Source organism: Nonomuraea sp. NPDC003727 (genome assembly GCF_053586935.1).
Window position 1 is genome coordinate 74,170 of record NZ_JBSFNE010000021.1, and the last position, 42,213, is coordinate 116,382.

Here is a 42,213-nt window from a genome sequence, read left to right on the forward strand (position 1 = left end):
AGGTTGAGGTCCGTGCCCAGGATGGCGTCGTCGTCCCTGAACGGGTTGCCGCCGGCGCCGAAGAGGTTGAGGTCGGTGCTCAGGACGTCGCCCTGGCGGGCCGCGCTGAAGGCGTCGAACGGCGCCGTGGTCGAGGACTCCAGCTCGGCCAGGACCGCGTTCGACGCCTCGAGGCCAGCGGCGAGTGCGGCGGCCGCGTCGAGGTCGGACTGCCGGGTATGCGAGAGCGTGTCGAGCGCGGCCGAGCCGGTGGCGGCGACCGTCGACGACGCCGCCGCACCGGCCGAGGCGCTGAGGGCGAGGGACGCGTCCGCGACCGAGGGCAGGCCGGTGAGCAGGGGCGCGGCCGAGGGAAGGCTGGTGACGGAGAACGGGGTCGCCGTGGGGGGCGCCAGTTCGGGGGTGGTCGTCGTGGCGGCGAGCAGCGGCTCGGGACGCGCCTGCCCTGGAGCGCGGCGGCGCGTTCCGGCGGAACGGCGGCCTGGCCGGCGCGTCGTGCGGGACGGGGCCGGGGCGGCGGGCCGTACCCGCAGCTGGCGGGTGCGGGCCACGGCCAGCAACCCGAGGGCGGCCAGCAGCACGGGCCCGATGATCGCGGGGGAGCCGATGCCGGGCGCCGGCGTCGTGGACGAGGCGTCCTTGAAGGCCGTGACGGGTTCGCGGGTGGTGGCCTCGGTGTCGGCGGTGGCGGGCTTGGCGTGCTTGCCCTTCTTGGTGCCCGGCTGCTGTGCGTTGGTGCCGGGCTGCCGCGCGGCGGTCGCCACGGGCGCCTCGGCGGGCCGCGAGGTGCCGATCGAAGTGCCGGGCGAGGTGCCGGGCGAGGTGCCGGTCGAGGTGCCGGGCGACGGGCTGGGGGAGCTGGGGGAGCTGGAGGAAGGGGAGGCGGAGACCGCAGAGGTGGAGAGCGGGGAGGTGGAGAGTGGGGCGGCGGGCGAGACGGCGTGCTCGCGGCCGGCCACGGACACCGAGGGGGCCGTCGAGGGGGCCTCGTGCCTGGGGATGAGCGCGGTGACGCTCGTCGTCTCGGTCTGCGCCGGCAGCTGGAGCCGGTCGACCTGACTGGGCTCGGTGTCGGGCGCCAGTGACCCGTCGACCTCGGCCTCCTTCAGCTTGGCCGCGTCGAGCCGCTTCTTGATCTTCTCCGGATAGCCGTAGCCCGCGACCTTGCTCTGGTCGCGCTCCTTGCGCTTGGCGATGCCGCCGTCGATGTTGCCCTCGATCGTGAAGATCGTGTCCCCTTCGACCCTGGTGACGATGCCCACGTGGTCGATGTTGTCGATCTTGTTGGAGCCGCTCCAGTCGTAGAAGACCAGGGCGCCCGGCTTCGGCTGGTGACCCCAGGCGTCGTTCTCCTTGAACCACTTGGCGTGCGCGACGGTATAGGCGAACTGCCCGACCCACTCCTCGTAGCCGAGCTTGTGGGCCGCCCAGGACAGGAACATGTCACACCAGGGAGCGCCGCTGTAGTCGGCGTCGAACTCGACCGTCTTGCCGTACCAGTCGCCGAACTTGGTGTACGCGCCTTTGCCCTCGGAGTAGCCGAGTTCGCTCTCGAGGAGCTTGATGAGCTTGTCTGTCTCTGGGGTCATGGAAGTATGGGGAAACCTTCCGTGCACGATGGGGCTCGTGAGGTTGGAGGCTACCTTGGGAAAGAGCAGGTCAAGCACGTCCCAACCGCAGCCCAGGCGATCCCGGAAGGTGAAACCCCAGGTCAAGAGCGATTCAGGATTTTCTCCAGAAAACCGACATATCCCAAAAAGATCTACCGAATGGGGTTCGGTAAGGTGTGCCGCATGTCGGTCGAACTAGGAACCGAGGAAACCCGCCTCGCCGCCCTCTGTGCCCTTACCCAGCAGACCCGTGAGCTGATGGACGCGGTCGCGCTGACCGACGTCGCCGAGGCCGATCTGGTCGCCGCCACCGCCGCCCTGGCCGCGGTCACCGAGCGCCTGCGCGCCACCGTCCGCCAGACGCCCCAGCCGTTCGAGATCGCCCCCGACGGCACGCTGCGGCACCTCGGCAACGCCGTCACCGGCGCCGCGAACCCGCACGCGCTGCCCCTGGTCATCGAGGTCTTCGACGGCGGCGTGCGGGCTGACGTGATCTTCAAGCCGATGCACGAGGGCCCGCCGAACGGCGTCCACGGCGGCATCAGCGCCATGATCCTCGACCACATGCTCGGCCAGGCCGTCGCCACCGCGGGCTCGGCGGGGATGACGGGCACGCTGACCGTCCGCTACCGCAGCCCGGTGCCGTACGGCACGGCGCTGGTCGCCACCGCCGAGTACACCCGCACCGAGGGCCGCAAGACATGGGCGGAGGGCCGCATCGCGCTGCCGGGCGGCGAGACGCTGGTGGAGGCCACGGGCCTGTTCATCACCCCCGCGGCGTGGCTGGGTCTCTGACCCCGAAGCGGTCCGCGACGGCCCTGACCTGGCCGGAAGATCGTCACGCACAGTGAGCGTTATCGATTCGTTGTCAACCGGGGGTGAGTCTTCCGGGTCCAACCCGATGTGAAGATCTTGTACGGCACGTTCGCGTTCGTCCTGCTGGCCCAGGTGCTCAGCGGCGGTTTCGCGTCGGGCCCGACACCTCTTCGAGCCGCGTGGCTGCAGGCGAGGCCGACCAACGACGGCGAGGTGCCGACCGGCACGTGGCAGCTCGAGTTCGCCGACGGCAAGCGGAAGAACCTCTCGGTGGCGCGGGCCGCGACCACCCCGGGGGACGCCGCCCCGGTCGCCATCAGCGGCGACGGCCTGCACCTGGCTTACGTCCGCACGAGCGACCGGCGCGTGGTCGTCGCCTCGATGGCGGGCGGCGAGAGCTTCGTCGGGCCGTCCGGTGCGCACGTCAGGGCCATGTGGCTGAGCGAGGACGGCAGCCGCCTGCTCATCGACCACTACGACGAGCGGCTCGGCGACGGGCGGCGCGCCACGGACACCGCCGACCTGCTCGTCGAGGTCGGCTCGGGCCGTACCGTGTCGCTGCCCGTGGGCGGCGAGCCCGCGGGTTTCAGCGCGGACGGGGACGAGGTGCTGTCCAGGCGGCAGCTGAAGGACGACACCGTCCAGGTGTCGGCGCACCGGACGGACGGCACGTCGGCCGCCTGGATTCCGTCGCGGGACGTCGTGCCGGCCGACCTCGCGCTGTCGGCCGACGGCGGCACACTGGTCACGCTGGAGCAGGGCAGGCTGCGCCGCTACGACCTCGCGGCCGGGCAGTGGCTGGCCGGAGAGGTGTCGCTGGGCCCCTCGGCGTACGGCCTGGCGTGGCGGGCGGGTGAGCTGACGGTGAAGGTCGGCGCGCACGGCGCGGAGAACCGGTGGAACGTCCAGGTGCTGGCCGTCGACCCGGCGACGGGTGCGACACGCACGGTGGACAGCTACCGGCTGCCGGGGTGGACCGACGACGGCGCGCTGTTCATGGCGGTGCAGCGATGACCGGCCGGATGCTCGCGGCGGGTGTCGCGCTCGCCGCCCTGCTCGCGCCGGGCGCGCTCACCTCGGCCGCGCTCGCCTCGCCCGCCACGGGCGGGGGTCCCGGTCAGTAGCCGGCGCCCGTCAGCAGGCCGCCGTCCACGGTGAACTCGCTGCCGGTGCAGTAACTGGACCGGTCCGAGGCCAGGAACGCCACCACGTGCGAGACCTCGACCGGTTTGGCGAAGCGCTTGATGACCATCGACTTCACGAACGCCTCGCCGTCGACCTCGGCCATCAGGTCCGGGTCGGTGGCCATCGGGGTGTTGATCGCGCCGGGGTGGACGGAGTTGACGCGGATCTTGAACGGGGCGAGCTCGCGCGCCGCCGCCTTGGTCACGCCGCGCACGCCGAACTTGGAGGCGGCATAGGCCGACAGCCCCGCCGCGCCGATGAACCCCTCGATGGAGGAGATGTTCACGATCGAGCCGCGTCCGGCCGCCTTCATGGCGTCGATGACCGACTTGATCCCCAGCCAGGTCCCTGTGAGGTTGACGCCGACGACCCGCTGGAAATCCTCCAGCGACATATCACTGATACGGCCATATTTCAGGATCCCGGCGTTGTTGACGAGGATGTCGAGCCTGCCATGGGTGTCGACCGCGGTGCCGACGGCGCGCTCCCACTCGGCGGGGTTCGTCACGTCGTGATGGACGAACGTGGCGCCGGTCGCCTCGGCCAGCTGCTTCCCCTCGTCGTCGAGCACGTCACCGAAGACGACCCGGGCGCCCTCCTCCACGAACAGGCGCACGTGCGCCTCGCCCATGCCGCGCGCGCCGCCGGTGATCAGCGCGATCTTGCCGTCAAGCAGTCCCATCGGTGCCTCCACAGAAACGTTGACCGGCGGCGACGGCGATCGCGGCCGCCTCCATGGATCGGTAGACGGGTATACCCGCCTCGGCGGCGATCGCCCTGATCTCTTCCTCGACACCCGGCGGGGCGAATTCGCCGTTCCTGGTGACGAGCGTGACCCTGACGCCTTCGACCTCGCCCAGGTGGCGGGCGTAGGCGCGCAGGGGGTCGGCGCTGGTGCCGTAGGTGAAGAAGCTCTGCACGTTCACGTGGGCGACGACGTCCTGGTACGGCAGGCGGCGGACGATCGTGGTGATCACCTGCTTGACCAGGTCGGGCCTGCCGCGGGGGCCGACCGGGACCTCGAGGGGGTTGGCCAGCGAGCTTCCCACGCCCAGGCCGAGCGCCCTGAGGTCGTCGAGCACGTCGGCGGGGAGGGGGTCGAGGGTGAGGCCCGCGCCGTCGAAGGCGTCGGCGGCGAGCACACCGGCGCCGCCGCTGGGGCCCACCACCAGCACCCCGGGGAGGGACCCCGAGCCGGTCGCGGGGCCGAAGTCGGCGGGCGTGCGGCGGGTGGTCGCGGGGCCGGGGTCTTGCGGGGTGGGAGGGGCCGGGATCGCGGGGCCTGGGTCGGTGGGGGTGCGGCGGGAGGGGAGGCGGGGGGCGTGGGACTGGAAGTAGGCCAGGGCGCCGATCAGGGCGTCCTGGGTGGTGACGAGCGTGGCGCCGGTCTGGTCGGCCAGGGCCTGCCAGATCCGGGAGTCGGTCACCATCCCCCCGGTGTGCGAGGCGGCCGCCCTGCGCCCCTGGCCGCTGCGCCCGCCCACCAGCATCACGACCGGCAGCGGACAGCCCGCCAGCGCCGAGAACAGCGCGCGCCCGTCGCGCGGATCCTCCAGGTAGAGCCCGACGACGGCGGTCGACGGGTCGTCGGACAGCCAGCGCAGCAGCTCGGCGGGCGTCACGTCGGCCGCGTTCCCGACCGTGGCGACCCGGCTGAAGGCCAGCCCCCGCCGCTCGCCCACCTTGATCACCTCACCGGCCAGCCCGCCGCTCTGCGAGATCAGCGCGACCGTGCCCGCCGGTCCGAGCCCGCCGCCGACGAAGGTCTGCCGCCCCCGCGGGCAGTAGACGCCCATGCAGTTGGGCCCGAGCAGCCGCGTCCCCGCCTCGCGGGCCGCCGCGACCAGCGCCGCCTCCAGGTCCGCGCGGCCCGCCTCGCCGAACCCGCCGCTCATGACCTGCGTGTACGGCACGCCGCGCGCCTGCCGTACCACCTCGGCGCAGCGCGGCGCGGGCACCGCCACCAGCGCGTAGTCGGCGCCGGCCGCCGCCAGCGAGGGCACCGCGGGCACCCCGCCGACCGCGGCGGCCGTGGGGTGGACGGCCACCACGTCCGCGCCCGCCGCCAGGTAGAACTCCAGGAACATGTTGCCGAAGGTGGGCTTGCTCGACGACGCCCCCACCACGGCGACCCGGCGCGGCTCGAACAGGGCGGTGAAGTCCCGCGCGACGGGCGGGACGAAGGACGGAGCGGCGGAGGGCAGGTAGCGGGCGTCCACGGCGATCACGCCGGAGGGGCCGGCGATCACCGGGTTGAGCTCGAACTCGCCCAGCTCCAGCCGTTCCCAGAGCCCCCCGTGCCCGCCGATCGCCAGCAGGAGCTTCACGACCGCGTCCACGTCGGCGGGCGGCGCGCCGCGGTAGCCGTCCAGGAGGGCGGAGCCGCGCAGCGACGCCAGCATGCGCCGCGCGTCGGCCTCGGAGACGGGGCACAGGCGCAGCGCGGTGTCGTGCAGCACCTCGGTCCACACCCCGCCGAGCCCAGCCAGCAGGACGGGGCCGAACCCGGGGTCGCGCACCAGCCCGACGATCAGCTCGACCCCCGGCGGGGCCTGCTCCTCGATCAGGAAGCCGGCGCCGAGCCGCTCGCGCATCTCGGTGACGGCGGGGCCGAGCGTGTCGTGGGTCAGGCCGAGCCGTACCCCTCCCGCGTCGGACTTGTGCAGCAGGCCCGCGGCCTTGAGGACCAGCGGCGGGGTCAGCGTCCCGGCGAGCGCGGGGTCGGTGACCCCGCGCGGCACCGGGATGCCGGCCTGCCTGAGCAGCTCCTTGACCTGGTGTTCAGTCCACAAGGTGCCGGTACGTCTCTCGGATCTCGCGCCGCAGCAGCTTGCCGGGGCCGCCCGAGGCGTCCGCGGCGTGCGGGAGCGACTCGGTGACCACGATCGCGTCGGGCCGCTGGTGCGGCGGCAGGATGTCCGCCAGCGCGAGCGCGATCTTGGACGAGTCGAGCGTCTCCCCGGTGACCGGCACCACCGCGAGCAGGATCCGGCCGTCGCCGACCCCGACCGCGCCCGCCTCCGCCACCGCGTCGAGCGCCGTGGCCGCCTCCTCGACGGTGGAGGGCTGGGTCCAGACGCCGCCCTTGAGGATCGCGTCCTCGCGCCGCCCGAGCACCTGCAGCACGCCGTCGGCCGACAGGGTGCCGAGGTCGCCGCCGACGTACCACTCGCCGCGCAGCACCTCGGCGGTCGTGTCGGGCAGCCGGTCGTAGCCCGCCATCCGGTGCGGCCCGGCCAGGTTGATCTCGCCGACGGTGTCGACGACGCGCGCGCCCGACGGGTCGGTGATCGCGACGGCGCAGCCGGTGCGGGCCCTGCCCGAGGTGCCGAGCGGGGTCGAGCCGTCGTCGACCCGGCCCACGCAGGTGTAGGGGGCCTCGGTCTGGCCGTAGTAGGAGTAGACGCCCGCGCCGGGTAACCGCTGCTTGATCCTCGACAGCAGCGAGGCGGTCAGCGGCTCGCCGCCGAGCATGATGACGCTGATCGACGACAGGTCGACCTGCTCGTGCTCGGGCGAGCCGAGCAGCGCCGCGTAGAAGGAGGGGATCTGCGAGACGTGGGTGACCTTCTCCCTCGGGACGACCTTCAGGAAGTTGGCCGGCCCCCAGTCCTGCTCGAGGACCAGGCGCATCCCTGCGTGGAGGGCGGGCCCGACGATCGCGGGGAAGCCGATGCCCCAGATGATCGCGCCGGTGCCGAAGACCGAGTCGGGCGCGCGCGGGACGTCGAGCCAGATCTGGGCAGTGGCCAGGCTGGAGGCGTGCGTGTGGACGACCGGCTTGGGCAGGCCGGTCGTGCCGGAGGTGTAGTACAGCGCCAGCGGGTCGTCGAAGCCGGCGCCGAGCGGCGGCTCGCCCTCCTCCGGCGAGGTCAGCTCGGCCGCGTCGATCCACGTGGTGATCTGCGGCAGCGCGGGCCTGATCTCCTCGACGATCCGCGCGACGGTGGCGTCGTGGACGAACGCCGTGCACCCCGAGGCGGCGACCACCTCTCGCAGCGTCTCCACCGGCCAGTAGGGGTTGAGCGCCGCCGTGACGGCTCCCACCTTGGCCTGCGCGAGGTAGACCTCCGCCACCGTCAGCGTCTCGTTGAGCAGCGCCGCGACCCGCTGTCCCGGCAGCACGCCCGCCGCGATCAGCGCGTGCGCGCGCCGGTTGACCGCCCTGTTCAGCTCGTCGTAGGTGAGGCTCCGCTCGCCGCAGTAGGTGAGCGCGACCCGGTCGGGGGTACGCAGCGCGTTGGCCGTCAGGATCGCGTAGGCGTAGTTGCCGTAGGGCGTCATCGAGAACCTCCGGGGGAGTAGAGCACGAAGAGGTTTCCTGAGGGGTCGCGCATGACCGCGCGCGTCTCGTGCGGCCCCGCCTCGGGCTCCCTCGCCACCGCGCCGCCCCTGTCGAGGAAGTCCCGTACGGCCTGCTCCAGGTCGTCCACCTTGAGGCAGAACGCCGTCGCGCCGGTGAGCTGCTCGGCCGGGCCGGCGAGCCCGATCCCGCCTTCCAGCAGCGCGAACCTGTCGCCGTCCTGGAACCTCACCGGAAGCCCGTAGAAGGCGATCGCCTTGCCGACGTCCTCCACGGGGATGAAAACGTTCACCTGGGCCTCCATTGCGGCAGTTCGTCGCTGAACGTCACCCGCACCGGCATCCCGATGCGCACCTGGTCGGGTGGGCACTCCACCACTCGGCCGAATGCGCGCGCCCCCTCCGGCAGGTCCACCCAGGCCAGCACGTACGGCTCCCGCCCGTGGAACTCGGGGACGAACGAGCGGTGCACCACGGTGAAGGTGTGCACCACGCCGTCGCCGGAGACCGGCTCGAAGGCGAGCTCGCCTCCGCCGCACCACGGGCACGCGGGGGCGGGCAGGTGGACCCGCCGCTCGCAGTCCGCGCATCGCTGAATGACCAACTCGCCGCGCGCGCAGGCGGCCCAGTAGGTGTCCATCGACTGCCAAGCTAGCGCACGCTTGGTTGACTCACAAGGGCGTCGCCGGCCGGCGGACCAGGCGCTCGCTCACGACTCCTCCGACGGCGGCAGAGCGGCCTCGCCGTCCGGCCACAGGCCGTCGTCGCCGGGCTCGGCCTCCTGCGCCGGCGGCTCCGCGGTGACCCGCGGCTCCGGCGCGTCCGGGTCAGGGGCGCCGGCGGGCACGCTGGTGGACGAGGACGTCGCCCCCGCCGTCGTCGAGGAGGCGGTGGGCGAGGTGGCCGTGGAGGAGACGCCCGCGGACGGCGTGCCGGTCGGGGAGGCCCGCGTGGGCGACGACGCGCACGGCGGCCCGTCCACCGGGATCTCGCTGATCTGCGGGCCGTTCGCCGCCGCCCGCTCGGTCTGCACGATCACCCCTAGGTAGGCCCGCCGCCCGCAGGCCACCGCACCGAGGTCGCGCGCCACCGGCACGGTGTAGGCGGTGCTGCCCTTCAGCTCCTTCACGTCCTCGTGGATCGTGCGGGCCGGCCCGTCGCCCTCCCTGCGGGTGTAGCTGACGCGCAGCCGTACGGGGCCGGGGCCCTCGGTCGCGACCTTCACCGTCCCCGCCGACCCGCTCCAGGTGAGGATGCCGGCGGACTTGACGGCGGGCGGCAGCACGCCCGCCCTCGGCCGCGCGCTCGTGGGCGGTGCGGGCGAGCCGGACGGGCGGCCCGGCGGCTGTGTCGCCGGCTGTGTCGCCGGCGGTGTCGGCGGTTTCGGGGGTGCCGGCGGTCTCGTCGTCGGCGGGGACGTCACCCCCGTGCCCGGCGGCCGGCTCACCGGCGCGGTGCTCGTGGAGGCACTCGTCCTGGACGCGGCGGGCCGGTGCGTCGTCCTCCCGGTCGTCGGTTTCGAGTCGACCGGCGTGGCGCCCAGCTCGAAGGGCGACTTGGGCGGGGGCGCGAGGAAGGTGCCGGGCCCCGGCGGCAGCCGTCCCCCGCTGACCAGCAGCGCGACCAGCGTCGCGACCAGCGCCCCGCCCGCGATCCACAGGTGCGGCGGCAGCCTCGGCGCCCGCCGCTCCCGCACCAGCGATCCCCTCGCCTGCGTCTCCTGCGGCGAGCCCGGATTGGCCAGCGGATAGCGCAGCGCGAGCAGCGTGGCCAGCTCGCCCAGATGCCTGCGGCCCCGCTTCTCCCATTCCCCGCCGAACCCGGCGACCGCCGCCACCTCCAGCTCGGCCGCGAACTCCCTGGCCGAGCGCGGCCGGCCCGCGGGATCCTTCGCCAGCCCGCGCCGTAACAGCTCGCGGACCGCGTCGGGCACCACCTCCACCGGCACCGGCTCCACCAGATGCTTGTCGCGCAGCGCCGCCACGTCCGGCGCCCGGTAGGGCTGCCGCCCCGTGACGCACTCGAACAGCACGCAGGTCGCCGCGTACAGGTCGGTCAGCACACTGGCCGTGCCCGCGGTCCACAGCTCGGGCGCCATGTACGGCGGGCTGCCCGCCGGCACCCCCGGCTCCTCCACGTGGACGGCCAGGCCGAAGTCGGCCAGCTTGCTCGTCCCGTCCGCCTGGACCAGCACGTTGTCCGGCTTCACGTCGCGATGCGCGATGCCCCGCTCGTGCGCCGCCGCCAGCCCGAGCAGCGTCCCCTTCAGCACGGCCAGCGCCGCCTCCGGACTGGTCCTGCGGTGCTCGGCCAGGATGGCCCGCAACGACACCCCGTCGACCAGCTCCATCACCACGGCGGTCCTGGTGGGCGTCTCGACGTACTCGTAGAAGCGCACGACGTTCGGGTCGTCGATCTCCACCAGGCCCGGCGTCTCCGCCCTGAACCGCTCCATGAACTCGGCGTCCCTGCGCAGGGTGGCGTTCAGGTACTTGATCGCCACGTAGGCGCCGGTGGACTGGTAGGTGGCGAGGAAGACCCGGCCCGTACGGCCGGCGCCCAGCTGACGTACTTCGCGGTAACCCGGAACCAAACCAGCCCCCATGCGCAGCGCGTGTCACTGTTTCGACGGTCTCACCCGGGGTTCCGGTTGTCACGACTCACACTGTTTCACCCACTGTCACCGACAACTACGAGTCGTAGCCGTCCGGTGGTGTCCGTGTCGTACCAGCTCAGAGCGGGGACGTCCGCGCATAGCGGCAGGTCACGCAGGTGTGGAGCGGGGCGGCAGGGGGCAGCGGAGCCGTATGACGATGACTGAGGTGGCGTCGTGGCGGCAGTTGGACGACGCCATCCGCGAGGTGGGGCAGCGGTGCGGGCAGGAGCACGCGCACTCGACCCTGGTCTACCGCGGCCTGGCGCGCAGCGCCTACTCGCACGTGTCGGGACTGGCCCGGCTGGAGGGCGACTACGCCGCCCTCGAACCGCACCTGATCCGCAACTTCCGCAAGTACGCCCACACCAGGGCACCCGGCCCGACGCTGTGGGACTGGCTGGCCCTCGGACAGCACCACGGCCTGCCCACGCGCCTGCTGGACTGGACGTTCTCGCCGCTGGTGGCGCTGCACTTCGCCACCGCCTCATGGCCGGAGGACGACGCCGTGCTGATGGCGGTGGACTGCTCGGGCGCCCACCGGCTGCTGCCCGAGCCGCTGCGCGCAGTGCTCGACCGGGAGGGGGCCCTGGTCTTCTCCACCGAGATGCTGGCCGAACGGGCCCGCGACCTGGCGTGCTTCGACGCGCTCGGCCGGGAGCGGCCGTTCCTGGCCTACTTCGAGCCGCCCTCGATGGACGATCGGGTGGTCAACCAGTCGTCGGTGCTGTCGGCGCTGTCCAGCCCCGTGGTGCAGCTGGAGCGCTGGCTGGGTGAGCATCCGGACCTGTGGTGGGGCTGGCTGATCCCCCGCCGGGTCAAGGCGGACATCAGGGGCTGGCTCGACCAGGCGAACGTCACCGAACGGATCCTGCTGCCCGGGTTGGACGGCCTCGCGGCCTGGCTGCGGCGCTACTACAGCCCCAACGCCCGCTACGACGCGGCGAACGGCGGGGGCGCGTGGATGGCCGGCGCGGAGAACGGCCGCCAGCGGGAGGGACGGATGGACACGTGACCACCCCGCGCCACGCCAGGCGGTCACGCTTGTCGGGCTGCCGCGGGCCGGCCGCACGTCACGCGGCAGCGTGGGGCGGTCGCGCTTGCCGCGCTACCGCGAGGTGGTCACACGGTCACGCGTCAGCAGGAAGCCCAGGGCGACCATGCCGAGCCCCAGGAAGAGGTGCAGCCAGTTGTCCGCCACGTTGACGGGCACGAAGTTGGCCGGGCTGTGGTGACCGATGAGCAGCCCGTACACCCACAGCAGCAGGTAGACCACGCCGCCGACGATCAGGTAGCCGCGCGCGCCCGCCCAGGTCCGGGCCAGCAGGATGCCCGCGACGCCGAACAGCAGGTGGACGACGTTGTGCAGGACCGACACCTGGAAGAGGCCGAGCAGCAGCGCGCCCGACCCGGGTCCGGCGACGGCCAGCGCGTGATAGTGCGTGGTGATGCCGGGGATGAAGCCGAGTACGCCGACGAGCAGGAACACCGCGCCGACGACGAGCGCGGCCAGCTGCACCGGAGATCGGGTGACGGGTTTGCGCCGCGTGTCCATGAGACCCTCCTCGGGGACGAGGTCCTGCGGTGCAGCTACCCTCGGCCGGCCGCTTCACGCCGGTCAGGCCACCGATGCCGCTCCCGTCCCGGTCAGGAGAGCGCGCTGTCGACCGCGGCGACGTACCGGTAGAAGGCCTTGGTGCGGTGGGCGGGGTCCTCGATCCAGGCGCGGCTCAGGTCGCCCCCGGCGAAGAACTGCTTGCGCTGCCCGCGGCTCAGCTCCAGCTGCACGCCCATGCCTCTGCGGTTCCGGTTCGCGATGTTGGCGGGGCTGTCGCCGTTGATCTCTTCCGGCGTCGACGCCGCGACGGTGAACCCCGCGGCGCGCAGCGCGGTGGTGATCTTCTTGGCCAGCTTCCTGTCGCGACCGCCGACGTAGGTGGTCGCCTCGGCGCCGGCGGCGGCGTGCCAGGAGACGGTGTAGTCGACCGCGGCGACCAGCGCGCGCGCTCGCGGCTCGTCGAAACGGGTGGAGGTGATGTGCAGGTCGCCGTTGTCCGAGGGCTTGATGCCCTCGAAGGAGTAGAAGGCGTGCCTGCCGCCCGCCGCGTGGTCGGCCAGCTGGGTCGTCGGCGCCTCGATCGCGCCGCCGTGGATGGCGATGTGCGCCACCGTGGCCTTCCTGGGCAGGCGCTGGACGCGCCGGTAGTCCTTGCCCTCGGTCTCGTGCGCGGCCAGCTCGGCATAGTTGCTGTAGACGTCGGCCGGCTTGGCGGCATGGGCGGTGGGGGTGGCGCCCAGAGCGAGGAGGCCGGTGACGACGGCCGGGATGACGCTTCTCATATGGCGGTCAGCTTAGTGCCCGCGAACGAACAAGATGATCGCGGCGTGAGGAGACCCAGCGAAACGCCTTCTGCGCGGAGTGGCCTTCCGGTGGCAACGGCGTTGTTCGTGCCCTGCCGTACCGGAAGGTCTCGCGCCGGTGTCCGCCTCCGCTGCCACCCCTCCGGCGAAAACCTGCTGCTCCTGCGTGGCCTGCCGCTTTGGCCATGGAGCCGTCCGACGCCCCGGCCACGCCTGGCGGGTCAGTCGGGCAGTCGGTCGGTCCACTCGGTGGCGATCGTGACGGGGCCGCTGGAGTGCGCGGTGCCTCCGGTGAGCGGCGCCCAGACGGAGGTGTTCCGGAGCTGTCCGGTCTCCGGGTCAATGGTGAGCGTTTCCTGACCGTCGAGCACCGGCACTTGGAGCCGCCGTCCGCCGTCGGCATCGCCGAGGTCCTGGACACCGGGCCGGGCGGCGAGTGCCCGGTAGGCGGCGGCGCGAACCTCGGGTGAGACCGGGGCCTCGCTGATCAGGGACAGGAGGGATTCGATGGTGGCGCCCTCCTGCTGTTCGTCGCTCAGCTTGCCGGCGCTGGTGCGCAGACCGCCGTCCGCGACCGCCGACTTCAGCTTCTCGTACAGGCCGTTCGCGTCGGTGGGGAGCTGCCGCAGCGCCTCGAAGGTCATCCGCAGAGGTCCTATCGCGAACGGCTGGGGCTTGTCGGCGAACTGTGTCAGCTTGCCTTCGCCCTTGAGCCCTTCTCCCTTCAGCCAGAACCGGCCGTCCTTCTTGTACCAGTACTCCTGCTGCGGCTTACCCTCCTGGGTGATGGTGATGTGCCAGTACGTCCCTGACCCCTCGGGGGCGCGTTCCGCGGTGGTGGCCGCGACGAGCAGGACGTCTCGCGCGCCAGAGGCCGGCGGGGAGTTCCCGACGTGTCCCGGAACGATCACCAGAGCGGCTGCGACGGCCGCGGCGGCCGCGGGTACCAGCACCCACCGGAGTCCGATCCCGGGGGTACGGCGGCGCATGCTGCGGCGAAGCTCCTGCCGGCGCCGAGCGACCACGTCGGGCGACGGGTCCGGCTTGGCGAGCAATGTCCGAATCTCGTGCAGGTCATCCATGATTGCCCTCCTGGGCCATCGTCTTGTGGATCTTCTTGCGGGCGCGGCTGAGCCGGGAACCGACGGTGCCGTAGGAGATGCCGAGCGCTTCGGCGACTTCGTGGTGCGTCAGGTCGGCCAGGCCGACCAGCAGCACGACGTCACGCTCGCCCCGGTTGAGCGCGGCCAAGGCCCTCGCCAGACCGGGTCTCATGTGTTGGGCGGCCACCGAGTCGACCACGCGAGCCTCGTGGCTGCCGGCAGGTGGCTCAAGACCCGCCTTGGCCAGCGCCCGGTAGTGACGTGCCTCTTTGCGCCGGTGGCGGGCGATCAGGTTGGTGGCGATGCCGAACAGCCACGGCCGCAGCCCTCCGCGGGCGGTATCGAAGCGCCCGCGGTCGCGGAAGGCCAGGCAGAAGGTCTCCGCCGCGATGTCCTCCCCGGCCTGGGTGTCCAGCCGGCCGGCCGCATACAGGTACACGTCGTGGAAGTAACGGTCGTAGACGGCCGTGAACTCCTCCGCGTCCAGCCGAAAGCGGGCGACGAGCTCATCGTCGCCCGCTTGCTCGCGTGTCTCGGTCGTCACGTTCGGTCATCCTCCTGCGATCGGCTCTCACCCTCCCTTCGCCGCACCCGCGTCGGCCTTTCCCGCTTTCCGGGGACGGCCCTGCCGGCGGACTTTCCGGTGCCGGGGGAGACGAGGGCTGCGGCGGGCGGGTAGGGGATGCCGTGCCTGGGGTCGGAGCCGGTGTCAGCGACGCGGCGAGGCTCACCAGGGCGATCAGCGCCGGCGAGTCGGTCGCCGGACGCCTTGCGCCGCCGGCCGCGATCGCTACTCGGCGGCGGCACGCTCCAGGTTGCCGGCCATGCGCTGGAGGACGTCTACGGTTCGGCGGTACTCCTCTTCGGTGAGGCCGGTGAGGAAGGTGGAGCGGATGCCGTTCACCTTCTCGTGCACCGCGGCGTGCCCTGCCTGGCCCGCCGCTGTCAGCGTGTAGCGGCCCGCGTCGTCCTGGGCGAGCCAGCCGCGACGCGTGAGCTCGCCGGTGACGTCTTCCAGGGGGGCCGCGCCGGGTGTCCAGAAGGGCCGCAACGCCTCGGCAAGGTCGGCGGCGGTCCGCGGCGACTGATGCAGGACGTTCATGATCTGCCAGTGCCTCCGGGTGAGCTGCTGGTCGGCGAAGACACGCTCAGCCGTGGCTTCGATGAGACGGTCGAGGTGCTTGAGCCAGTAGCCGATGGGGCGTTCCATTACCATGTCCTTTTCCATATAGATGTCATATAACAAGTAAGTGTTCGGGAGCATATACTTGCGGATCATGGAACGCAACGGTGATGAGCACATCGAGACGATCGAACGGGCCATGGTGGCCATCCGTCGCAGCCAGAGCCGGCGCACCCTGGCGCGGCTCGCCGCAGGCCGCCAGGCGACCGGCTCGGGCGACGGCCATGAGATGACCTGTTCGGGCGGCCGTGAGACGACCGGTTCGGGCGGCCGTGAGACGACCGGTTCGGGCGACGGCCGCGAGATGGCCGGTTCGGGCGGCCGTGAGACGGCGGCGAGCGCCGTGCCGGGAGCCGGCACCGAGGTACTGGACGTCATCGAGGAGGCCGAGGAAGCAGGCGACGCCGCGACCGTCACCAGCGTGGCCACTGCTTTGAACATCGACCAGCCGCGCGCCAGCAAGCTGGTCGCCGCGGCCGTGGCGGCAGGCCTGGTGCGACGTGAGGCCGACCAGGCGGACGGCCGCCGCGCCCTGCTCGTACGAACGCCGGCCGGGCGCCGCCTGTCGGCCGAGATCCACGGTTTCCGGCAGCGGATCTACGCCGAGGCCATGAACGACTGGCCGGCCGCCGACCGCGCCAAGTTCGCCCGCCTTCTCGCCGGCTTCGTGGAATCACTGCGGACGGTCACCCGCTGAACCCGCACCGGCTCCATCGGGCTGAAGGCCGCCTCCAACTCGCCGTCGTGGAGGAGTGCGAGCGTCGGCATGTTCGGCCTGACCCTGGCCGGCGGGCGGTCGTAGGAGCCGCCGCCGCGGCCCCCGCCAGGGGCAGGTGAGGCCATGCCGGGCCGCCTTGACGTGGGGCTTGCCCCGTGATCACAAGCCCCACGAGCGTGGGTCAGCCGGTGCCCGGCGGCTCGCGCGCGAGTCGGTCGTGGGTGTCGACGCTGCCGAACACCCAGCCGGCGCCGTGGATGTAGAGGATCACGGGCAGCGTGCCCCGGATGTCGGCCGGCCTGACGACGCGGGCCGGGCCGGTCCCCGTCGGCCCGCCCTTCACCCTGATCCACTCATCGGTGACGTCGGGCTTGGGCACGCTGGGGTCGGACTGCAGGTCTTCGAGGATCCCGCGGCTCTCCTCGGTCGGGGGCTGGTGAGATGAACGGTTCCTTGGCGTCGGCGTCAGCGAACTGCTGGGCCGCGGGTTCCAGGACCGCCACCTCGTTCCGGGCCGCGTTCTGGGCCATGGGCGAAAAACTCCGCATCGTGTGAGTGGGTCGATGTCCGCGGTGAGTCCTGCCCCCACCCCCTTCCTTGAAGTCGTCATTTGGGATGGTTTGGGGGCTTTTTGGGCATGTGGTGTCCTGCCGTTCATGAGGGGCGTCAGGGCAGGGGCGGGGAGATCGGCCGCCGTGGCCGGACGCATCGATCTCTCCCGGACGGGTATCCGGCAACCATGCCGTACACACCCGACCCTGACCACCGTCGCCCCGAAGGTGCCGGCGACGCGGTCGTCGAGGGCCTCGGCCGCCTGTCGGAGGCGCTGGAGACGACCGAGCGCGCCCGCGGGCACCTCTACTCCTTCCACCAGCTCACCGGCACCGCCGACCGGACCCTCGACGACGTGGTCGACCTGCTGGAGTCGGCGGGCTGCGACGAACTGGCCCGGCGCATCCGCACGGAACTGCTCGGCCGCGAGGTCCTGCCCGGCCGGTGGACCTTCCAGATCGTCGAGGAGTACGACGACGGCTACTACCAGACGTTCAAGGAGCTGGAACGGCAGGCCCGCACCCAACTGCTCGGCGGCAGGCGGCACGTCCACGAGGCCGAGATGCGGCAACGCCGCCAGACCTGAGCGCACCGGCCGGCCGTCCCCCTCCCGTTCCTGGAGCGTCGCGCCACCGGCGAGGACATCTTTCCCCCGGCCATGAGTGACGTGACGGCCGCGCGGGCGACGGCGCCGCGCTGGGGGTCTGGCATGGTGTGGCGGGCGCCCGGATGGCCGCGCCGGGGTCGCGCTGGGGGAACTCGGGCGTGGGCGGGTACGGCGACGCGGTGGTGAGCGGGGATCGTGTGCCTGGGCACAGCCGCGTCGTGAGCGGGCGATCCTGTGCTCCGGCACAGCCCGAAGGCGCGGGTCGGTTGCGCCGGCCCATCGACTTCGCGACCCCGCTGGCCCACGATCTCCCCTAAGCCTCGGCCACCCCACCCCACGGAGGCACGATTGAAACGTTTCGCCATCGCCGTCGCGCTCGCTCTCGCGGCCGCCACGCTGGTCGCGACCCCCGCGCACGCGGCGGGTACCACCTTCACCGGCACCTACACCAACGCGGCGGGCATCAGGGGCTACCGCGGCTACGTGCCGTCCTCCTACCAGCCCGGCACGCCGATGCCGCTGCTGGTCGCCCTGCACGGCTGCAACATGAGCGCCAAGGACATGGAGGACCTCACCCGATACAACGAGCTGGCCGAGGCCCGCGGCTTCATCGTGGTCTACCCCGAGCAGTCGATCCTGGCCAACCTGCTGCGCTGCTGGAACTTCGCCCCCGCCGGCAACCACATACGTGACAAGGGCGAGCCGTCGATCATCGCCGGCATCACCGCGAAGGTCCGCTCGCAGTACACGGTCGACACGCGCAGGACCTACGTCATCGGCGCCTCCTCCGGTGCGGCCATGTCCGTGATCATGGGGGCGACCTACCCCGACGTGTACGCCGCCATCGGCAGCGTGGCGGGTGGCCCGTTCCCGGGCGACCAGAACGCGACACCCGAGCAGAACGGCCTCTACGCCTACCAGGCGATGGGCGCCTACGCCCGCAAGGTGCCCGCCTTCGTGCTCCACGGCCTGGCCGACACCACCGTGGACGCGCAGCTCGGCCGCGACACCGTCACCCAGTGGGCGCAGACCGACGACCTCGCGCTCGACGGCGGCGTGGACGACGACGACGTCGACGCCGTCGCCGACATCACCAGGCAGGCCACGGAGAACGGCCGCGCCTTCACCCACTACACCTACAACCAGGCCGACACGGGCGAGTCGGTGATCGAGGCCTACTTCGTCGAAGGCATGGGCCACCGGTGGCCCAGCGGCTGCACGTGCAGCCGGTACGGTGACCCGCTCGGGCCCGACGCCTCACGCATCTCGTGGGACTTCTTCATGGCCCACCCCAAGCCATAACCCCAGGACGGTCCTGGCCGAAGCCCCGCGGCCCAGGACTGTCCGCAGGACGACCGTGGCCGTGCTCCGCCGGCCACGGTCGTCCCCCATCCGGGACGACCCTGGCCCGCGCCCCCGCGGCCAGGGTCGTCCTTTTTCTTTGGTGCGGCCCCGGTCACCCGTGGCGGGTGGGGGGTGGGTGGGGCGGCCTGGGTGGTTCGGGGGATCAGGGTGGGTGGGGTGGCCTGGGCGGGGTTCGGGGGAGGCGTCTTGAACGGGTGGGCGGGTCGTGGCGGAGGTGGTGGGGTTCGGGGTCAGGGGTGGCGTCGGCGGGGGCGGTCAGGGGAGCGGGCGGCCAGCGCCCAGGAGAGCCCCGTCGCCGCCACCAGGCCCGCCAGATACCACGGCAGGACCCGCTGCCTGTCCGCGTGGTCGCGGTAGTCCCAGTCGGTCATCACCGCGGTGGTACGCCATTCGGGGTCGTAGTGGATCTTCAGCGTCCTGTCGGCCGAAGGGGAGCTGGTACTGCTGTGTTCGACCTGGCCGCCGGGGCATGCCAGCACGTAGTCACGGACGGGCGCCCCGGAGCTCGTGACCTCCTCGTCGACCTTCCCGACGGTCGCGCTCCTGACCTGGCAGACGGCGGTCGTGCCGTACCTGGTGAGGTCGCCGAAGGCGAGATCCTCCTTCAGGGTCAGGCAGTAGGCCGGCAGCACCGGCACGCCCAGCGCCAGCAGGGCGACCGCGGCCTGGGCCTTCCGCGGCTGGGTCGGCGCGTGCCAGACCGGACCGGTGATGAGGCAGAAGCCGCCGAGCGTGGACATGATCACCGCGAGATCCCACAGGCCGGTGCGCACGCCCAGCCATACGCCCGCGGTGGGGAGCGCGAAGCCCACGACGGTCAGGGCCGCGCCGCGCAGCACGCGCAGGGTCAGACGTCCGCGCTCGCCCATGGGCGCCCGCCTCCCAAGATCCGGTTGCGGGGACAGCATCCCGCATGGCGCCCCGGCATCCGCAGGCGCCCCCGGCCGGCGCCCCCGGCAGCCGCTCGCTCAGGCGGGCAGCCGGGCTCGGGCTCGATGTTCGCTCGGCCGTACGCCGAGGGTGCGCCGTACGGGCACCGCCTTCCCCGCCGGACGCGCCCGCCTGAGTTGAACCTGCCCCAGGGGAAGGTCACACACTGGGCGCATGATGAACATCGGGGAATTCGCCGAGCTGACCGGTCTGAGCCTGAAGGCGTTGCGCCTCTACGGCGAGCAGGGCCTGCTGCCGCCCGCCTCCGTCGACGAGTGGTCGCGGCACCGCCGCTACAGCGCCGCGCAGTTCGACACGGCGCTCCGGCTCAGGGCGGCCCGCTCGGCCGGCCTGCCGCTGGCCGAGGCGCCGGCGCTGCTCGGCGACCCCGAGACGGCGGCGGCGACGCTGGCCGCCCACCGCGCCAGGCTGGCCGCCGAGCGCGACCGCCAGGACGCCGCCCTCGCCGCCCTCGACCGGCTGCTGGCGGGTCCGGTGCGATGGCGGACCGAGGTACGGCAGGCGCGGCGGCAGCACTGGGCCGGCGTGATCCTTCCGGCCGACGTGGCCGACGACGAGCAGGCCGACGAGCTGTTCGCCGGGCTGTGGCGCCGGCTGTCGGCCGCGGGCAACCCGCCGACGGGGGCGTTCTGGACCACGATCAGGGCCGCGCGGGGGAGCGAGACCGAGACGGAGGTGGTGTGCTGCTGGCCGGTCGCCGAGCCGCCGCCCGCCGACTGGGCCGACGTGGAGCGCGGCACCATCGAGCCCGGCGAGGAGATGGTGGTCCGGTGGAGGTTCGAGCAGGACGTCCCGGTCGTGGACGGGGCTGCGCATCCGGCCGTGCTCGCCCTGCTGGCGGCGGTGGAGAGCGAGGGGGTGGACGTGTCGCTGTCGCAGGTCCGCCAGATCGGGCTGCTGGAGGACGGGCAGCCGGTGGGCGTGGAGGTGGCGGTCCGCGTGAAGCTCTGACACGTTGACTCACCCGGGTTCCGAAACCCTGCTGCCCCCGTAATGTCAGGCCCGTATCATGCGTTTCCGGACCGCCCGGTGTGATCGCCCGCACGGCGCGGCCGAGGAGGCACCCGGTCGGACGAAGCACCGACGAGCTCGTTCGATCTTGTCGCGCGGGACACGACGGAGCGCCAGACTCGGGGTGAGCGCGAACGCCCGCCGAGGGGTTCGCGCAACGGGGGCTGCCCGGTCCACCGGGCAGCGGAACAGGGGGACGCATGGCGATGCAGCTGTACCTGGCCGAGCCGGACGCCCTCGGGCCGACGCTCGAGGCGTCGGCGCGGGACTGGTCGGCACGAACCGGCGTCGCGGTCGAGATCTGGGCGCTGCCCCGATCGCCGGTCACCGGCGAGGCCGCGGAGACGGTGCGCAACACCATCACCACGGTGCTCCGCCAGCTCGAGGGACGCCAGGGGACACGGAGGGTCTCCATCGCCGTCACGTCGGGGGACTACGGGCTCAGGCTGACCATCAGCCATGACGGCGCGGGCTCGCCCGAACCGGCCGCCGACCGCTTCGCCGCGCCCATGGCACGGTTCGCGGCGCTGCGTGGCAAGCTGACCGTCAACGACGTCCACGGCGCCGGCACGACCATCACCGGGGCGATTCCGCTGTAGCGCGCAGACAGGCGGTGACCCGGTGCGATCTGCGGAAACACCGCCTGGCTACGCTTTGTGAAGTGACACTGACGCGACGGTGCGCGGGCCTGGCGGCAGCGGGGGCGCTGGCCGTCACCGCGTGCGGCGCCGGTGACGCGGGCCATCCGGCCCGCGTCACGCCGCCGGCCCCCACGCCGACGCTGTCGGCGGCGCCGCCCGCCCAGCCGGCGCCCGCGCTCACCCGGGCGCGGGTCGATCTCGCCGTCTCCCGCCTCGACGGGGTCATCCGCGACATGATGGCCAGGACAGGCGTGCCGGGGCTGTCGGCCGCCGTCGTCCACCAGGACCGCACGGTGTTCCTGAAGGGGTACGGCGTCCGCCGGGTCGGCGACCCGCGACCCGTCGGCCCCGACACGGTCTTCCAGCTCGCCTCCCTCTCCAAGCCGCTGGCCTCGACCGTGGTGGCGGGGGTGGTGGGCGGCAGGACGGTCACCTGGGACGACCCCGTGGTCAAACACCTGCCGGGCTTCGCGCTCAAGGACCCATGGGTGAGCCGGCACGTCACCCTGGCCGACCTGTTCGCCCACCGCAGCGGCCTGCCCGACCACGCGGGCGACCTCCTCGAGGACCTCGGCTACGGCCGGCCGTACATCCTCGGCCACCTGCGCTACGAGCCGCTGGCGCCGTTCCGGGCGAGCTACGCCTACACCAACTTCGGCTTCACCGCGGCGGCGGAGGCGGCGGCGAAGGCCCGCGGCGTCACCTGGGAGGAGCTGTCGTCCCAGGTGCTGTACCGGCCGCTGGGCATGACCTCCACCAGCTCGCTCTTCTCCGCCTACGCCACGGCGCCCGACCGGGCCGCCCTCCACGTCAGGGTGGACGGCCGCTGGACGGCCAGGTACACCCGCGACGCCCAGGCGCAGTCGCCCGCCGGCGGGGCCAGCTCCACCGCCCGCGACCTGGTCGCGTGGATGCGGCTGCAACTCGGCGACGGCAAGCTCGGCGGCAGGACGGTCGTCGACCCGGCCGCGCTCCAGCGGACGCACCTGCCGCAGATCGTCTCCCTCCCGCCCCGCGCTCCGTACGGCGAGCCCGGGTTCTACGGCCTCGGCTGGAACGTGATGTACGACGAGCTGGGACGGCTGCGGCTCAACCACTCGGGCGCCTTCGCCCTGGGGGCGGCGACCACGGCGACGCTGCTGCCGACCGAGAGCCTCGGGATCGTGGTGCTCACCAACGGCCAACCGGTGGGCCTGCCCGAGGCCGTCGCCGCGACCTTCTTCGACATCGCCCAGCACGGCAGGCCGACGGTCGACTGGCTCGCCTTCTTCGGTCGGCTCTTCACCGCCATGGAGCAGGAAGAGCGATCGCCGATCGACTACGCCAAGCCTCCCGCCGCCCCCAGGCCGGCACGTCCGGCCGGCGCCTACACGGGCACCTACGGCAACGCCTACTACGGGCCGATGCGGGTGGCCGCCGAGCACGGCGGGCTGGTGATGCGGCTCGGCCCCGAGGGGCCCAAAGGGATGGCCTTCCCGCTGCGCCACTACGACGGCGACACCTTCGCCTTCCTCACCCGGGGCGAGAACGCCGCCGGATGGTCCGGTGCCCGGTTCGCCGTGGGGGAGAGCGGCAGGGCCACCGCGGTGACCGTCCAGCATCTCGACCAGAACGGGCTGGGCACCTTCACCCGGCGCTGACGGTACCGGCGAGCGGCGCCGCCGGCCCGGTCAGGGGAGGCGGAGCTCGGCGAAGACCGCCCGATGGTCGGTGCGGGGCACGTCGCGCACCTCGACCCTGGCCACGCCCACCCGCCGGTCCGCCAGCACGTGGTCGATGGCGATCAGCGGCGGGAGCAGCCGCCCGTGCGGCCACGTCGGGGTCAGCCCCCTGCCCACCGCCGTCGCGGCGTCGACGTACCCCTTCGCCAGCAGGTCCCGCAGCGCCCGGTGGTCGAGGCTGGCGTTGAAGTCGCCCGCGAGCACCCGCACCACGTCGGGCGACGGCGCGGGCATCGCCTTCAGGGAGGCGTTCCACTCGGTCACCATCGGCCCGAGCGGCGGGTTCGGGTGGATCGCCACCACCTGCGCCCTGGCCCCCGACGGCAGCGTCACGGTGGCGGCGGGCATGTTGTGGCCGATCGGCGTGAACAGTCCCTTCTCCTCCGTCAGCGGGTGCTTGGCGAACAGGCCGCTGCCGGTCGCGCCCCAGGCCGGTTGCAGCACCCGGTACGGCATGAGTCTGTCCAGCCCCGCCGCGTCCAGCCGCCTGACCGTCTCGGGCCCCAGTTCGAGCGCGCTGAACACGTCAGGGTCGTACTCCCGCACCAGCGCGACCACGGCCTCCGCGTCGGCCCGGGAGAACAGGTTGATCGACAGCACCTTGAGCGCGGGCCCCCGTGCCGTGAGCGGCTCGGGAAAGGCACGCGGCAGCACGGTGGCGGCCAGCGCCACGCACGCGGCCAGCGCCGGCACGGCCGCGGCCCTCCTGCGTACGGCCAGCGTCACCGCCGCGACCGCGCCGAGCGCCAGCCCGTACGGCGTGAGCGTCATCAGCTGGGTCAGGAACGAGCCGGTCTCCAGTCCGAAGACCCGCACGACCGCCCACGCCACGAGCACGGTCGCCACCAGCCACGACAGCCAACGCCTGCGTGCGCGCCGCGGCACCGTCCCAGGCGCCTGAAGACCCTTCTCGGCGGTGATGCTCACCCGAACCCCTTGCCTCGGCCTTTCCCACGCCCTTGCGTCGGTCTGTCCGTGACAGTGTGGGGGGCGGAGATGAAAGGCGGATGAAGCGCGAGGAAGGCGGCGCCGTCAGGGCGCCGAGTACAGCAGGCGGCGCTGGAGCGCGTGGTCGATCAGGCCGATGAGCATGTCGCGGCTGGAACCGCGGTCACGGGCGTCGCACAGCAGGATCGGGATGGCCGCGTCGAGCTGGAGCGCGAGCCTGATCTCCTCGACCTCGAACTGCTCGGCGCCGTCGAAGCAGTTGACCGCGACGATGAAGGGCGTGCCGCGCCGTTCGAAGTAGTCGACGGCGGCGAAGCAGTCGCCCAGCCTGCGGGTGTCGGCCAGGACGACCGCGCCGAGCGCGCCCAGCGCCAGCTCGTCCCAGAGGAACCAGAAACGCTCCTGGCCAGGGGTGCCGAACAGGTAGAGCACGTAGTCGGTGTTCAGCGTGATGCGCCCGAAGTCCATCGCCACGGTGGTGGAGCGTTTGGCCGAGACGCCGTAGACGTCGTCCACGCCGACGCCGCGTTCGGTGAGCAGTTCCTCGGTACGCAGCGTCCGCGTCTCCGAGACGGCGCTGACCATGGTGGTCTTGCCCGCCCCGAAACCGCCCGCGATCAGGATCTTGACCGCGTTGGGCATGCGGCGCCGTTCAGAGAGAGCGAAGACCATCGAGTACCGCCTTGTAGACCCGTGGGTCGTGGATGTCGCTGTCGGGGTGGGGATGCTGCACGTCGATCAGATCGTGTTCCAGGAGGTCGCCGAGCAGGACGCAGATCGCCCCCGGCGGCAGGTCCAGGTGGGAAGCCAGTTCGGCCACCGCGATCGGCGCCCTGGACAGGCGCAGGATCGCCGCGTGCTCGGGGTCGAGCCCGGGAGCCGGCCGGTCGGCCACCTCGGCCACCGCGATCGCCTGGGTGATCAGGGCGAAGGCGCCGCGGGCCGGCTGGGTGCGTCCCCTGGTGATCACGAAGGGGCGCAGCAGGCTCGGATCGACCTCGTGCTCGGGCGTGCCTGGACGGGTCGTCAAGCGACCTCACCTGCCCTCAGGTCGGCGGCGTCGGCCGGCGTGAGGCGGGCGCTGGTCGACAGGTGCTGGCCGACCTTGGCGATGAGCATCTCCATCTCGTAGGCCAGCAGGCCGAGGTCGGCGTCATGGGTGGTGAGCGCGGCCAGCCGGGCTCCGTGGCCCGCGATCGTCACGCGCAGGATCAGCTGTTGCCACTCCACGAGTGTCTGCTTGATCTGGCCGCCGCCCGCGTAGTCGGCGGCGGCCGCGGCGAGGCTCTGCAGGCTGGCGGCGACGGCCGACAGCCTGTCGGCGTCGTCGGGTTCGAGCCCGTCCGAGGTGGCGAGCAGCAGCCCGTCGCTGCTGAGGACGATCGCGTGCCGGATGTCGGAGACCCGGGTGACCAGGTCGTTGAGCAGCCAGTTCAGTTGTGCCGTGGTCATGTCGACTCCTGATCGCCGTGGTGGTCGCGACCGCCGAGCAGGCGCTCGGCGGCGGCGCGACCGCGGACGGTGCCCCGTTGCAGGGCCGCCAAGCGGGTGCGCAGCTCGTGCTCGTCATCCGCGATGTGCGGCACGTGCTCGTCGGGCGGCGGGCCGGCGGCGGAGGGGGCGGGGTGCTGGCGCAGTTCGGGAACGAGGCTGGTCTGGGGCACGCGCAGGGGGAGACCTCCGGGTGTGAAGTGCGGCTGGCCGGTGCTCCGGGCAGGCGTCGCCTGGCCGGGGCGTGAAGCGGGTACGGCTCCCGGCACCGGGGCCGGGGTCGGTGGACGGGCCGGGACGGACGCGACGGCGAACGCCGGTGCGGGCGCGGGCAGCGGCGCCGACGGCGTCACGGGAGCGGGCCGTGGGACGGGAGCAGCCGGTGTCCCGGGAGCGGGCCGTGCCCCGATAGCCGGCGGTGCCGATGTGGAGAGCGCCGGTGTGGGCGGTGCCGCTGTGGGCGGTGCGGGGCGCTGCCGTTGCGGCAGGGCAGTGGCGGGGGCGGTCCGCTGCGGGTGCGCCGCGGCGGGCGTGAACAGATCGCCGTGCTCCGGTTCCTGCAGCAGCTCCCGCGGCACCAGCACCACGGCGGCCACCCCGCCGTACGGCGAGGACTTGAGCGTCACGGAGATGTCGTGCCTGGCCGCGAGCCTGCTGACGACGTAGAAGCCGAGCCGCGCCGCCGTACCGGTGATCTTGAACTCCGGCGGGTCGGCGATCCGCCGGTTGGCCTCCGCCAGCTCCTCGGCGGACATGCCGAGGCCGCGGTCCTCGATCTCCAGCGCGTACCCGTTGGCGACGTGCTGCCCGCTGACCGTGACGGTCGTGGAGGGCGGGGAGAACGACACGGCGTTGTCGATGAGCTCGGCCAGCAGGTGGGTCAGGTCGCCGACGGCCCTGCCGAGCAGGTGGCTGTCGTCGAGCGGGGTGATGGAGACCCTGGCGTAGTCCTCGACCTCGGCCAGCGCGCCGCGCACCACGTCGAGCAGCGGGACCGAGCGCCGCCACGTACGAGCGGGGGTGGCGCCCGCCAGCACCAGCAGGTTCTCGGCCGCCCGCCGGGTCCTGACGGCCAGGTGGTCGAGCGTGTACAGGTCGGTCAGCTCCTGCGGGGTGGTGGCGCGGCGCTGCATGGCGTCGAGCGCGTCGAGCTGCCGCTTGACCAGCCCCTGGGTCCGGCGGGCCAGGCTGGTCAGCGTGTTGCGGGTGCTCAGCCGCAGTTCCGCCTGCTCGACCGAGACCCTGATCGCGGTCTCCTGCACGGTGTTGAAGGCGCGCGCCACCTCGCCGATCTCGTCGGGCCCGAACGCCAGCGGCGGCGCCTCCTCGGTCAGGTCGACGTCCTGGCCGTGGCTGACGCGTTCGACCACGCCGGGCAGCCGGTGCTCGGCCAGGTCCAGGGCGGCCGCCCGCAGCCGGTTCAGCTGCGCCAGCAGGGCCCTGGTGGTGGTGACCGCGAGCACGATCGAGGCGACGACCGCCACCAGGCCGAGCCCACCGGCGATCAGGAGGCGGACCAGCACGCCGACGGCGACCGGGACCGCCTGCTGGACCACGCGGTCGCCGCCGTCCTGGATCACCGCGTTGAGGCCGGACAGCGCGCCGTCGGCGGCGCTGCGCCACTGCTGGGCGGTGACCGGCGCCGCGCTCCCGGTGGGATCGGCCTCGGCCAAGGCGTGCTCCAGCGCGCGCAGCCGGGTCACCGGCGCGCTCGCTCGCCACTCGCGGAAGGCCCGCTGGTCCTCGGCGGGCAGCGCGGAGGCGGCCTGCTCCAGGGTGTAGGTGGCGATGGTGCTCGCCCTGACGATCTCGGACTGGTCGTCGCGGGTGAGGCTGCCGCCGGCCAGGACGCCGCTGACCAGCGCGTCCTCGCGGGACAGCAGCTCGCGGGAGACGCTCATCGCGCTGAGCGACCTGGCGTGCTTGGCGATCTCGTCGTCGTCGACGGCCGCCGCCGCGTCGTACATGTCGTAGAAGCTGTCGATCAGCGCGTCGTAGGCCGCCTGCGCCTGCCGGCGGTCCTGCTGTCCCGCGTCGACGCCCGAGCGCAGCTCGGGCAGGGTGGCCAGCTGCCGGACCACCTCCTGGGCGCGGACGTTGAGCGAGTCGGAGGCGGCCCACCGCGTGAGGGTGGCACGTGCGGACTCGTCGAACGCCACCCGCAGCCGGTCGTTGTCCGCGCGCTGCGCGCGCAGCTGCTGGCCGGCCACCGATCCCGAGCCGAGCGAGCCGATGGTCAGGCGCCGTTCGCGTTGCAGGCCCCATAACAGGGGTTCGCTCGGCTGGACGAGGTTGCCGTCGACCGTGGTGACCCACAGCAGGTTGATGCTGTCGGAGACGGTGACCCACGCGCTGAACGCCCACAGGGCCACCAGGGAGACCAGCATCGCGACGATCTTGCTACGGACCCGGGTTGCCCGCCATCGCCGGTGTTTGCTGCGGGCCTCCGAGGCCTTGTCAAGGCCGCGAGATGACCGCGTTTGTCGCACACCAGGGGAATGTGGCACTCGGCACACCCTAGCGATCGGACAAATCTCGCTCAAGATCCTCAGTGGATTGTGTCAGATCTCCCCTCGGTGGGGATCGTCCGCAAATCCCGGGCCGGGTGCGGCTCCGCGACGCGCTCCCGAGGCTTCCCGCGCACCGCAGCGCGGCACTCGCCCGCCCGGCCGGCGCGCAGGCGCCGGTGCGCCCGTAGCGGTGCCGCTGCGGAGCGTCAGGCCCGAAACGCCGTCCGTACGGCAGGCGGCCCGCCCGCCGTACGGGCGGCCGGTTCTCCGTCGAGGCGGGCGACCTTTTCCGGCGGAAGGCGAGCGTTCTCGTCGCCCCCGGCGTGTTCTTCGGACGCGAAGGGCGGTTCAGGATCACCATCGGAATGGACACCGGCCACCTGTCCCAGGCGCTCGAAGCCCTGTCGCCCGTCGTGGCCGAACTACCCGACGCTGTTCAGAGGTGATGGACGTGGAGCTCCGCCTCCTTTCCCGCGCGTACTCCGTCTGCCGGCTGCCGGCGGGCACCGCCGTACCGGCCCCGCCGCCGTCGGCCGAGCTGTACGGCCTGACGGTGACGGCCGACGAGGTCTCCGTCGTCTGCGCCACGGGCGAGGAGCCGCCGGGCGCCCAGGTGGAGAGCGGCTGGAGCGCGCTGCGGGTGGCGGGCGAGCTGGACTTCTCGCTCATCGGCGTCCTGTCGTCGCTCACCGCGCCGCTGGCCGAGGCGGGCGTGTCGGTGTTCGCGCTGTCGACGTACGACACCGACTACCTTCTGGTGCGGACGGCCGACCTGCGGCGGGCGTGGAAGGCGCTGGAGGCGCGCGGATACGTGATCAGCGAGGGCTGAGCCCCTCCATGCCGTAGGCGAGCCGGTCCCGGCGCGAACTCCGCCTCCGGCCTGGCGATCACGCACAGACTGGTCATATCCCTGTATAGTCGCGCGCGTCGCACGATACGAGGAGGTGAGCCTGATGACGACGTTCTTCCGTCCTGCCCGGGCCCTCCTGGTCGCCGCGTTCGCCTGATCCGCGTCCAGGAGCGCGCCCGTCCGCGTCACTCCTGAACGAAGGAACCATGACACTCGAGTCTTTTCGCATCACCGTTTCCGATGACGTCCTGACCGACCTGCGCGAGCGCCTGACCCGCACCCGGTTCACGACCGCGTCCGACCCCGCCTTCTGGGCGGCCGGGGTCGACCCCGACTACCTGCGCGAGCTCGTCTCCTACTGGGCCGACGGGTTCGACTGGAGCGCGGTCGAGTCGGCGCTCAACGCCTTCCCCCACCACGTGGCCGAGGTCGACGGCCGGCGGGTCCACTTCGTGCTCATGCGCGGCACGCGGGTGGAGGGGGCGCCGGAGCCGCTGCCGCTGGTCCTGACGCACGGCTGGCCGAGCAGCTTCGTGGAGATGCTGCGCGTCGCGCCCCTGCTGGCCGACCCCGCCTCCCACGGCGGCGATCCCGCGGACGCCTTCGACGTGGTCGTCCCCTCGCTGCCCGGCTTCCTGTTCTCCGAGCTGCCGCGCGAGCGGTTCACCCGCAAGGGCGTCGCGCGGACCTGGCACGCGCTCATGACGCGGACCCTCGGCTACCGCCGCTTCGGCGCCTTCGGCGGCGACATCGGCGGCGGGGTCACCCAGTGGCTCGGCGCGCTCTACCCGGACGAGGTCGCCGGCGTCCACATCACCTCGGCGGTCGTGACCTCCGACTTCACCGACGTCCCGCCGACTCCCCAGGAACAGGCCTTCCTCGACGCCCTCGCCGCCTACGACGTCACCGACCAGGGCTACAGCGAGATCATGTGGAGCAGGCCCGACACGATCGCCGCCGCCCTCATGGACTCTCCCGCGGGACTGCTGGCCTGGATCGCCGACAAGTACCGCGACTGGAGCGACTGCGGCGGCGACCTGGAGAAGCGCTGGGACAAGGACACGCTCCTGACGGTGGCCACCCTCTACTGGGCGACCGGCACCATCGGCTCGTCCTTCCGGCAGTACTACGACTACGGGCTCAACGAGCCGGTCCCCACGATCGGCGTGCCGGCCGCCGTCACGCTGAGCAACGAGCCCGCCTTCGCGGGCTTTCCCAGGAGCATGGCCGAACGCCTCTACGCCGACCTGCGCCACTGGAGCACCCCCGACCGCGGAGGGCACTTCATGGCGCACGAGGAGCCCGAGCAGGTGGCCAGGGAGCTGCAGGACTTCTTCCGCCCCCTACGGTCCACCGGCTGATCCGCGGTGCACCGGTTGAGCTGCGGTGCACCGGCTGGTCCGCGGTGCACCGGCTGATCCGCGGGTCTTCCGCTGGCCGCGGCTGACCCGCTGATCCGTGGGAAAGGGCCGCTTCCCGGCGATCGGGGAGCGGCCCTGCCGTTCAGCGGGACGGGCCGTTCAGCGGACCCCGCCGTTCAGGATCGGGATCAGCTGCTCCTCCTCGTAGTCGAGGTGCGCCTCGACCTCCTTGGTCAGCTCGTCGACCCCGGCCACGAGGGTGTCCCGGTCGAGCCCGTCGTCCGCGAGCAGCTCCTGCAGCCGGGCCAGCAGCCGCGCGACCACCTCGTGCTCCTCACGCAGGCGCTTCATGGCGGGGGCGAGCTCCGGATGCCTCGCCTCCAGGGAGGGGAACATCATCGTGTCCTCGCCCATGTGGTGGTGGTGCAGCCCCTGGCACAGCGACAGGCAGTTGACGCGCAGCTGCGCCCCGATGCCGGGACCCGACGCGGCGACCTCCTTGCGGATCAGGGCCAGCTCCCTGCGGAAGGAGCCGTGGATCTTCCTGAGCACCTCGCCCATCGGCCCCGCCGGCGGGCCGTCGTGGACGGGGTGGAGCGCGACGACGGGAATGACCCTGCTCGTCCTGGCCTGGTACTCGCCCCAGCCGGGGTCGGCTTCCACCGCGCGGTCGAACAGCCGGTCCCGCTCCTCGCCCTCCAGCACCACGGCGTCGGCCTCGTAGGTGAAGACGCCGTCCTCGACGGTGACGCGCGGGTGGGCGAGGAGGTTGTGGTACCAGGCGGGATGGGTGGGCGCGCCCATGGCCGAGGCGATGACGAGCATCCGGTCACCGTCGGGCAGGTAACCGAGCGGCGTCGTACGGCGGGCGCCCGTCCTGGCCCCCGTGGTCGTGAGCAGGAGCAGCCGCGCTCCCTCGAAGGCGCCGACCTGGCCGGCGTTGGCGCGGAACTCGTCGATGATCTGCTGGTTGAAGTCGTTGGTCATGCGTGTGTTCGCTCCAGGCGTGGATGAAGATCGTTGGAAAGTCGGGGAACGGCCCGCACAGGGCAGAAGACGCCGACGGACGGCGTGAAAGGAATCCCAGGAGTACAGGAGTACCGGGAGTACGCGGCGCCGGGCGTGGGGAGGCGCGCGGGAGGGTCGTGGCGGTTAACCGCGCTCGACAGTGTGAGAAGTCACGACATCATCCCCCTGATACGGCGCCTCCATGCCTCCGCCGTCCTCCCGGGCGGCGGCACGCGACGCGAAGGTCATTACAGGCGCATCCCGCAGATCTTGTCAAGGCGCTCGCGCCGGCACCGGAGGTCAGTCATGGGCCAGTGTCGTCGCGACCTGCGGGAGCGTGTGACGATCGAGGCATGACACGATCGTTCGACGACCTGGTGGCCGAGGCAGCCGCCGTACCGGTCGCCGGCTGGGACTTCTCCTGGCTCGAAGGGCGGGCGACCGAGGAGCGCCCGTCCTGGGGTTACCAGCGCATGATGAGCGACAGGCTCGCCACGGCCGGGGCCGCGCTTGACGTCGAGACCGGCGGGGGCGAGGTGCTGGCGGGAGCGCGGAGGCTGCCGCGCACCATGGTGGCCACCGAGTCGTGGCCGCCGAACATCGTCAGAGCGACCAGGCTGCTGCATCCCCTGGGCGCGGTCGTCGTCGCCACCTCCGGCGAACCGCCGTTTCCGTTCGCCGACGAGGCCTTCGACCTGGTGACCAGCCGGCATCCGGTGACCGTGTGGTGGAGCGAGATCGCCAGGGTGCTCCGGCCGGGCGGCACCTACTTCGCCCAGCACGTCGGACCCGGCAGCGTGTTCGAGGTGACCGAGTACTTCCTCGGCCCGCAGTTCGAGGCGCGCAGCAAGCGCCATCCCGCCGTCGAGACCGCCGACGCCGTGGCGGCCGGCCTGCGGATCCTCGACGTGCGCATGGAACGGCTGCGGATGGAGTTCTTCGACATCGGCGCCGTCGTCTACTTCCTGCGCAAGGTGATCTGGATCGTCCCCGGTTTCACCGTCGAGGCCCACCGCGACCGGCTGCGCGACCTGCACGAGCGGATCGCCAAGGACGGCTCGTTCGTCGCCCACGCGTCACGGGTGCTCATCGAGGCCCGCAAGCCGGCCTGAACCGCCGATCAAGGTAGAGAAACCTCTACCCGCGATCGGGCGCCAACCTTACTGCCCTTCACGCGAGCGATGACGATCATCGAAGGCATGAGAACAGTGACGATCAGGCCGCGGGTCCACGCGGTGGGAGCAGTGGTGGCGGCGATGGCGCTCGGCGTGGTCGTCGGCGGCGGCGGGCAGGCCGCCACCGCCGACGACGCGGGCGGCAGGGCCAGGTTCGAGGAGATCGACGTCCAGCGGATCAACATCGTCGAGCCGGACGGCAAGCCCCGCCTGGTCCTGACCAACAGGGTGAAGTCGCCGGGCGCCGTCGTCGACGGCGTCGACCTGGGCAACGGGGGGCTGCGGCCGGGCATGATGTTCTACAACTCCGCAGGCGACGAGAGCGGCGGCCTCGGGCTGCACAGCGGCCTGGTCGAGGGCAAGCCGGAGGCGTTCGGGCAGCTGGCCTTCGACCAGTACAAGCAGGACCAGACGCTGGTCCTGCGGTACGCGGAGGGCCAGGGCGAGCGGAGCGTCGGCCTGGAGGTCAAGGACCGGCCCGACACCCCGCTGTCGGCCATGTACGAGGAGTACAAGAAGATCCAGGAGATGCCGCCGGGCCCCGAGCGCGACAAGGCGATGGCGGAGTTCAAGGAGAAGTATCCTGCTCCGCAGCGGGCCTTCTTCGGCAAGAACCGCGACAGGTCGGTGGGGCTGACGCTCGCCGACGGGAAGGGGAAGCCGCGTATCGTGCTCCGGGTCGGCGAGGACGGCAGCCCGCGGATCCAGTTCCTGAACGCCAGGGGCGAGATCACCAGGACGATCAAGGGCTGATGACCACAGTCGTGATGCCATGGCCGGCGATACCGGGCAACCCGCTGCGCTTCCTCGCGTCGGCGTGGCCCTGGCGGGCGCTCGCCTACCTGGTGACCGGCCTGCCGGGCATCGCCGGTGTGGCCTTCCTGTGGTTCCTGGGCGAGCAGGCCGCACTGGTGGTCGGCGCGATCATCCTGATTGTCGCCGTGGGGGCGCTCAGCGGCCTGATCGCGGATCTGGAACGCAGACGGCTACGGCTGATCGACCCGGTCGAGGCGCGCGCGCCGCGGCCGGCGACCGCGAGCGTCCTCTGGCGGCAGATCGGGTACGCGCTCCTGATGGCGACGGTCCTGCCCACGGTCAACCTGGTCGTCCTGATCCTCGCCGGGCTGACCGTGACCTCGCTGGTCGGCTCGTTCCATTCCTGGCTGGCCGGCCGGCTGGACGCCGGGCCCGTGGCCGACGCGCTCAGCACGCTCGCCACGCTGGTCTGGCTGGCGGCCTGCGCCTACCTGGTCACGCTGATGGCCGTGGCGCAGGGGGCGCTGGCGCGCAGCATGCTCACCGCGCCTGCCGAAGCCAGGATGATCGAGCTGACCAGGTCGAGGGCCAGGCTGGTCGACGCGTTCGAGGCCGAGCGGCGGCGTATCGAGCGGGACCTGCACGACGGCACCCAGCACCAGCTGACCGCCGTGCTCATGCAGCTCGGCCTCGCCAGGCTCGACGTCGGAACCGACGCCGACCGTGCGGCGCAGGCCATCGACCTGGCCTACGGCCACGCGCAGGCCGCGCTGGACGAGCTGCGCCGCGTCGTGCGGGGCATGCATCCGTCGGCGCTCGCCGACCGGGGACTCGCGGTGGCCGTCACCGAACTGGCCCGCCACTGCCCGGTGCCCGTGACGCTCGACCTGGACCTGCCCGTGCGCCCGCCGCCCGGGGTGGAGGCGGCGGCCTACTTCTGCGTCTCCGAGGCCCTCACCAACGTGATCAAACACAGCGGGGCCCGCCAGGCCGCCGTCAGCGCCACGCTGTCGGACGGCCGGCTCGTCGTCGAGGTGAGCGACGACGGCGCCGGCTCGGCCGATCCCGCGGCCGGCAGTGGGATCAGCGGGCTGGCCGACCGGGTCGGCGTGCTCGACGGGATCCTCTCGCTCAGCAGCCCCCCTGGAGGGCCGACGACGCTCAGGGTGTGCATCCCATGCGATTGATGATCGCCGAAGACTCGGTGCTGCTCAGGGAGGGACTGACCGGCATCTTCGCCAGGTTCGGGCACGAGGTCGTCGCCGCCGTCGGCAGCGCGGGCGAGCTGCTGCACGCCGTCGCCCGCGAGGTGCCCGACCTCGTCGTGGTGGACGTCCGCATGCCGCCGACCTTCCGCGACGAGGGGCTGAGGGCGGCCATCGCGCTGCGCGGCGACCATCCGGGGCTCGGCGTCCTGGTGCTGTCGCAGATCGTCGAGGAGGCGGCGGCGGGCGAGCTCATGGCGGCGGGCACGCGCGGCATCGGCTACCTGCTCAAGGACAGGATCGGGGCGATCACCCAGTTCGTGGCGGACGCCGAGGCGGTCGCCTCCGGCGGCACGGTCCTCGACCCGGACGTGATCCACCAGCTGTTCGCCCACCGCCGGGCCCACGACCCGCTCGACACGCTGTCCCCGCGCGAACGCGAGGTGCTCGCGCTGGTCGCCGAGGGCCGCTCCAACAGCGCGATCGCCCAGCGGCTCCACGTGTCGGAGGCGGCCGTGGCCAAGCACGTCACCGGCGTCTACACCAAGCTCGGCCTCGGGCTCGACGGAGACGACCACCGCAGGGTGCTCGCCGCCCTCACCTTCCTCCGCTCCCGCTGACCACCTGGCCGAGTGCCGGCCTCCCGCGAGAGCCGGGCCCGCCGCCCCGGCGGGTGCCCCAGCGGCCCGCGGCCGGGTGCCGGGATCGCGGGGGCGTTTCCGCGGCAGAAGGGTTGGAGCCGGCGCGCCCTCGAACGCAACCCGGCGTGCGGGACCCCCCGAGGGCCTTCCGGGATCGTCACCCGGCGCCGCGTGGTGTCCTCAGCGCGAGCGGGCAGCCGCCCCCCGGCGCTTCGCGGGGGGACGGGGACGGGGCGAGGTCCGATACGGCAGGGGATGAGGACGGGGTGGGGTCCGGTAGGCCGGGGGACGGGGACGCGGGGCGGCCCGGCACGGGGTGGGTCGAGAGGGAGACGGGGGTGCGGCCGAGCATGGCGCGGGCGGTGCGGGCCAGATGGGCCTGGTCGGCGAACCCGGCCGTCGCCGCGGCCGACGCCACCGAGGAGCAGGCGAGCTGGGCGACGGCCGCGCGCAGGCGTGCCCACTGGCGCAGCCGTACCAGCGGGATCCCGACGGACGCGCGGACCAGGGCGCGCAGCCGCGGCACGGACAGCCCGACCTCGGCGGCGATGGCATGGACGGGCAGTTCGGGGGAATCGACGGCCATCGCATGGACGGGCAGCCCGAGATCGGCGGCGATGGCATGGATGGGCAGTTCGGGGGAATCGGCGGCCATCGCATGGACGGGCAGCCCGAGATCGGCGGCGATGGCATGCACGGGCAGTCCGGGGGGAATGGCGGCCATCGCATGGACGGGCAGCCCGGGGGCGATGGTGGTGGTGTGGACGCGCGGGCCGGGGGCGGCGGCGGGCGGGGTGGCGGTGGCCAGGGCCAGCGCGTGGGCCACGCGGGGGTCGAGCGCCGGGCCGGGCCCGGCCAGCGCCACGAGCTCGGGCAGGGCGGCGCCGCGGGCCAGAGCGTCCCGCAGCCGCCGTACGGCATGCCCGTCGAGCGCCGTCACCTCCCGTGGCGCGCCCAGCAGCCACGGATCGACGAACAGCGCCGTGTAGGCCGAGGTCACCGCGGCGGTGTGGGCCAGCTGGGGCGGCACGAGCAGCCCCGCCCCCCGGACGCGCCCCGCCACGGCGGTCCCCCGCTCGGGAAGGACGACCTTCCACACCGGGTGCAGGTGGCGGGCGACGGCCGCCGGGCCGTTCTCCTCGAACACGGTCAGCCCGCCGCCGGGGGCGAACGCCAACCGGCGATCGTTTCGTTCAAGCGCTCGCGCGGGCGCGGGGGTCAGCATGGCGTCATGCACGATACCGCCGCCATCGCCCTGGCCCTCTTCCTGGTCGCCGTGGGGATCTCCCACTTCGTCTTCCCCGGTTATTTCCGCACACTCGTGCCCGGCTGGTTCCCCTGGCCGGGGCCTGCCGTCGTGGCCGGCGGGGTGGCGGAGATCCTCCTGGGCGTGCTGCTCGCCGTCCCCGGCGGCAGGGCGGCGGGAGGGTGGGCCGCCGCCGCGCTCATCACCGCCTACCTCGCCTCGCACGTCGACGCGCTCCGGCACGCGCACCGCGACCGGCCGCGGCTGCTGGACCGTCCGGCGGGCGCGGTGGCCCGGCTGGTGGTCAACGCCGCCTACATCGGCTGGGCGGTCATGGTGGCGCTCACCGCGCCCTGACGCGCGCTCACCGCGCCCTGACGCGCGCTCACCGCGCCCTGACGCGCACCCCTGACGCGCGATCTCCCGACCTCCGTGGCCGGTCCTCGAACCGGGCACGGGGTCCCGGGGACGTTTCGCCGGGAGGGTGGCGTGGCAGGTGTCCTGAATGGCAACCGTGTGGGACCTGGTGGTGGTCGGCGGCGGGCCCGCGGGGTCGGCGGCGGCCCTGCGCGCCAAGCAGCTCGACCCCGCCGCGCGCGTCCTGCTGCTCGACAGGGACGACTTCCCCCGCGACAAGGCGTGCGGCGACGGCATCGCCGCGCACGGCGGCGACGAGCTGGCCCTGCTCGGCCTGCCCGACCTCATCGCCGACTACCGGCCGACGCGGCGCCTGTCGGTGGTCTCGCCCGGCGGCGTGCGCGTCTCGGCCACGGTGGCCAGGCCCAACCATGTCGTGCCGCGCATGGTGTTCGACGCCCGCCTCGTCGCGGCGGCCCGCGCGCGGGGCGTCGAGGTGCGCCGCCACCGCGTCCGCTCGCTGGACGCCGCCGACGGCCACGTGGTCATCGACGGCGAGGTGCGCACCCGCACGGTCGTCGCGGCGGACGGCGCGCACTCCACCGTGCGCCGCGTGCTCGGCGTGCGGCCGGCGCCCGACAGGCACACCGCGATCGCGGTGCGCGGCTACGCGGACCTGCCCGGCGCCGACGACGCCCAGCTCATCGCCATGCAGCGGGCCGGGTGGCCGGCGTACGCGTGGTCGTTCCCCATCGGCGACGGCACCGCGAACGTGGGGTTCGGCATGCTGCTGCCCCGGCTGCGGGCGACCGGCCTGCCCGGCCGGCAGGTGCTGCACGGCAGGCTCGCCGAGCTGCTGCCCGACCTGCCCGCCCGCGACCTGCGCGCCCACCACCTGCCGCTGTCGCCGGGCCGCCCGCGGCCTGGCGCGGGAAGGGTGCTGCTCGCCGGCGACGCCGCCGGTCTCGTCAACCCGCTCACCGGCGAGGGCATCTACTACGCCCTGCTGTCGGGCAGGCTCGCCGGCGAGGCGGCCGTCACCTCGACCGGCGACCCGCTGGCCGCCTACCGGCGCGCCCTGCGCGGCGCGCTCGGACGGCACCTGCTGACGACCGACGTGCTGGCCCGCGTGGCGCAGTCGCCGGGGTTCATCGACGCGGCGATCGAGACGGCCGCGCGCCGGACCGAGGTGTTCGACCTGCTGGTGGAGGTGGGTCTGGGCGCGGGTACGGTGCCCGTCCCGCTGATGTGGGCGGTGGTACGCCGCTGGCTGGCACGCAGCCTGCGCCGAGAGGGCTGAGGCGCGCCGGACGGCCGGCGACACCGGCGGCCGCCGGCACTGAGGCGGGACGGCCGGGGAGAGCCGGTGGCTGCCGGCACTGCGGTGGGGTGGGACGGCCGGGGAGAGTCGGTGGCCGTCAGATGGGCGGTGAGGCGGACGACCGGGGGAGAGCCGGGCCGTCCGTCAGGCGGTGAGGTGGGCGCCGTTGGCGACCAGGAGGGCGACGTCGATCGCGGCCACCAGGATCGACGCGGTGAAGGGCGCCTTCGGCAGACGACGTCCCAGCGCCACGCCCGCGGCGGCGACGCCGGTGGCCACGACGAGCGCGATCCAGGCGGCCGGGCCCGCCGCGCCGTACGGGCCGAAGGCCAGCAGCGCGGTGGCCGCCAGCAGCGGCAGCGGGACCAGCAGGGAGACGGTGGGGCGGCCCAGTCGCTGCGGCAGGCCGCGCACGCCCGCCGCCAGGTCGGCCCGGATGTCGGGCAGCACGTTGGCCAGGTGCGCGCCGACCCCCAGCAGCGCGGCGGCCAGGACCGCCCACCAGGCGGGCCACGGCCGTCCGGGCAGGCCCAGCGTCACGAAGGCCGGCAGCGCGCCGAACCCCACCGCGTAGGGCAGCCAGGACCACACTGTCGCCTTGACGCCGAGGTCGTAGGCCCACGCGGCCCCGACGCCCGCCAGGTGCACGGTGCCTGCCAGCCAGCCCGAGGCCAGCGACAGCGGGACGCACAGCCCCAGCGCGACGAGCGCGGCGGCGCGCACGGTGCGGGCGCGCACCGTTCCGGCCACGATCGGCTTGCCGGCGCGTCCGGCGGCCGTGTCGCGGCGGGCGTCGACGGCGTCGTTGCACCATCCGATCGACAGCTGCCCGGTCAGGACGGCGGCGCCGACCAGCGCGCACCCCGCGGCGTCCCGCCCGCTGGCCACGGCCAGCACGGTGACCAGGAACGTGACCGCGACGGTCGGGCCGGGATGGCAGCTGCCGGCCAGCCCTCTGAGCACCCGCGCCGACCTCACCGCCCGTCACACCAGCCGATCATTGGCAGCCGAATCCATGCCGTCTCATGGGCATAGTAGCCAGCGGGCAGGGCAGCCTCCCGGACAAGTGTCTACCGGAGGGGTGCCGATGACCTGGATCGCAGCCGTCCACGGCGTGCTGCCCCCCAACCGCTACCCGCAGGGCGAGCTCACCGATCTGGCCGCCCGCACCTTCCTGCCGGCAGGCGCCGACCGCCGGCTGCTCGACCGGCTGCACACGAGCGCCAGGGTCGAGTACCGGCATCTCGCCCTCCCGCTGGACCAGTACGGCAAGCTCGACGGCTTCGGCGCCGCCAACGAGGCGTTCGTCTCGGCGGCCGTCGAGCTCGGCGCCGAGGCGGTCGGCGCGGCGTTGGACGAGGCGGGTCTGGCGCCCGGCGACGTGGACCTCATCATGTTCACCTCCGTCACCGGTGTCGCCGCGCCCTCGGTGGAGGCCAGGGTGGCGGTCCGCCTCGGGATGCGGCCGGACGTCAAGCGCATCCCGGTCTTCGGCCTGGGCTGCGTGGCGGGCGCGGCGGGGATCGCCAGGCTGCACGACTACCTGCTGGGCCGGCCAGGCGACGTCGCCGTGCTGCTGTCGGTGGAGTTGTGCTCGCTCACCTTGCAGCGTGGCGACGCCTCCACGGCCAGCCTGGTGGCCAGCTCGCTGTTCGGCGACGGCGCCGCCGCGGTGGTGGCGTGCGGGTCGGCGCGAGAGGGGAACGGTCCCTGCGTGCTGGCCACGCGCAGCCACCTGTATCCCGGCACCGAGCAGGTCATGGGGTGGGAGGTCAGGGACGGCGGCTTCGGCGTGGTGCTCGACGCGGGCGTCCCCGAGGTCGTGCGCGCCCACCTCGCCGGCGACGTGCGCGGTTTCCTGGCCGACCACGGCCTGAACATCGGCGAGGTGGCGGCGTGGGTGTGCCACCCGGGCGGGCCGAAGGTGCTGGAAGCGGTGGCCGAGGCCCTCGACCTGCCGCCGGGCGCGCTCGACCTGACCTGGCGCTCGCTGGCCGCCAACGGCAACCTGTCGTCGGCCTCCGTCCTGCACGTGCTGCGTGACACGCTGCGCCTGCGTCCACCGCGGCCCGGTACCGCCGGGCTGCTCATCGCGATGGGCCCGGGGTTCTGCTCCGAGCTCGTCCTGCTGCGCTGGTAGCCGCTGATGCCGTGGTATTCGCTGCTCGTGCTGCTCGTGGGCGTGGAACGCCTGGCCGAGCTGGTCGTCGCCCGCCGCAACGCCCGCTGGAGCATGGCGCGCGGCGGGCGGGAGTACGGCCAGGGCCACTACCCGTGGATGGTGGCCCTGCACACCGGGCTGCTCGCCGGTTGCCTGCTGGAGGTGTATCTGGCCGGCAGGCCGTTCGTTCCCGCGCTCGGCTGGCCGATGCTGGCCCTCGTGCTGGCCGCGCAGGCGCTGCGGTGGTGGTGCGTCGCCGCGCTGGGGCCGCGCTGGAACACGCGGGTCATCGTGGTGCCGGGGCTGCCGCTGGTGCGCCGTGGGCCGTACCGGCTGGCCTGGCTGCGCCACCCGAACTACGTGGCGGTGGCCGTCGAGGGCGCCGCGCTCCCGCTCGTCCACTCGGCCTGGATCACCGCGCTGGTCTTCACCGTGGCCAACGCCGTCCTGATGGCGGTGCGGATCCGCTGCGAGAACACGGCGCTGGCCGCCCTCCCGGCATGATCGACGTGCTGGTGGCGGGGGGCGGGCCGGCCGGGCTGGCCACCGCGATCCACGCCGCCCTCGCCGGGATGAGCGTCGTGGTCGTCGAGCCGCGGCGCGCGCCCGTCGACAAGGCGTGCGGCGAGGGGCTGATGCCCGGCGGCGTCGCCGCGCTGCGGGCGATGGGGGTGGCGGCCGGCGGGCACCCGCTGCTGGGCATCGACTACGTGTGGGGGGAGACCCGCGCGCGGGCCGGTTTCGCCGCCGAGCCGGGCCGCGGCGTGCGCCGTACCTCGTTGCACGCGGCCATGTCGGCGCGGGCCGCGGAGCTGGGCGTCCCCGTCGTCACCGGCAGGATCACGCGCGTCCGCCAGGACGCGCGAGGGGTGGTGGCGGGCGGCCTGAGCGCCCGCTGGCTGGTGGCCGCCGACGGGCTGCACTCCCCGCTGCGCACGTCGCTGCGCCTGGGCGTGCGCGACCCGCGCCCCCACAGGTACGGCCTGCGCAGGCACTACCGCATGGCGCCGTGGTCCGACTTCGTCGAGGTGCACTGGTCGGAGGTGGGGGAGGCGTACGTGACCCCGGTGGGTGACGACCTCGTCGGGGTGGCGATCCTGAGCGCGCGGCGCGGCGGCTACGACGAGCACCTGGCCGCCTTTTCCGGCCTGACGCGCAGGCTCACCGGTCCCGCCGTGACGCCGGTACGCGGGGCGGGCCCGCTGCGCCAGCGGGTCAGGAGCAGGGTGGCCGGGCGGGTCCTGCTCGTCGGTGACGCCGCCGGATACACCGACGCGATCACCGGTGAGGGGGTCAGCCTGGCCGTCCTGTCCGCGGGGGCGCTCGTGGACTGTCTCGTGGCCGGCCGCCCCCACGACTACGAGCGGGAGTGGCGGCGGCTGTCCCGGCGGCACCGGCTGCTCACCGAGGCGTTGCTGGGCGTCGCCCGCAGGCCGGGTACGGCCCGCCTGGTCGTGCCCGCGGCCGCCCGGCTTCCCGCCCTGTTCACGGCCGTGGTGCGGGCGCTGGCCTGACGGGACGGCCGCGGGCGTTCCCATGGCGGCGGACGACCGGCGGGAAGGCGCCGAAAACCAGCAGCCGAAGATCACGATGCCCGCCTATGCTCGGGCATCGTGCGGTTTTCTGAACGAGTTCTGGATCTGTTCGGCGAGGATGCCGTCTGGTCGGACGACCACGAGGGCATGAGCGGTCACCTGTCGCGGGTGACCAGCGCGGCGGGGGTCTTCTACGTCAAGCACGGTCCCGTGGCCCGCGAGGAGTACGAACGGCTGCGCTGGTTGAAGCACTGGATGCCGGTCCCCGATGTCGTGGCCTTCGACGAGGACGCGCTCGTGCTGGCCGACGTGGGGTGGCCCAGCCTGGAGCGCGGCGCGCCGGCGGACATCGGCACGATCATGGGAGGCGTGCTCCGCGAGCTGCATGCCGTACCGGTCGGGGAGTGCCCCTTCGACGAGGGGCTGGAGGTCAGGCTCGCCCGCGCGGGCGAGCGGCTGCGGGCCGGGCTGGTCGACCCGGACGACTTCGACGACGACCACGCCGGCCTGACGGCGGCGCAGGTCTACGACCGGCTGCTGGCCGAACGGCCCGCGCGCGAGGACCTGGTCGTCGCCCACGGCGACTACACCCCCGGCAACGTGCTGGTCTCGGCCACGGGAGGGCCGGTGCTGATCGACGTGGGCGGTCTCGGTGTGGCCGACCGCTACCTGGACCTCGCCATCGCGCTGCGCGACCTCGGCGAAGACTACGGCGAGTCGGCCGTCGCCGACTTCCTGGCCGCCTACGGCCTGGCGGAGGTCGACCGGTGGCGCCTCGACTACTACCGGTTGCTGGACGAGATGTTCTGAGGCGGCGTGCCGGGGCGGGGCCCGGGCCGCGCCTTCGGCATTCACCTTCTCCTGTCCGG

The 42,213-nt window shown here is 73.2% G+C and carries 43 protein-coding genes; 21 read left to right on the plus strand and 22 right to left on the minus strand.

Features of this window, described 5'->3' with window-relative positions; translation table 11 throughout:
• Positions 1–1,589 (minus strand): CHAP domain-containing protein (locus ACWDLG_RS37420; protein WP_449929196.1); only part of this gene is annotated, 1,589 nt, incomplete at its 3' end.
• Between the two features lie 204 nt (positions 1,590–1,793).
• Here ACWDLG_RS37420 and ACWDLG_RS37425 point away from each other — a divergent pair.
• Together ACWDLG_RS37425 and ACWDLG_RS37430 are read left to right on the plus strand one after the other, a co-directional pair.
• Positions 1,794–2,405 carry a PaaI family thioesterase gene (locus ACWDLG_RS37425; protein WP_354917992.1) on the plus strand — a complete coding sequence of 204 codons (612 nt, stop codon included), beginning with the start codon at positions 1,794–1,796 and terminating at the stop codon, positions 2,403–2,405.
• Positions 2,406–2,513: 108 nt separating this feature from the next.
• Complete coding sequence (locus ACWDLG_RS37430; protein ID WP_449929198.1) at positions 2,514–3,440, plus strand: hypothetical protein; 927 nt, start codon at positions 2,514–2,516, stop codon at positions 3,438–3,440.
• Positions 3,441–3,543: 103 nt separating this feature from the next.
• Here the strand turns inward: ACWDLG_RS37430 and ACWDLG_RS37435 are convergent, their stop codons facing one another.
• The 6 genes from ACWDLG_RS37435 to ACWDLG_RS37460 form a co-directional block, all read right to left on the minus strand.
• On the minus strand, positions 3,544–4,293 hold the full coding sequence (locus ACWDLG_RS37435) for a glucose 1-dehydrogenase (RefSeq protein ID WP_354917997.1): 750 nt from the start codon (positions 4,291–4,293) through the stop codon (positions 3,544–3,546).
• Complete coding sequence (locus ACWDLG_RS37440) at positions 4,280–6,403, minus strand: acetate--CoA ligase family protein (RefSeq protein ID WP_449929201.1); 2,124 nt, start codon at positions 6,401–6,403, stop codon at positions 4,280–4,282. The genes ACWDLG_RS37435 and ACWDLG_RS37440 overlap by 14 nt, the downstream gene beginning before the upstream one ends.
• Positions 6,393–7,895 (minus strand): class I adenylate-forming enzyme family protein, encoded by a 1,503-nt coding sequence (locus ACWDLG_RS37445; protein ID WP_449929203.1) that lies wholly within the window; start codon positions 7,893–7,895, stop codon positions 6,393–6,395. The genes ACWDLG_RS37440 and ACWDLG_RS37445 overlap by 11 nt, the downstream gene beginning before the upstream one ends.
• Complete coding sequence (locus ACWDLG_RS37450) at positions 7,892–8,206, minus strand: VOC family protein (protein ID WP_449929205.1); 315 nt, start codon at positions 8,204–8,206, stop codon at positions 7,892–7,894. The genes ACWDLG_RS37445 and ACWDLG_RS37450 overlap by 4 nt, the downstream gene beginning before the upstream one ends.
• The gene (locus ACWDLG_RS37455) at positions 8,203–8,553 is read right to left on the minus strand and encodes a Zn-ribbon domain-containing OB-fold protein (RefSeq protein WP_449929207.1); all 351 of its coding nucleotides are present in this window, start codon (positions 8,551–8,553) and stop codon (positions 8,203–8,205) included. Before ACWDLG_RS37455 ends, ACWDLG_RS37450 begins: the two co-directional genes overlap by 4 nt.
• A 69-nt stretch (positions 8,554–8,622) precedes the next feature.
• The gene (locus ACWDLG_RS37460) at positions 8,623–10,506 is read right to left on the minus strand and encodes a protein kinase domain-containing protein (protein ID WP_449929209.1); all 1,884 of its coding nucleotides are present in this window, start codon (positions 10,504–10,506) and stop codon (positions 8,623–8,625) included.
• 214 nt (positions 10,507–10,720) lie between these two features.
• On the opposite strand from ACWDLG_RS37460, the gene ACWDLG_RS37465 reads away from it, so the two are divergent.
• Positions 10,721–11,581 carry an FRG domain-containing protein gene (locus ACWDLG_RS37465; protein ID WP_449929211.1) on the plus strand — a complete coding sequence of 287 codons (861 nt, stop codon included), beginning with the start codon at positions 10,721–10,723 and terminating at the stop codon, positions 11,579–11,581.
• 93 nt (positions 11,582–11,674) lie between these two features.
• Here ACWDLG_RS37465 and ACWDLG_RS37470 read toward each other — a convergent pair whose 3' ends face one another.
• From ACWDLG_RS37470 to ACWDLG_RS37490, 5 genes are all read right to left on the minus strand, one after another.
• Positions 11,675–12,121 (minus strand): DUF4383 domain-containing protein, encoded by a 447-nt coding sequence (locus tag ACWDLG_RS37470; RefSeq protein ID WP_449929213.1) that lies wholly within the window; start codon positions 12,119–12,121, stop codon positions 11,675–11,677.
• Between the two features lie 92 nt (positions 12,122–12,213).
• Positions 12,214–12,906, minus strand: a complete 693-nt coding sequence (locus tag ACWDLG_RS37475; protein WP_449929215.1) for a poly-gamma-glutamate hydrolase family protein — start codon at positions 12,904–12,906, stop codon at positions 12,214–12,216.
• A 242-nt stretch (positions 12,907–13,148) separates the two neighbouring features.
• Entirely contained in the window at positions 13,149–14,009 is an 861-nt protein-coding gene (locus ACWDLG_RS37480) for a CU044_5270 family protein (RefSeq protein WP_449929217.1), read from the minus strand.
• On the minus strand, positions 14,002–14,574 hold the full coding sequence (locus tag ACWDLG_RS37485) for an RNA polymerase sigma factor (protein WP_449929219.1): 573 nt from the start codon (positions 14,572–14,574) through the stop codon (positions 14,002–14,004). Before ACWDLG_RS37485 ends, ACWDLG_RS37480 begins: the two co-directional genes overlap by 8 nt.
• A gap of 246 nt (positions 14,575–14,820) precedes the next feature.
• Positions 14,821–15,309, minus strand: coding sequence for a MarR family winged helix-turn-helix transcriptional regulator (locus tag ACWDLG_RS37490; RefSeq protein ID WP_449929221.1), 489 nt, complete (start codon positions 15,307–15,309; stop codon positions 14,821–14,823).
• Between ACWDLG_RS37490 and ACWDLG_RS37495 the strand changes: the two genes are divergently transcribed.
• Complete coding sequence (locus tag ACWDLG_RS37495; protein WP_449929223.1) at positions 15,308–15,910, plus strand: MarR family winged helix-turn-helix transcriptional regulator; 603 nt, start codon at positions 15,308–15,310, stop codon at positions 15,908–15,910. The two genes, ACWDLG_RS37490 and ACWDLG_RS37495, sit on opposite strands and share 2 nt — an antisense overlap.
• A 202-nt stretch (positions 15,911–16,112) precedes the next feature.
• On the opposite strand, the gene ACWDLG_RS37500 is transcribed toward ACWDLG_RS37495, so the two are convergent.
• On the minus strand, positions 16,113–16,310 hold the full coding sequence (locus ACWDLG_RS37500) for an alpha/beta hydrolase (protein WP_449929225.1): 198 nt from the start codon (positions 16,308–16,310) through the stop codon (positions 16,113–16,115).
• Between the two features lie 360 nt (positions 16,311–16,670).
• Between ACWDLG_RS37500 and ACWDLG_RS37505 the strand changes: the two genes are divergently transcribed.
• On the plus strand, positions 16,671–17,069 hold the full coding sequence (locus tag ACWDLG_RS37505) for a hypothetical protein (RefSeq protein ID WP_449929227.1): 399 nt from the start codon (positions 16,671–16,673) through the stop codon (positions 17,067–17,069).
• Positions 17,070–17,438: 369 nt separating this feature from the next.
• On the plus strand, positions 17,439–18,392 hold the full coding sequence (locus ACWDLG_RS37510; protein WP_449929229.1) for an extracellular catalytic domain type 1 short-chain-length polyhydroxyalkanoate depolymerase: 954 nt from the start codon (positions 17,439–17,441) through the stop codon (positions 18,390–18,392).
• Between the two features lie 293 nt (positions 18,393–18,685).
• Here the strand turns inward: ACWDLG_RS37510 and ACWDLG_RS37515 are convergent, their stop codons facing one another.
• Complete coding sequence (locus ACWDLG_RS37515; protein WP_449929231.1) at positions 18,686–19,324, minus strand: hypothetical protein; 639 nt, start codon at positions 19,322–19,324, stop codon at positions 18,686–18,688.
• Positions 19,325–19,559: 235 nt separating this feature from the next.
• Between ACWDLG_RS37515 and ACWDLG_RS37520 the strand changes: the two genes are divergently transcribed.
• The 3 genes from ACWDLG_RS37520 (at position 19,560) to ACWDLG_RS37530 (ending at position 22,698) form a co-directional block, all read left to right on the plus strand.
• A complete protein-coding gene (locus ACWDLG_RS37520; protein ID WP_449929233.1) occupies positions 19,560–20,357 on the plus strand; it encodes a MerR family transcriptional regulator in 798 nt (265 codons plus the stop codon).
• Between the two features lie 260 nt (positions 20,358–20,617).
• Entirely contained in the window at positions 20,618–21,016 is a 399-nt protein-coding gene (locus ACWDLG_RS37525; protein ID WP_449929235.1) for a hypothetical protein, read from the plus strand.
• 62 nt (positions 21,017–21,078) lie between these two features.
• The gene (locus tag ACWDLG_RS37530) at positions 21,079–22,698 is read left to right on the plus strand and encodes a serine hydrolase (protein ID WP_449929237.1); all 1,620 of its coding nucleotides are present in this window, start codon (positions 21,079–21,081) and stop codon (positions 22,696–22,698) included.
• A 30-nt stretch (positions 22,699–22,728) separates the two neighbouring features.
• Here ACWDLG_RS37530 and ACWDLG_RS37535 read toward each other — a convergent pair whose 3' ends face one another.
• The 5 genes from ACWDLG_RS37535 to ACWDLG_RS37555 all read right to left on the minus strand — a co-directional run bounded on the left by ACWDLG_RS37535 (position 22,729) and on the right by ACWDLG_RS37555 (position 27,605).
• A complete protein-coding gene (locus tag ACWDLG_RS37535; RefSeq protein WP_449929239.1) occupies positions 22,729–23,706 on the minus strand; it encodes an endonuclease/exonuclease/phosphatase family protein in 978 nt (325 codons plus the stop codon).
• 105 nt (positions 23,707–23,811) lie between these two features.
• Positions 23,812–24,399: a GTP-binding protein gene (locus tag ACWDLG_RS37540; protein ID WP_354918048.1), complete on the minus strand. Its 588-nt coding sequence runs from the start codon at positions 24,397–24,399 to the stop codon at positions 23,812–23,814.
• Positions 24,380–24,757 (minus strand): DUF742 domain-containing protein, encoded by a 378-nt coding sequence (locus ACWDLG_RS37545; RefSeq protein WP_354918051.1) that lies wholly within the window; start codon positions 24,755–24,757, stop codon positions 24,380–24,382. The genes ACWDLG_RS37540 and ACWDLG_RS37545 overlap by 20 nt, the downstream gene beginning before the upstream one ends.
• On the minus strand, positions 24,754–25,179 hold the full coding sequence (locus tag ACWDLG_RS37550; RefSeq protein ID WP_449929242.1) for a roadblock/LC7 domain-containing protein: 426 nt from the start codon (positions 25,177–25,179) through the stop codon (positions 24,754–24,756). Before ACWDLG_RS37550 ends, ACWDLG_RS37545 begins: the two co-directional genes overlap by 4 nt.
• Positions 25,176–27,605, minus strand: a complete 2,430-nt coding sequence (locus ACWDLG_RS37555) for a nitrate- and nitrite sensing domain-containing protein (protein WP_449929244.1) — start codon at positions 27,603–27,605, stop codon at positions 25,176–25,178. The genes ACWDLG_RS37550 and ACWDLG_RS37555 overlap by 4 nt, the downstream gene beginning before the upstream one ends.
• Before the next feature lie 574 nt (positions 27,606–28,179).
• Here ACWDLG_RS37555 and ACWDLG_RS37560 point away from each other — a divergent pair.
• Both ACWDLG_RS37560 and ACWDLG_RS37565 read left to right on the plus strand, forming a co-directional pair.
• A complete protein-coding gene (locus tag ACWDLG_RS37560; RefSeq protein ID WP_449929246.1) occupies positions 28,180–28,557 on the plus strand; it encodes an ACT domain-containing protein in 378 nt (125 codons plus the stop codon).
• A 227-nt stretch (positions 28,558–28,784) separates the two neighbouring features.
• Entirely contained in the window at positions 28,785–29,939 is a 1,155-nt protein-coding gene (locus ACWDLG_RS37565; RefSeq protein ID WP_449929248.1) for an epoxide hydrolase family protein, read from the plus strand.
• A gap of 159 nt (positions 29,940–30,098) precedes the next feature.
• Here the strand turns inward: ACWDLG_RS37565 and ACWDLG_RS37570 are convergent, their stop codons facing one another.
• The gene (locus tag ACWDLG_RS37570; RefSeq protein WP_449929250.1) at positions 30,099–30,926 is read right to left on the minus strand and encodes a nitroreductase/quinone reductase family protein; all 828 of its coding nucleotides are present in this window, start codon (positions 30,924–30,926) and stop codon (positions 30,099–30,101) included.
• A 374-nt stretch (positions 30,927–31,300) separates the two neighbouring features.
• On the opposite strand from ACWDLG_RS37570, the gene ACWDLG_RS37575 reads away from it, so the two are divergent.
• The 4 genes from ACWDLG_RS37575 (at position 31,301) to ACWDLG_RS37590 (ending at position 34,703) form a co-directional block, all read left to right on the plus strand.
• Positions 31,301–32,059: a class I SAM-dependent methyltransferase gene (locus ACWDLG_RS37575; RefSeq protein ID WP_449929252.1), complete on the plus strand. Its 759-nt coding sequence runs from the start codon at positions 31,301–31,303 to the stop codon at positions 32,057–32,059.
• 87 nt (positions 32,060–32,146) lie between these two features.
• Positions 32,147–32,875 (plus strand): hypothetical protein, encoded by a 729-nt coding sequence (locus ACWDLG_RS37580; protein ID WP_449929254.1) that lies wholly within the window; start codon positions 32,147–32,149, stop codon positions 32,873–32,875.
• Positions 32,875–34,065 carry a histidine kinase gene (locus tag ACWDLG_RS37585; protein ID WP_449929256.1) on the plus strand — a complete coding sequence of 397 codons (1,191 nt, stop codon included), beginning with the start codon at positions 32,875–32,877 and terminating at the stop codon, positions 34,063–34,065. The genes ACWDLG_RS37580 and ACWDLG_RS37585 overlap by 1 nt, the downstream gene beginning before the upstream one ends.
• Positions 34,056–34,703, plus strand: coding sequence for a response regulator transcription factor (locus tag ACWDLG_RS37590; RefSeq protein ID WP_449929258.1), 648 nt, complete (start codon positions 34,056–34,058; stop codon positions 34,701–34,703). Before ACWDLG_RS37585 ends, ACWDLG_RS37590 begins: the two co-directional genes overlap by 10 nt.
• A 178-nt stretch (positions 34,704–34,881) precedes the next feature.
• Here the strand turns inward: ACWDLG_RS37590 and ACWDLG_RS37595 are convergent, their stop codons facing one another.
• Positions 34,882–35,901, minus strand: a complete 1,020-nt coding sequence (locus ACWDLG_RS37595; RefSeq protein ID WP_449929260.1) for a helix-turn-helix domain-containing protein — start codon at positions 35,899–35,901, stop codon at positions 34,882–34,884.
• Positions 35,902–35,955: 54 nt separating this feature from the next.
• Between ACWDLG_RS37595 and ACWDLG_RS37600 the strand changes: the two genes are divergently transcribed.
• Both ACWDLG_RS37600 and ACWDLG_RS37605 read left to right on the plus strand, forming a co-directional pair.
• Entirely contained in the window at positions 35,956–36,327 is a 372-nt protein-coding gene (locus ACWDLG_RS37600; protein WP_449929262.1) for a DoxX family protein, read from the plus strand.
• Between the two features lie 148 nt (positions 36,328–36,475).
• On the plus strand, positions 36,476–37,627 hold the full coding sequence (locus ACWDLG_RS37605) for an NAD(P)/FAD-dependent oxidoreductase (protein WP_449929264.1): 1,152 nt from the start codon (positions 36,476–36,478) through the stop codon (positions 37,625–37,627).
• Positions 37,628–37,792: 165 nt separating this feature from the next.
• Here the strand turns inward: ACWDLG_RS37605 and ACWDLG_RS37610 are convergent, their stop codons facing one another.
• Positions 37,793–38,611, minus strand: coding sequence for a UbiA family prenyltransferase (locus ACWDLG_RS37610; RefSeq protein ID WP_449929266.1), 819 nt, complete (start codon positions 38,609–38,611; stop codon positions 37,793–37,795).
• 124 nt (positions 38,612–38,735) lie between these two features.
• Between ACWDLG_RS37610 and ACWDLG_RS37615 the strand changes: the two genes are divergently transcribed.
• From ACWDLG_RS37615 to ACWDLG_RS37630, 4 genes are all read left to right on the plus strand, one after another.
• Positions 38,736–39,788 (plus strand): type III polyketide synthase, encoded by a 1,053-nt coding sequence (locus ACWDLG_RS37615; RefSeq protein ID WP_449929268.1) that lies wholly within the window; start codon positions 38,736–38,738, stop codon positions 39,786–39,788.
• A 6-nt stretch (positions 39,789–39,794) separates the two neighbouring features.
• Positions 39,795–40,313: an isoprenylcysteine carboxyl methyltransferase family protein gene (locus ACWDLG_RS37620; RefSeq protein WP_449929269.1), complete on the plus strand. Its 519-nt coding sequence runs from the start codon at positions 39,795–39,797 to the stop codon at positions 40,311–40,313.
• Positions 40,310–41,323: an NAD(P)/FAD-dependent oxidoreductase gene (locus tag ACWDLG_RS37625; RefSeq protein ID WP_449929270.1), complete on the plus strand. Its 1,014-nt coding sequence runs from the start codon at positions 40,310–40,312 to the stop codon at positions 41,321–41,323. The genes ACWDLG_RS37620 and ACWDLG_RS37625 overlap by 4 nt, the downstream gene beginning before the upstream one ends.
• A gap of 99 nt (positions 41,324–41,422) precedes the next feature.
• A complete protein-coding gene (locus ACWDLG_RS37630) occupies positions 41,423–42,154 on the plus strand; it encodes an APH(3') family aminoglycoside O-phosphotransferase (RefSeq protein ID WP_449929271.1) in 732 nt (243 codons plus the stop codon).
• Positions 42,155–42,213: the final 59 nt, after the last annotated feature.

What these genes read in the sequence shown, in the direction of transcription:
- ACWDLG_RS37425 (WP_354917992.1), top strand. Translation starts at nt 1,794, where the DNA reads ATGTCGGTCGAACTAGGAACCGAGGAAACCCGCCTCGCCGCCCTCTGT.
- ACWDLG_RS37435 (WP_354917997.1), bottom strand. Translation starts at nt 4,293, where the DNA reads ATGGGACTGCTTGACGGCAAGATCGCGCTGATCACCGGCGGCGCGCGC.
- ACWDLG_RS37445 (WP_449929203.1), bottom strand. Translation starts at nt 7,895, where the DNA reads ATGACGCCCTACGGCAACTACGCCTACGCGATCCTGACGGCCAACGCG.
- ACWDLG_RS37455 (WP_449929207.1), bottom strand. Translation starts at nt 8,553, where the DNA reads ATGGACACCTACTGGGCCGCCTGCGCGCGCGGCGAGTTGGTCATTCAG.
- ACWDLG_RS37465 (WP_449929211.1), top strand. Translation starts at nt 10,721, where the DNA reads ATGACGATGACTGAGGTGGCGTCGTGGCGGCAGTTGGACGACGCCATC.
- ACWDLG_RS37470 (WP_449929213.1), bottom strand. Translation starts at nt 12,121, where the DNA reads ATGGACACGCGGCGCAAACCCGTCACCCGATCTCCGGTGCAGCTGGCC.
- ACWDLG_RS37475 (WP_449929215.1), bottom strand. Translation starts at nt 12,906, where the DNA reads ATGAGAAGCGTCATCCCGGCCGTCGTCACCGGCCTCCTCGCTCTGGGC.
- ACWDLG_RS37480 (WP_449929217.1), bottom strand. Translation starts at nt 14,009, where the DNA reads ATGGATGACCTGCACGAGATTCGGACATTGCTCGCCAAGCCGGACCCG.
- ACWDLG_RS37495 (WP_449929223.1), top strand. Translation starts at nt 15,308, where the DNA reads ATGGAACGCAACGGTGATGAGCACATCGAGACGATCGAACGGGCCATG.
- ACWDLG_RS37490 (WP_449929221.1), bottom strand. Translation starts at nt 15,309, where the DNA reads ATGATCCGCAAGTATATGCTCCCGAACACTTACTTGTTATATGACATC.
- ACWDLG_RS37505 (WP_449929227.1), top strand. Translation starts at nt 16,671, where the DNA reads ATGCCGTACACACCCGACCCTGACCACCGTCGCCCCGAAGGTGCCGGC.
- ACWDLG_RS37515 (WP_449929231.1), bottom strand. Translation starts at nt 19,324, where the DNA reads ATGGGCGAGCGCGGACGTCTGACCCTGCGCGTGCTGCGCGGCGCGGCC.
- ACWDLG_RS37520 (WP_449929233.1), top strand. Translation starts at nt 19,560, where the DNA reads ATGATGAACATCGGGGAATTCGCCGAGCTGACCGGTCTGAGCCTGAAG.
- ACWDLG_RS37525 (WP_449929235.1), top strand. Translation starts at nt 20,618, where the DNA reads ATGGCGATGCAGCTGTACCTGGCCGAGCCGGACGCCCTCGGGCCGACG.
- ACWDLG_RS37540 (WP_354918048.1), bottom strand. Translation starts at nt 24,399, where the DNA reads ATGGTCTTCGCTCTCTCTGAACGGCGCCGCATGCCCAACGCGGTCAAG.
- ACWDLG_RS37550 (WP_449929242.1), bottom strand. Translation starts at nt 25,179, where the DNA reads ATGACCACGGCACAACTGAACTGGCTGCTCAACGACCTGGTCACCCGG.
- ACWDLG_RS37555 (WP_449929244.1), bottom strand. Translation starts at nt 27,605, where the DNA reads ATGCTGGTCTCCCTGGTGGCCCTGTGGGCGTTCAGCGCGTGGGTCACC.
- ACWDLG_RS37565 (WP_449929248.1), top strand. Translation starts at nt 28,785, where the DNA reads ATGACACTCGAGTCTTTTCGCATCACCGTTTCCGATGACGTCCTGACC.
- ACWDLG_RS37570 (WP_449929250.1), bottom strand. Translation starts at nt 30,926, where the DNA reads ATGACCAACGACTTCAACCAGCAGATCATCGACGAGTTCCGCGCCAAC.
- ACWDLG_RS37575 (WP_449929252.1), top strand. Translation starts at nt 31,301, where the DNA reads ATGACACGATCGTTCGACGACCTGGTGGCCGAGGCAGCCGCCGTACCG.
- ACWDLG_RS37580 (WP_449929254.1), top strand. Translation starts at nt 32,147, where the DNA reads ATGAGAACAGTGACGATCAGGCCGCGGGTCCACGCGGTGGGAGCAGTG.
- ACWDLG_RS37585 (WP_449929256.1), top strand. Translation starts at nt 32,875, where the DNA reads ATGACCACAGTCGTGATGCCATGGCCGGCGATACCGGGCAACCCGCTG.
- ACWDLG_RS37590 (WP_449929258.1), top strand. Translation starts at nt 34,056, where the DNA reads ATGCGATTGATGATCGCCGAAGACTCGGTGCTGCTCAGGGAGGGACTG.
- ACWDLG_RS37600 (WP_449929262.1), top strand. Translation starts at nt 35,956, where the DNA reads ATGCACGATACCGCCGCCATCGCCCTGGCCCTCTTCCTGGTCGCCGTG.
- ACWDLG_RS37605 (WP_449929264.1), top strand. Translation starts at nt 36,476, where the DNA reads ATGGCAACCGTGTGGGACCTGGTGGTGGTCGGCGGCGGGCCCGCGGGG.
- ACWDLG_RS37615 (WP_449929268.1), top strand. Translation starts at nt 38,736, where the DNA reads ATGACCTGGATCGCAGCCGTCCACGGCGTGCTGCCCCCCAACCGCTAC.
- ACWDLG_RS37620 (WP_449929269.1), top strand. Translation starts at nt 39,795, where the DNA reads ATGCCGTGGTATTCGCTGCTCGTGCTGCTCGTGGGCGTGGAACGCCTG.
- ACWDLG_RS37625 (WP_449929270.1), top strand. Translation starts at nt 40,310, where the DNA reads ATGATCGACGTGCTGGTGGCGGGGGGCGGGCCGGCCGGGCTGGCCACC.